The 43,200-nt window shown below is 71.8% G+C and carries 36 protein-coding genes; 16 read left to right on the plus strand and 20 right to left on the minus strand.

The window, feature by feature from the left end:
- Positions 1-2,593, plus strand: a 2,593-nt coding sequence (locus ADK55_RS29295; protein ID WP_234350302.1) for an ATP-binding protein, incomplete at its 5' end; no start/stop codon positions are given.
- A gap of 63 nt (positions 2,594-2,656) precedes the next feature.
- Here ADK55_RS29295 and ADK55_RS29300 read toward each other — a convergent pair.
- The 3 genes from ADK55_RS29300 to panB form a co-directional block, all read right to left on the minus strand.
- A complete protein-coding gene (locus ADK55_RS29300) occupies positions 2,657-3,511 on the minus strand; it encodes an ABC transporter permease (RefSeq protein ID WP_053682856.1) in 855 nt (284 codons plus the stop codon).
- The gene (locus ADK55_RS29305; protein WP_371591361.1) at positions 3,508-4,539 is read right to left on the minus strand and encodes an ATP-binding cassette domain-containing protein; all 1,032 of its coding nucleotides are present in this window, start codon (positions 4,537-4,539) and stop codon (positions 3,508-3,510) included. The genes ADK55_RS29300 and ADK55_RS29305 overlap by 4 nt, the downstream gene beginning before the upstream one ends.
- A 102-nt stretch (positions 4,540-4,641) precedes the next feature.
- A complete protein-coding gene (panB, locus tag ADK55_RS29310) occupies positions 4,642-5,523 on the minus strand; it encodes a 3-methyl-2-oxobutanoate hydroxymethyltransferase (RefSeq protein ID WP_078999540.1) in 882 nt (293 codons plus the stop codon).
- 277 nt (positions 5,524-5,800) lie between these two features.
- Here panB and ADK55_RS29315 point away from each other — a divergent pair, with 277 nt between their 5' ends.
- The 3 genes from ADK55_RS29315 to ADK55_RS29325 all read left to right on the plus strand — a co-directional run bounded on the left by ADK55_RS29315 (position 5,801) and on the right by ADK55_RS29325 (position 8,214).
- Positions 5,801-6,829 (plus strand): endonuclease/exonuclease/phosphatase family protein, encoded by a 1,029-nt coding sequence (locus tag ADK55_RS29315; protein WP_053682861.1) that lies wholly within the window; start codon positions 5,801-5,803, stop codon positions 6,827-6,829.
- Positions 6,830-7,108: 279 nt separating this feature from the next.
- On the plus strand, positions 7,109-7,558 hold the full coding sequence (locus ADK55_RS29320) for a toll/interleukin-1 receptor domain-containing protein (protein WP_053682863.1): 450 nt from the start codon (positions 7,109-7,111) through the stop codon (positions 7,556-7,558).
- Entirely contained in the window at positions 7,555-8,214 is a 660-nt protein-coding gene (locus ADK55_RS29325) for a toll/interleukin-1 receptor domain-containing protein (protein ID WP_053682865.1), read from the plus strand. Before ADK55_RS29320 ends, ADK55_RS29325 begins: the two co-directional genes overlap by 4 nt.
- Before the next feature lie 58 nt (positions 8,215-8,272).
- Here the strand turns inward: ADK55_RS29325 and ADK55_RS29330 are convergent, their stop codons facing one another.
- The 5 genes from ADK55_RS29330 to ADK55_RS38065 all read right to left on the minus strand — a co-directional run bounded on the left by ADK55_RS29330 (position 8,273) and on the right by ADK55_RS38065 (position 15,280).
- Positions 8,273-9,544: a hypothetical protein gene (locus ADK55_RS29330; protein WP_159041595.1), complete on the minus strand. Its 1,272-nt coding sequence runs from the start codon at positions 9,542-9,544 to the stop codon at positions 8,273-8,275.
- A gap of 189 nt (positions 9,545-9,733) precedes the next feature.
- Positions 9,734-11,488, minus strand: coding sequence for an NAD+ synthase (locus ADK55_RS29335; RefSeq protein ID WP_053682869.1), 1,755 nt, complete (start codon positions 11,486-11,488; stop codon positions 9,734-9,736).
- A gap of 70 nt (positions 11,489-11,558) precedes the next feature.
- Positions 11,559-12,827 carry a DUF4352 domain-containing protein gene (locus ADK55_RS38870; protein WP_053682871.1) on the minus strand — a complete coding sequence of 423 codons (1,269 nt, stop codon included), beginning with the start codon at positions 12,825-12,827 and terminating at the stop codon, positions 11,559-11,561.
- 227 nt (positions 12,828-13,054) lie between these two features.
- Positions 13,055-14,665, minus strand: coding sequence for a multicopper oxidase family protein (locus ADK55_RS29345; protein WP_053682873.1), 1,611 nt, complete (start codon positions 14,663-14,665; stop codon positions 13,055-13,057).
- Between the two features lie 96 nt (positions 14,666-14,761).
- Positions 14,762-15,280 (minus strand): hypothetical protein, encoded by a 519-nt coding sequence (locus ADK55_RS38065; RefSeq protein ID WP_159041596.1) that lies wholly within the window; start codon positions 15,278-15,280, stop codon positions 14,762-14,764.
- 107 nt (positions 15,281-15,387) lie between these two features.
- Here ADK55_RS38065 and ADK55_RS29355 point away from each other — a divergent pair, with 107 nt between their 5' ends.
- Both ADK55_RS29355 and ADK55_RS29360 read left to right on the plus strand, forming a co-directional pair.
- Entirely contained in the window at positions 15,388-16,089 is a 702-nt protein-coding gene (locus tag ADK55_RS29355; protein ID WP_053682879.1) for a DUF998 domain-containing protein, read from the plus strand.
- A 116-nt stretch (positions 16,090-16,205) separates the two neighbouring features.
- Positions 16,206-17,162: an alpha/beta fold hydrolase gene (locus ADK55_RS29360; RefSeq protein ID WP_053682918.1), complete on the plus strand. Its 957-nt coding sequence runs from the start codon at positions 16,206-16,208 to the stop codon at positions 17,160-17,162.
- A gap of 40 nt (positions 17,163-17,202) precedes the next feature.
- On the opposite strand, the gene ADK55_RS29365 is transcribed toward ADK55_RS29360, so the two are convergent.
- The 6 genes from ADK55_RS29365 to ADK55_RS29390 all read right to left on the minus strand — a co-directional run bounded on the left by ADK55_RS29365 (position 17,203) and on the right by ADK55_RS29390 (position 20,686).
- Positions 17,203-17,613 carry a VOC family protein gene (locus ADK55_RS29365; RefSeq protein ID WP_053682920.1) on the minus strand — a complete coding sequence of 137 codons (411 nt, stop codon included), beginning with the start codon at positions 17,611-17,613 and terminating at the stop codon, positions 17,203-17,205.
- Positions 17,614-17,623: 10 nt separating this feature from the next.
- Complete coding sequence (locus ADK55_RS29370; protein WP_053682881.1) at positions 17,624-18,064, minus strand: helix-turn-helix transcriptional regulator; 441 nt, start codon at positions 18,062-18,064, stop codon at positions 17,624-17,626.
- Positions 18,065-18,233: 169 nt separating this feature from the next.
- Entirely contained in the window at positions 18,234-18,653 is a 420-nt protein-coding gene (locus ADK55_RS29375; protein WP_053682883.1) for a CBS domain-containing protein, read from the minus strand.
- Between the two features lie 150 nt (positions 18,654-18,803).
- Positions 18,804-19,529 (minus strand): DUF305 domain-containing protein, encoded by a 726-nt coding sequence (locus tag ADK55_RS29380; protein WP_053682922.1) that lies wholly within the window; start codon positions 19,527-19,529, stop codon positions 18,804-18,806.
- 5 nt (positions 19,530-19,534) lie between these two features.
- Complete coding sequence (locus ADK55_RS29385) at positions 19,535-20,188, minus strand: DUF3105 domain-containing protein (RefSeq protein ID WP_053682885.1); 654 nt, start codon at positions 20,186-20,188, stop codon at positions 19,535-19,537.
- Between the two features lie 99 nt (positions 20,189-20,287).
- Entirely contained in the window at positions 20,288-20,686 is a 399-nt protein-coding gene (locus tag ADK55_RS29390; protein WP_053682887.1) for a hypothetical protein, read from the minus strand.
- 173 nt (positions 20,687-20,859) lie between these two features.
- On the opposite strand from ADK55_RS29390, the gene glnA reads away from it, so the two are divergent.
- Positions 20,860-22,221 (plus strand): type I glutamate--ammonia ligase, encoded by a 1,362-nt coding sequence (gene glnA / locus ADK55_RS29395; RefSeq protein ID WP_053682889.1) that lies wholly within the window; start codon positions 20,860-20,862, stop codon positions 22,219-22,221.
- Positions 22,222-22,600: 379 nt separating this feature from the next.
- Here glnA and ADK55_RS29400 read toward each other — a convergent pair whose 3' ends face one another.
- Positions 22,601-22,810, minus strand: a complete 210-nt coding sequence (locus ADK55_RS29400; RefSeq protein ID WP_159041597.1) for a hypothetical protein — start codon at positions 22,808-22,810, stop codon at positions 22,601-22,603.
- 523 nt (positions 22,811-23,333) lie between these two features.
- Here ADK55_RS29400 and ADK55_RS29405 point away from each other — a divergent pair.
- Complete coding sequence (locus tag ADK55_RS29405) at positions 23,334-23,918, plus strand: hypothetical protein (protein WP_053682925.1); 585 nt, start codon at positions 23,334-23,336, stop codon at positions 23,916-23,918.
- A 159-nt stretch (positions 23,919-24,077) separates the two neighbouring features.
- On the opposite strand, the gene ADK55_RS29410 is transcribed toward ADK55_RS29405, so the two are convergent.
- Entirely contained in the window at positions 24,078-26,147 is a 2,070-nt protein-coding gene (locus ADK55_RS29410; protein WP_053682893.1) for a PIG-L family deacetylase, read from the minus strand.
- Positions 26,148-26,539: 392 nt separating this feature from the next.
- On the opposite strand from ADK55_RS29410, the gene ADK55_RS29415 reads away from it, so the two are divergent.
- Complete coding sequence (locus tag ADK55_RS29415; protein WP_053682895.1) at positions 26,540-29,527, plus strand: bifunctional [glutamine synthetase] adenylyltransferase/[glutamine synthetase]-adenylyl-L-tyrosine phosphorylase; 2,988 nt, start codon at positions 26,540-26,542, stop codon at positions 29,525-29,527.
- A gap of 58 nt (positions 29,528-29,585) precedes the next feature.
- On the opposite strand, the gene ADK55_RS29420 is transcribed toward ADK55_RS29415, so the two are convergent.
- A complete protein-coding gene (locus ADK55_RS29420) occupies positions 29,586-30,209 on the minus strand; it encodes a TetR/AcrR family transcriptional regulator (RefSeq protein ID WP_053682897.1) in 624 nt (207 codons plus the stop codon).
- Positions 30,210-30,329: 120 nt separating this feature from the next.
- On the opposite strand from ADK55_RS29420, the gene ADK55_RS29425 reads away from it, so the two are divergent.
- The gene (locus ADK55_RS29425) at positions 30,330-31,880 is read left to right on the plus strand and encodes an APC family permease (RefSeq protein ID WP_053682899.1); all 1,551 of its coding nucleotides are present in this window, start codon (positions 30,330-30,332) and stop codon (positions 31,878-31,880) included.
- Entirely contained in the window at positions 31,802-33,400 is a 1,599-nt protein-coding gene (locus tag ADK55_RS29430; RefSeq protein WP_053682901.1) for an amidohydrolase, read from the plus strand. Before ADK55_RS29425 ends, ADK55_RS29430 begins: the two co-directional genes overlap by 79 nt.
- A gap of 40 nt (positions 33,401-33,440) precedes the next feature.
- Here ADK55_RS29430 and ADK55_RS29435 read toward each other — a convergent pair whose 3' ends face one another.
- The 3 genes from ADK55_RS29435 to ADK55_RS29445 all read right to left on the minus strand — a co-directional run bounded on the left by ADK55_RS29435 (position 33,441) and on the right by ADK55_RS29445 (position 37,112).
- Complete coding sequence (locus ADK55_RS29435) at positions 33,441-34,328, minus strand: phosphatase PAP2 family protein (protein WP_053682903.1); 888 nt, start codon at positions 34,326-34,328, stop codon at positions 33,441-33,443.
- A gap of 95 nt (positions 34,329-34,423) precedes the next feature.
- Positions 34,424-35,455 carry a LacI family DNA-binding transcriptional regulator gene (locus ADK55_RS29440; protein ID WP_053682904.1) on the minus strand — a complete coding sequence of 344 codons (1,032 nt, stop codon included), beginning with the start codon at positions 35,453-35,455 and terminating at the stop codon, positions 34,424-34,426.
- 25 nt (positions 35,456-35,480) lie between these two features.
- On the minus strand, positions 35,481-37,112 hold the full coding sequence (locus ADK55_RS29445) for a glycoside hydrolase family 13 protein (protein ID WP_053682906.1): 1,632 nt from the start codon (positions 37,110-37,112) through the stop codon (positions 35,481-35,483).
- A 222-nt stretch (positions 37,113-37,334) separates the two neighbouring features.
- Between ADK55_RS29445 and ADK55_RS29450 the strand changes: the two genes are divergently transcribed.
- The 5 genes from ADK55_RS29450 to ADK55_RS29470 are packed head-to-tail and all read left to right on the plus strand — an operon-like array spanning position 37,335 to position 43,178.
- A complete protein-coding gene (locus ADK55_RS29450; RefSeq protein ID WP_053682908.1) occupies positions 37,335-38,609 on the plus strand; it encodes an extracellular solute-binding protein in 1,275 nt (424 codons plus the stop codon).
- Positions 38,610-38,616: 7 nt separating this feature from the next.
- Positions 38,617-39,654 carry a carbohydrate ABC transporter permease gene (locus ADK55_RS29455; RefSeq protein WP_053682910.1) on the plus strand — a complete coding sequence of 346 codons (1,038 nt, stop codon included), beginning with the start codon at positions 38,617-38,619 and terminating at the stop codon, positions 39,652-39,654.
- Entirely contained in the window at positions 39,651-40,523 is an 873-nt protein-coding gene (locus ADK55_RS29460; RefSeq protein WP_199826658.1) for a sugar ABC transporter permease, read from the plus strand. Before ADK55_RS29455 ends, ADK55_RS29460 begins: the two co-directional genes overlap by 4 nt.
- Positions 40,524-40,572: 49 nt before the next feature.
- Complete coding sequence (locus ADK55_RS29465) at positions 40,573-42,174, plus strand: alpha-amylase family glycosyl hydrolase (protein WP_053682912.1); 1,602 nt, start codon at positions 40,573-40,575, stop codon at positions 42,172-42,174.
- Complete coding sequence (locus ADK55_RS29470) at positions 42,162-43,178, plus strand: LacI family DNA-binding transcriptional regulator (protein ID WP_234350304.1); 1,017 nt, start codon at positions 42,162-42,164, stop codon at positions 43,176-43,178. The genes ADK55_RS29465 and ADK55_RS29470 overlap by 13 nt, the downstream gene beginning before the upstream one ends.
- The last annotated feature ends 22 nt before the right edge of the window (positions 43,179-43,200 follow it).

A 43,200-nucleotide genomic window follows, 5' to 3' on the forward strand; every position in this document is an offset into this window, starting at 1 on the left:
CGCCACGCCCGCCCAAGGCCCCGCCACACCCGCCCCGCCCCCCGGCCAGGGCACCGGCCCCGGCACCGGGGGCAACCTTCGGGCCCGCCTCACCACCTTCGTCGGCCGCGAGGGCGACATCCGCGTCATCGGCGCCGACCTGGCCCGGTCCCGCCTCGTCACCCTGCTCGGGCCCGGCGGCGCCGGCAAGACCCGGCTGTCACAGGAGGCCGCCGAGGCCCACGTTGCCGCCGGCCACCCCGACGGGCGGTGGCCCGACGGGGTGTGGCTCGTCGAACTGGCCCCCGTGGACGATCCCGAGGACGTCGCCGAAGCGGTCCTGGCCGCCCTCGGGGCCCGCCAGACCAAGCTGCGCGGCGCCGCCGCCGAGGAACTGCGCGCGCTGACCGAGCGGGGCGAGGACGACCCGCTCGCCCGACTCGTCGAACACTGCGGCCGGCGCGACCTCCTGCTGCTCCTCGACAACTGCGAGCACGTCATCGACGCCGCCGCCGTCCTCGCCGAACGGCTCCTCACGCACTGCCCCGGCGTCCAGATCCTCGCCACCAGCCGGGAACCCCTCGGCGTGCCGGGCGAATCGTTGCGCCCCGTGGAACCACTGCCCGACCCCGTCGCACTGCGGCTGCTCGCCGACCGCGGCGCCGCGGCCCGCCCCGACTTCCGCGTCGAGGACGACCCGGCCGCCTCCGCCGAGATCTGCCGCCGGCTCGACGGCATGCCCCTCGCCATCGAACTGGCCGCCGCCCGGCTGCGCCTGCTCACCCCCCGCCAGATCGCCGACCGGCTCGACGACCGGTTCCGCCTCCTCACCAGCGGCTCCCGCACCGTCCTGCCCCGCCAACAGACCCTGCGGGCGGTCGTCGACTGGTCCTGGGACCTCCTCGACGCACCCGAACGGGCCGTCCTGCGCCGACTCTCCGTCTTCGCCGGCGGCTGCGACCTCGCCGCCGCCGAGGCCGTCTGCGCCGGCCCCGACGCGGACGCGGTCGTCGACGCGCTCGGCTCCCTCGTGGACAAGTCCCTCGTCGTCGCGGCCCCCGGCCCCGACGGCGACATGCGCTACCGGCTCCTGGAGACCGTCGCCGAGTACGCCGCCGAGCGCCTTGCCGAGGTCGCCGAGGACCGCGCCGACACCGAAAGACGCCACCTCACCCACTACCGCGAACTCGCCCGCACCACCGAGCCCCTGCTGCGCGGCCACGGCCAGCGCGCGGCCGCCGAGCGACTCGCCACCGAATACGAGAACCTCCGTACCGCGCTGCGCCGCGCCGTCGCCGCCAAGGACGTCGGCGAGGTGCTCTGCCTGCTGCACTCCCTCGTCTGGTACTGGCACATGCACGACCTGCGCGTCGAGTCCCGCCACTGGTCCGACGCCGCCGTCGCCCTCGGTCCGGACCCCTTCGCCCCGCCGATCGTCCCCGCCGAACCGGTGTACGAGCGGGTCGTCGACTCGCCCCCGCCCTACACCGGTGAACTGCTCACCGAGGCCTGGCGCGGCGCCCGGATGATCCACCTCACCGCCCGCGACCAGAACAGCGGCAGCTGGAACGCCCCGGACGTCCGCCTCCAGGTCGAGGGCATGATCGCGGCCTACCGGCCCGGTCTGCCCCAGACCTGCCGGTTCCCCACCGCCCTGTGGATCTACGCCGTGATGATCGCCGGCGATCCGGAACTGCTCCGGCGCATCATCGACGAGACCGTCGAGACCACCCGCGCACTCGGCTACCGCTGGGAGCTGGGCTCCGCGCTCCAACTGCGCGCCAACGTCCGGGCGAACCGAGCCGCGTCGTTCGGCGACGCCGCCCGGGACGCCGAGGAGAGCCTCGCGGTCTTCCGCGAGCTCGGCGACGACTGGGGCTGCGCCGAGGCACTGTCCGCCCGCGCCGAAGCCCTGGAGAAACGCGGCGAGTACGCGTTGGCCGCCGCCGACTTCCGGGCCGCGATCGAGCACGCCGAGCGGCTCGGCGCCCCCGCCCAGGTCACGGTCCTGCGGGTACGGATGGCCGGCACCCTCGCCGAGGAGGGCCGGCTGGAGGAGGCGGAGGAGATCCTGACCGGGCTCCTCGCCGTCATCCGGCAGTACCGCAACGAGGCCATGCCGGCCGCCCGCATGTTCCTCGCCAACCTCTACGGCCGCACCGGCCGTCTCGTCGAGGCCCGCGCCGAACTCGACTCCCTGCGCGAGGAGTTCGCCTTCGGCGCGTACGCGATCTTCGACGGCTTCCTGCTCGGGATCCTGGCCTGGCTCGACAACAAGGAGGGCAGGCACGAGGAGGCGCTGACGCTCATCCGGGAGGCCACGACGACCCTCCAGGACCCGATGGCGCTGATGGTGGCCCCGCAACAGTCGGCCGTGCACCTGCTGATCGCGGCCGTGTCCCTCCTGGGGCTCGGCGCTCCGCGTGACGCCGCCCGGCTCCTCGGTGCCTACCGGGCCCTGGTGCCGGCCGGCCACTTCCCCGTCACCACCGAACGCGAGGACGCCGCCCTCGTCGAGGAGTCGGCGAGGGCGGCGCTGGGGGACACCGGGTACGAGGCGGCGTACGCCGAAGGCGGCGGCCTCACCCTGGAGCAAGCCACCGCCCTCGTCTGAACCGTCCGCCCGCGCGAGTCCTGTCGGAGCATCGCCCCGCGCCGGCCCGGCGGACCCCGCGGGTCAGGTCTTGTTGCGGAACTTGCGGACCGCGAGCGGCATGGTGATCGCGGTGATCGCGACCGACCAGATCAAGGTCATCATCACCGAGTGGCCGACCGGGCCGCCGTTCATCAGGCCGCGCGCCGCGTCGGCCAGGTTGGACAGCGGGTTGTAGTCCGTGAAGGCCTGCAACCACCCCGGCATGGTCGCCGGGGGCGCGAAGATCGAGCTGCCGAACTGCAACGGCATCAGCACCAGCATGGCCATGCCCTGTACGGCCTGGGCGGTCTTCATGGTGAGACCCAGCAGGATGAAGATCCACATCAGCGAGGCGCCGAAGACGGCCGACAGACCGATGGCGAGGAACAGGTCCAGCACCGAGGTCTTGATCGACAGCCCCAGGATGAAGCCCATGACGAGCAGGATGGTGATGGCGACCAGCATCCGGCCGATCTCCACCACGATCTTCGCGATGAGCACCGACGAGCGGGCGATCGGCATGGACCGGAACCGGTCCATCACGCCCTTCTTGAAGTCGTCGTTGACCCCGGTGCCGACCGCCATGGCGATGTTCATGCCCATCATCGCCATCAGGCCGGGCACCAGATAGTTGACGTACTCGCCCTGATTGCCCTTGCCGGAGATCGCGCCGCCGAAGACGAACACGAACAGCAGAGTGAAGATGATCGGCATGAACAGGACGTCGAACATCGACTCGGGGTCCTGCTTGATCTGCAGCGCGTTGCGGCGCACCAGGGCGCCGATGTGCCGCAGGTTGCCCCGCAGGCCGATCCGGCCCTCGTCGGGCAGGTCGCGCGGCGCCGCGTCCGGGACGGTCGCGGTACTTTCGGGCTTGGACGTGGTGACGGTGCTCATGCCGCGACCTCCTCGGTCTGCCGGGTGGGAACGGACGCCTCGGCGGAGGGCTTCTGACCGGTGATGGACAGGAAGACCTCGTCGAGGCTGGGCAGGTGGGTGCCGAGATCGGCTATCGCGTAGCCGCGGCCGGCCAGCAGCCCGATCGCCGCGGTCAACTGCTCGTCGCTCAGGATCGGTACCAGCAGGACGCCCTCGTCCGGCACGGCCTGGGAACCGGCCACGCCGTCGAGACCGGCCTCCGCCAGCGCGCGGGCCATGCCCGGCAGATCGGAGGAGGCGACGGGACGGATCTTCAGGGTGCGGCCGCCGACCCGGGCCTTCAGCTCGTCGACCTTGCCGTTGGCGATGACCTTGCCCTTGTCGATGACCGTCAGCTCGTTCGCGAGCTGCTCGGCCTCCTCCATGTACTGGGTGGTCAGCAGCACGGTGGCGCCCTCGGCGACCATCCGCTGCACCTCGTCCCACACCTCGTTGCGGGTGCGGGGGTCCAGACCGGTGGTCGGCTCGTCCAGATACAGCACGGCCGGGCGGCCGATCATGGAGGCGGCCAGGTCGAGCCGGCGGCGCATGCCGCCGGAGTAGTTCATGACCGCCTTCTTGGCGGCCTCCGTCAGCGAGAACCGCTCCAGCAGCTCGTCGGCGCGGGACCGGGCCTCCTTGCGGGGCAGGTCCAGCAGCCGGCCGATCATGTAGAGGTTCTCCCAGCCGGACAGCTTCTCGTCGACCGAGGCGTACTGACCGGTGAGGCCGATGGTGCGGCGCAGCTGCCGGGGCTGGCGGACCACGTCGAAGCCCGCCACCGTCGCCGTCCCGGCGTCCGGGGTGATCAGGGTGGAGAGGACGCGGACCAGGGTGGTCTTTCCCGCGCCGTTGGGCCCGAGCACCCCGAGCACGGTGCCCTCACGGACATCGAGGTCCACGCCGTCGAGGGCCTTGGTCTCGCCGTAGTGCTTGACCAACCCCCGGACCTGTACGGCGTGTGAGCCGCTCGGGGAAGTCTTGTCGTTTCGCGTCATGGACCCCATGGGACCAGCCGCCACTGACAAAGCACCGACAGCCGACCGACAGCCGACCCACACGAGCCCCCGGCCCGCCGACGAGACGTCGAGGGGCCGGGGGCGGCAGGCCTAGTGGAAGGCGTGCTCGGCCTGCGGGAACGTTCCGCCGACCACGTCCTGCGCGAACGCCTTCGCCGCGTCGCCCATGGTCTGCCGCAGGTTCGCGTACTGCTTGACGAACTTCGGCATCTTCCCGCCCGTCAGGCCCATCATGTCCGTCCACACCAGCACCTGGGCGTCGCACTCCGACCCGGCGCCGATGCCGACCGTCGGGATGTGCAGCGACCGGGTGACCTCGGCGGCCAGCTCCGCCGGCACGAGCTCCAGCACCACCGCGAAGGCGCCCGCGTCCTGCGCCGCCTTCGCGTCCCGCAGCAGCCGGTGAGCGTCCTCGTCACTGCGGCCCTGCACCCGGTAGCCCATGGAGTTCACGGACTGCGGGGTCAGACCCAGGTGGGACATGACCGGGATGCCCGACTGCACGATCAGCTCGGTCTGGGCCAGCGAACGCTCGCCGCCCTCCAGCTTCACCGCGCCGACCCCGGCCTCCTTGACCAGCCGCGTCGCACTGCGCAGCGCCTGCACGGCGCCTTCCTGGTAGGAGCCGAACGGCAGGTCGCCGACGATCAGGGCGCGGCTCGTGCCACGTACGACGGCCGCCGAAAGCAGGGTCATCTCGTCCATCGTCACGGGGACGGTGGTCTCGTAGCCGAGGTGACAGTTGCCCATCGAGTCGCCGACGAGCATGACCGGAATGCCGGCCTCGTCGAACACGGACGCGGTCATCGCGTCGTAGGCGGTGAGCATCGGCCACTTCTCGCCGCGCTCCTTGGCCAGGGCCAGGTCGCGGATGGTGATGCGGCGCGTTCCCGTGCCCCCGTACAGGGTGGGGCCGGAGGTCTCGCGGGCAGGCGAAACGACATGCGTCATGGCTGCTGCTCCTTGTGTCATCTCGAGGCGCCCTCACGGCGTCCCCGGACTTACCCCCCATGGTGGCACTCGCCGGCCCCGACACGGAAGTGGCGCGATGACCGGTCCGTCACACTCATGGCCCCTCCCGGGACGCGCCACGCCCAATGTGCGCGTTTCGTGACAAGCGGAACCCCGACCGCACGGCCGTTCGTCCTCACGGTGGTACGGCCGGCAAGGACGGCACGGATCTGCTTCGAACATCGCCTAGGGTCAAGGGGCGGGGACGGAGCGCGAGCACGGCAGCGAGGGCAGTGGAATGGCACAGGCGTACATGACGGAGACGGGAAACGGCGGCTCGGAGCCCGAGCCCTCCCGATCCGGTCTCCGACGCCGACTGGCCGACCTGCGCCGAGACCGGGGAATCTGGCGCCGGGGAAAGGTCAGCGCCGGCCTCGCCGCACTGATCTCGCTCGTGATGATCTTCCACGCCGACCTGCCGAACGACGTGGGCAACCTCGGCAGCCTCACCGAGACCTTCCTGCCCTGGCTGGGCCTGGCCGTGCCGGTCCTGCTCGTCACCGCCGTGATCCGCAAGTCGGCGACCGCCCTGCTGTCGATACTGTTGACCGCCGCGGTCTGGGCGAACCTGTTCGGCGGCCTGGTCACCGACAAGTCCGGCGGCGGCGGCAACCTGATGGTCGTCACCCACAACGTGGACGCCGACAACACCGACCCGCGCGGCACCGCCGAATCCGTCGCCGGCTCCGGCGCCGACGTGCTGGCGCTGACGGAGCTCAAGGCCGGCGTCGTCCCCGTCTACGAGAAGGCCCTGGCCGGGGTGTACAAGTACCACGCCGTCGAGGGCACGGTCGGCGTGTGGAGCAAGTACCCGCTGTCCTCCAGCGCCCCCGTCGACATCAAGATGGGCTGGACCCGGGCCATGCGCACCACCGTGGACACCGCCCACGGCCAGGTCGCCGTGTTCGTCGCCCACCTCCCCTCGGTCCGGGTGAAGCTCAACGCCGGATTCACGGCCAACCAGCGCGACAACAGCGCCGACGCGCTCGGCGCCGCCCTGGCCTCCGAACCGCTGAAGAAGGTCGTCCTGCTCGGCGACCTCAACGGCACGATGAACGACCGGGCCCTGTCCGAGGTCACGTCCCAGATGCGCTCGACCCAGGGCGCGGCGGGCGACGGCTTCGGCTTCAGCTGGCCCGCCCAGTTCCCGATGGCCCGCATCGACCAGATCATGGTGCGCGGAATCGTCCCCGACGCCTCCTGGACCCTGTCGCGCACCGGCAGCGACCACCTCCCGGTCGCGGCACGGATGACCGTCAAGGACTAGGCCGCCTCTTTCGGAACCTGCCGGATCGACAGTTCCGAGACAGAGCCCGGGCCCCTCGTTGGCCTGGCATTCTCGCCATACCGCTTACAGATCGTCCCCGAAACGGCAGACTGCACAGCACGTTGACGCCTCGGGGGGTTCCCGTGAGCCATGCGCCGTCATGCCCACCGGCCATCGGTGCGCCGAGCGCGGCCTGTGTGACACGGGCGTGCGGGGCCCGGCCGATGTCGAGGCCCCGTAAGGCGTCACCGACACCTACCAGTACAGGATCGCGGCGCCATGACCTCTGCGACAGTCGACTTTTTCATCAGCTACACCGGCGTCAACGCCGATTGGGCGGCGTGGATCAACGACGCTCTCGAAGAAGCCGGATACCGAACCGTTGTCCAGTCGCTGGACTTCACCGCCGGCGGAAACTTCGTCGCCGACATGGACCTGGCCCTGCACCGTGCCGAGCGCATCGTCCTGGTCCTCACTCCCGCGTTCCTGAAGTCAGGGATGACGGCGGCCGAATGGACCGCTGTCTTCAGGAAGGACCCCGACGGGTCGCGCCGCCTGATCGTCCCGGTGATGGTGGAGCCCACCGCGGTGGAGGGACTTCTCGGCCCCCGCACGCGCATCTCGCTCGTCGGACTGGACTCGGACTCCGCCCGTCGCACGCTCCTGGACGGTTTGCGACCCGCGCGTTCCCGCCCGCGTACCCGCGCTCCGTTTCCAGGTGCTCGATGACGGTCGACTTCTTCATCTCGTACGCCGACGACGATCTCACCTGGGCCGAATGGATCGGCTGGCAACTGGAGAACGACGGGTACACCGTCAGCCTGGGGGCCTGGGACCACGAGACCCCCGGGGGCAACAGCGTGCTGTCACGCAGCCGGGACCTGGAGGTGGCGGAACGGCTGATCGCCGTGGTCTCGCCTTCCTACCGCCTCTCGCCGCAGAGCGGCGCGGAGTGGTCGTCGTTCGTGCGTGACGATCCGGCCGGTGAAGGTCTCACCGTCGTTCCGGTGGAGGTCGAGCCCGTCCCACGCAGCGCGTTGCTGGGCAATCTCACCCCCGTGGTCCTGCACGGCCTGTCGGAGGGGCAGGCCGCGACGGCACTCCGGGAGGCCGTCACCCGGACGCGTTTGAAGCCCTCCCGGGAACCGGGGTTCCCGGGGCGCGGAGCACCGCGGTTCCCACGGCGCGCCAACCCCACCGGTGTGCGCGCCGACACGAAGTTCCTGCTGGTCCTGCTGATGTTCGACGGCGCCTTCTTCCTGTACGGCGCCACGAGTTACAGCGGTGACGGGGGAAGCGCCGACCTGAAACGGGCGCTCTTCGCCATCCTGGCGCTCGTCTTCACCGTCGGCACCGTCAAACGATGGTTCAAGCGCCGCTTCTGACTCCCGCGCGCCCCGCCACGGCGGGTCCCGGACGAACCGGGAGCCCGCTGCCCGCTCCCTACTCGGTGGAGGGCAGGACACGAATCAGCGCGCCGTCCTTCGAGTAGTAGGAGTACTCGCCGAGCGGAACGCCGCAGTCGCTCCGCTCATCGGTGTAGGAGATCTGCTTGCCGGTGCGCGGGTCGATGACCACCAACTGACCGTTCGCCACGACGGCGACGCCCGCTGCGTTCGCCGCGCACACGTCGATGCCGGGGAGGTTCCACAGCTTCTTCCCGTCGGCCATCGAGACGCCGAGGTCCTTCTGGACCTCGGGAGCGACTTCCTGCTTGACGGCCGCCAGGTCGGGGATCACCACGACACCGGCCTTCTCGACGAGCGTGACCTTGCGACTGGCCGGCCCGGTGTACGAAGTCCCCGTGATCTCCCAGTTCACCTTTCCGGTGGTCAGCGACCGTGACTGCAGCGCATAGGAGATCGGGTCGCCGGAGATGCGGCGGGCAAGGAACAGAGTGGATCCGTCGGACGAGGTGGCGAAGTCACCCGGTACATCGGAGAGGGAGCCGATGATGTCGTGGTCCGGGAAGGAGAACAGTTCTCGTCCGGTCGCCGGGTCGGTGACCGGTACCGAGTCCATTCCGTTCAGACAGTTGGCGCACACCCCGTCATACACCAGGACGGTGTTTCCCACGGCGCGGGGGCGAATGCCGTATCCGAGCGCTCGCGAGGTGCCGTCGGTGAGGCTGATGACCCATTCGCCGTAGGTCAGCCACTTCTCGTTCTTGGTCGCCGTGGCCTCTTGCGCGTACTGGCAGCCGGCGAATTCGTCCGTATCGGCGACCAGCGGTTTGCGCCACCGTTCTTTGTACGTCTTGGTGTCGGTGGCGACGATCGACAGCGACCTGCTCGCCGGTTCCAGCCCGGCCGCCGGCTTGTCCGTGACCTGGGCCCAGATCAGCGAGCCCGCATCGGGCGACGAGCCGATGACATCGAGGACGCAGCCACCTGCGAACCCCGCGATGCCCGACCGTGCGACCTCTTTCCCGTTCGCCGCATGGGTGACCACGCCGGCCTTGCCGACCGACACGAAGAAATCGCGGCCCGCATACGTTTTGTCGATGTCTTCGAGCGTGGCGGATTTCGTGAAGAGCGCTTCGCCTTTCGAGCCCGGATTACCCGATTCCCCGGGGCGCGCGGACGAGCCCGGAGGTGTCGCCGAAGGGGAGGAATTCGGAGAAGGGGGATTGTTGGTCCCTTCTCCCTGAGAGCCACAAGAAATCACCAGAAAGAGTACTGCCGCAGCGGCAGGAAGAAATCTTTTGTGTGCCACTTTTTTACACTAGCAGCGCGATCCGGCGGATGGCCGGGAAGTTCCGAAACGGGCGACTCCTCGCGGGGACCTCGCTATCGGGGCCACCCCTCTCGGGCTCGGAGAGGGGTCGCTCGTCGAAAGTCCGTGTGGCCTACATCAGGCACCAGGATCTCGGGCACGGATCCCCCCGGCCGCACCTCCCGCCGGCTACGTCCGCTCGCGCCAGCCGTTCGTGATCGGCAGTCGGCGGTCCTTGCCGAAGCCCTTCGCGGAGATCTTGGTACCCGGCGGGTACTGGCGGCGCTTGTACTCCGCCGTGTCCACCATCCGCAGCGTCCTGGCGACCAGCTCGGCGTCGAAGCCCGCGGCGACGATCGAGTCCAGGCCCTGGTCGCGGTCCACGTACATCGCCAGGATCGAGTCGAGCACCGGATAGTCCGGCAGCGAGTCCGTGTCGACCTGGCCCGGGCGCAACTCGGCGCTCGGCGGCTTCACGATCGAGTTCTCCGGGATCGGCGGGGTCTCCCCCCGCTCGGCGGCGGCCCGGTTGCGGTACCGCGCGAGGCGGAAGACATCGGACTTGTAGACGTCCTTGATCGGTCCGTAGGCCCCGACCGAGTCGCCGTACAGGGTGGAGTAGCCGACGGCCAGCTCCGACTTGTTGCCCGGGGCCAGCACGATGTGGCCCTCCTGGTTGGAGAGCGCCATCAGCAGCGTGCCGCGCAGGCGAGACTGGAGGTTCTCCTCGGCCAGGCCGGTCAGTCCCAGGGACCCCATGTAGGCGTCGAACATCGGCTCGATGGAAACCGTCCGGAAGCTCAGGCCGGTCCGTTCGGCCAGGTCGGCCGCATCGCCCCTGGAGTGGTCCGAGGAGTACTTGGAGGGCATCGACACGCCGTACACGTTCTGCGCGCCGATCGCGTCGCAGGCGACGGCGGCCACGAGCGCCGAGTCGATACCGCCCGAGAGCCCGATCAGGACCGAGCGGAACCCGTTCTTCAGGACGTACGCGCGCAGTCCCACGACCAGCGCGTCGTAGACCTCCTCGTCGTCGTCGAGGCGGTCGGCGTAGCCGCCGGGCACGACCGGCTCGTACGTCTCCACCGGCTCCTCGGAGAGGATCACGCGGTCGATCCGCAGCCCGTCGTCGACGACGCCCTCGGGGGCGTCGGCGCGGGCGGCCGGCAGGTCCAGGTCGACCAGCACGCAGCCCTCCGAGAACTGCGGGGCGCGGGCGACGACCTCGCCGTCGGCATCCACGACGATGGAGTCGCCGTCGAAGACCAGCTCGTCCTGGCCGCCGATCATCGCCAGGTAGGCGAGGGTGCAGCCGGCCTCCCGGGCTCGCCTGCGGACCAGTTCGAGGCGTTGGTCGTCCTTGTCGCGCTCGTAGGGGGAGGCGTTGATCGACACCAGCAGGCCGGCCGCGGCGGAGCGGGTGGCGGGGACCCGGCCGCCGTCCTGCCAGAGGTCCTCGCAGATCGCCAGGGCCACGTCCACGCCCCGTACCCGGATCACCGGCTGGGTGTCGCCCGGCACGAAGTACCGGAACTCGTCGAACACCCCGTAGTTGGGCAGGTGGTGCTTGGCGAAGCGGAGGACGACCCGCCCCCCGTACAGCACGGCGGCGGCGTTCTCCGGGGAACCCGCGGGACGGCCGAGCCGGGGAGTGGCCTTCTCCGTGCGGTCCAGGTACCCGACGATCACCGGCAGCTCGCCGAGGCCCTCGGCGGCCAGCCGCTCGGCGAGTTCGCTCAGCGCCGTGCGGGAGGCTTCGACGAAGGAGCCGCGCAGGGCGAGGTCCTCGACGGGGTACCCGGTGAGCATCATCTCCGGGAACGCCACCAAGTGGGCCCCCTGCTCCGCGGAGTGCCGCGTCCAGTGGACGACGGAGTCGGCGTTCGCGGTGATCTCGCCGACGTGCGAGTCGATCTGATTCAGGGCCAGGCGAAGTTGAGGCACGGGCCCAGTGTAATCGTCTTTCTGACGCGATGTCCTGGAGCCCGGCCCCTTTTCCGTTCCCGGAGGCGGGTCAGCCGATCGGCCCGGCGAACTTCACGGGGTCGAGCAGCAATCCGGGGGAGATCTCCGCGCGGATGGTCTTGGCGCCCTTCGGCACCTCGTAGGCGGAGCTCCCGGTGGCGGTCGCGCCCGGCGCCACGGTCCCCGAGATCGCCTTGGGCATGTGCCCGTCGAAGACGGACTCGGCGGCGCGTCCCCGCTCGTCCGTGACGTCGGGCTGGACGTAGAGCACCGTGACGGGCTTCTTCGACGTGTTGGTGATCGTGATGTCGAACTTCACCGCGTTGCCGAGGTCCGCGAAGCGGTTCTCGGAGACGTACTCGACGGGCGCGGACAGGGACACCTTCAGGCCGTTCGCGTACGTGTGGCTCTCGCCGAAGGCCAGCGGGGTGCTGAACCCCGGGCCGGTGGTCGGCTCGTCGCCGGGCAGGTCGTACGGGGAGGAGAAGGACGGCGTGGGGTACGGCATGTCCCACGAGCGGCTCGGCCGGCTGTCCACGGCCTTGTCGACCTCGTTGGCGACCTTGACGGTGAAGTAGAAGCCGCCGGCCGAGGCGATCAGGCTGAGCACGCCGAGGATCGTGCCCCACACGGACATCGCCTTGCGCGGGGCGCCCCGGGAGGCGCTCACCAGGGCCGCGATGCCGAGGCCGAGGCCGGCCAGGCCGATGAGCGTGCCGATCCAGAAGAAGAACGGGGTGAGTGCCACGAGGACGGCGATCAGGCCGAGTACCAGCGAGGCGATGGCCAGACCGTTGGTCTTCTCCTGGGCGACCCCGGGGTATCCGGGGTAGCCCGGATACCCCGGAGGGATCCCGTATCCGGGCGGACCCGCGTATCCGCCGGACCCGGCGGGCGGCGGCCCGGCGAAGCCCTGGTCGGCGGGCGCGCTCCAGGGGTCGGCGGGGTCGGCGGGGGCCTGCGGCCCGGGCGCGGGGGCGCCGAAGGCGCCGGCCGGCGGGCCGGGAGTGAGCGGCGCGAAGCCCGACGGCGCCGGCGGGGCGGTGACCGGAGGAACGGTGACCGGAGGAACGGTCGGGGCGGGCGCCGGCGGGGCGTCGACGGGCTCAGGCGCCGGGGCATCGGCGGGCGTGGGCCCCTTCGCGAGGGACGGGCCCGGTGTGGGTGCGGGCGTGGGTTCCTTCGTGAGGGACGGGCCCGGTGTGGAGGTCGTGCTCGACGGCGGGCCCGGTGCGGGTGCCGCCTCGGGTATGGGCGTCCCCGCGGGCTCCGTCGGCGGACCGGTCGGGCTGCTGGGCGGGTTCGGGGGCGTGCTCATGCCTGGGGGCGTCCTTCGGGGCGTGGCGGCGATGACCCCCCACCCTGCCACGGGCCCCGACCCCCTCCAACCCGATTCCGTCTCCCGGCTGGCGGGCCGGGAGACGGAACGACGGTCACCCGAGGGGCTCTTGCCCGATCCCGCCTCCCGGACCCCCGCGAAGGGGCCGCCTGGGCCCTGTCGTCGAAGTCTCGCCTGGCCTACCGGCGCCACTTTGACGACAGGACCTAGCGGCGGTAGCCGAGCACCGTCATCATCCCGGCCTCCGCGTGGTACACGTTGTGGCAGTGCACCATCCACAGACCGGGGTTGTCGGCGTCGAACTCCGCCGTGAGGGTCCCGTTCGGCAGGATGACCGCGGTGTCCTTGCGGGCCCCGCCCGCCCCCGCGCCGAGGGCGAAGGTGTGCCCGTGCAGATGCAGCGGGTGCCACATCGTCGTGGAGTTGGTGAACTCCAGCCGGACCCGTTCGCCCGCCTTCACGGGATGCCGTCGGTCCGGCGCGTACGGCTTGCCGTCGAAGGCCCAGTCGTACGCCGCCATGCCGCCCGTGAGCCGGATCCTGATCGTGCGGTCCGCCGCCCGGGAGGCCGGTACGGCCGGTTCGGCGGCCCGCAGCGCGTCCGCCGTCAACGGCCGACCGGCCAGTTCCGCGGGCCGGGTCGCGGCGGTCGGCGGCGCCCCCGCGCCGGTGCGGAGCACCGCGAGCGCCGAGGCGTCGGCGCCCTTGCCCTCGGCGAGCGCGGTCAGCGGGAAGACCCCGTCACCGGCGGTGACCAGGACGTCGTACCGCTCGCCCATGCCCAACAGCAGCGAGCGGGCCTTGGCGTGCTCCACCGGGAAGCCGTCGGTGTGGGTGACCGTCAGTTCGTGCCCGCCGAGGGCGATCCGGTAGGCCGTGTCCCCGCCCGCGTTGACGATCCGCAGCCGGATCCGGTCCCCGGGCCGGGCCGTGAAGACCGACGGGTCCTGCGCCACCCGGCCGTTGACCAGGTGGTACGGGTACGCGACGTCGCCCGCGTCCTTGCCGAGGACGTCGCTGTCCCCGCCCATCAGGACCCGGGACGGGCCGGCACCGGCGTCGGGGGTCGGCATCGGGGCGGAGCCGTGTCCGGCGTGACCGCCCGCGCCGGCGCCGCCGCCCATGCCCTTGCGGAGTTCGGCGAGGACACCGTCCGGGGTCGACCCGTCCACACCGTCGAGCCAGTCGTCCAGGACGACCACCCACTCCTTGTCGTACGCGAGGGGCTCCCGGGGGTCCTCGACGATCAACGGGGCGTACAGGCCGCGGTCCTGCTGGACCCCCGAGTGCGGGTGGAACCAGTACGTCCCCGGGTGCGGGACGGCGAACTCGTACCGGAACGAGCCGCCCGGGACGATGTCCCGCTGCGTCAGCCCCGGGACCCCGTCCATGTCGTTGCGCAGGGCCAGACCGTGCCAGTGCAGGGACGTGGCCCGGGGGAGGTTGTTGGCCAGGGTCAGGGCGAGGGTGCCGCCCGCGGTGACCCGGACCTCCTGACCCGGCAGCCGGTCGCCGTACGCCCAGGAGCGCACGGTGCGCCCGCCGCCCAGATCGAGCGTGGTGGCGGTGGCGGTGACGCGGACCTCGGTGCGCGGTCCGGCCGCCGACCGGGCCGCCTCCGCGGCCCGGACCTCCGGGCCGGCCGGGTCGACGTAGCCGTCGGGGGAGCCGGCGGAGGCGCCGCCGGGGTTGGTCGCGTCGTGGTTCATGGAGCCGTGGTCCGTGGCCGGGCCGCCGGAGCAGGCGGCGAGCAGTCCCGAGCCGGCGACGGCGAGTCCGGTGCCGAGCACGGCACGGCGGGTGGGGAGAGAACGCATGGGTGTACCTCGCGGTGTGGCGATACGAGTGGATGGGCGCCGAGCGCCGCCGCCCCCACCGCCGTTCGGGCAGGCGGGGGCGCGGCTAGGCCCGCCCTATACGCGCAGTACCGCCAGCCGGAGCAGGAGTTCCCGGGGCGCCGGCGGATCCGGCCCCGCCGGGGCGCGGGCCGCCGCGCCGGGGCCGGCCTCCGGGCGCGCGGGGCGGCGCCGCGCCGAGCGGCCGAGTACGAGGAGCACCAGTCCGGCCAGGACGGCCAGGCACACGGACATCGGGTCCATGGCGGGTTCGGGCGCCGGCCCGGCCTGTGACCGCCCGGCCGCCGGAAGGTCCGAGGCGGTCGGAAGGTCCGAAGCGGTCGGGAGGTCCGAGGCCGTCGGGAGGTCCGAGGCCGTCGGGGCCCCCACCGCCGCCGCCGGGCCGGCGTGCGGCGACCCGAGGTGATGCGCCACACCCGCGTCCACCCGGGCAACGGAGTGGCCGACGGTCGCGTCTTCCCCGGTGTGGGAATCGGCCGGATGGCCCCACGTGTGCATCGTGACGATTCCCAGCAGCAGAACGGCGAGCAGCGGCAACCGGGGCCACCGGGCGGCTCGTCGGGCGCTGCGCGTCATGAGCGGAACCCTACCCGGGGTGGGTATCCGACCGTCGGACCGGCCTCGTACCGATGAGGACCTCGTACCCGATGAGGGCCCCGTACCTGCTTAGGATCAGTCGCACCATGTCCAGACAAGACTCGTCCGTGCGGAGCGCCCTGCCGGTCGCCGTCCTCATCGGACTCGGCGCCACCGCCTACACCGCGTGGGTGCTCGAAGTCGTGCTCTCGACCGGCCTCAACCCCATCGAGACGTACGTCAGCGAACTCGCCGCACAGGACCAGCCCCTCGGCGGCCTCTTCCGCGCCACCGACTTCACCGCCGGCCTGCTCGTCTTCGCCGGGGGCCTGCTCGCCCTCCTGCGCCTCGCGTGGTACGCGGACTCCCGTCGGCCCTGGGCCGTCATCGGCTGGGTCGGCGTCACCCTCTTCGGCGCGGCCACCGCCGCCGACGCATGGCTGCCGCTGAGCTGCCAACCCACCGTGGACCCCGAATGCGCCGCCCGGGAGACCGCCGGACTGGTACCGGCCACCCATCAGGCGCACGCCGTCAGCAGCAGCCTCGCCATGACGGGCGCCCTCGTCGGGATCGTGGCCCTGACCGTCGCCGCCCGCCGGTACGACCGGCTCGCGCCGCTCGCCCGGTACGGGCCCGCGCTCGTCGCACTGGAACTGCTCGCCACCGCCTGGACCCTGACCGCCATCGCCATGTTCACCGCCGGCCGCGGCACGTGGGCGCTCGGAGCCGGCCAGCGGCTCCAGGTGCTGATCGTCGCGGTCTGGCTCGCCCTGCTGGCGTACTCCGTGCACAAGGAGCGCCGTACTTGAGCCCGACCCACGAGGAGCGCCCGTACGTGAGCCCGTCCACGAGCCTGCCCACCCCGTCCACCCCGTCCGCGAGCCCGTCGACGCCGTCCACGAGCGCGCGCGTGGACCCCCGTGGTCTGTTCGTCCGCCCGGCGGGCGGTGACGGCGTCGTCCTGCACACCGTCGTCGAGGGCAGCGGGCCCGTCGTCGTCCTCAGCGCCGGACTCGCCATGGCCTGGTTCGACTGGGACCCCGTCGCGGAACTGCTCGCCGCCCAGGGCCGGACCGTCGTCACCTTCGACCGCCCCGGACACGGACTGAGCGGCCCGGCGCTCGCACCCGCGACCGCCGCCGGGGAGGCCCACCGCATCGCCGGGCTGCTGGACGCGCTGGGCCCGCACGTTCCGGGAGCCGGGGCGGGGGCCGGTGCCTCGGGCGCCGGAGTCCCGCATGCCGGGATCGGGCCGGTCACCGTCGTGGGGCACTCCATCGCCGGGTTCCACGTCGAGGCCTTCGCCCGTCTGTACCCGGAGCGGACCGCCGCCGTGGTCCTCGTCGACGCCAGCGTGGAGGAGGACCCCCGTACGGTCCTGCCCGCAGCGCTGCGCCACGGCGCCGCCCGCGTGCTCGGCCGCGCCGTGACCGCCGTCGGACTGCCGGCCGCGCTCGGCCCGGCCGCCCGCCGGAGCGTCGTGCGCGCGTCGCGGGTCGGCGGGGGCGACCCGGCCGCGCGGGACCTCGTACGCCGCTGCTACCGCACGGGCCGGGTCTGGCGCGGCGCCCTGCTGGAGAACGCCGGGTACCTCGACACGGCCGCGGAGGTCCTCGCGCTGGGGGAGACGCACCCGCTGACCGTGCCCGCCACCGTGCTCGCCGGACACGACGGCACCGACGGGCGCGGGGCCCTGCGGTGGCTCGACCGGCAGGCGGGCCTGGCCGACCGGCTCGGAGCCCGCCTCGACGTCGCGGAACCGGCCGGGCACCTGGTCATGATGGATCGCCCGCACCAGGTGGCGCGGGCGATCCTCGACGCGACGGATCCGGACCGGCGGACGGACCGCGAGGCGGGCCGGGCCCCCTCCGGCGACTCCTGACCGGCGCCGGGCGGCCGGCGGCCCCGACCCGGCGGGCGGCTTACGCCTTGGGGGCCTGCGAGATCCGCACCATGTTCCCCGACGGGTCCCGGAAGGCGCAGTCGCGCGGCCCCCAGGGCTGGTCGATGGGCTCCTGGAGCACCTCGGCGCCGGACGCCCGCAGCTTCTCGAAGGTCGCGTCGAGGTCCCCGGCACGGAAGACGGTCATCGGCAGGAGCCCCTTGGTGAGCAGCTCCTGGAGGGCGTCCCCGTCGGCCTGGGAGCGGCCCGCGTGCGGTTCCGAGAGCACGATCTCCAGGTCCGGCTGGTCATCGCTGCCGAGGGTGACCCAGCGGAACCCGCCCGAGGCGACGTCGTTGCGCGACTTCAGGCCGAGGGCGTCGCGGTAGAACGCGAGCGCCTCGTCCACGTCGTTGACGGTGATGTGGCAGTACTGGAGTGAGATGGTCATGCGATCCACGCTAGGGCGCCGGGTCGCGGACCGCTTCTCCGTTCCTGCTCGGCAGCTCCCGGGTCGGCCGCGTCGTCAGTTTCGCCACGCACGCCGGCATCGCCGCGACGGCCTCGTGCTCCCGGGCGCGGTACGCGCTCGGGGTCTCTCCCACCAGCTCGGTGAACCGCGAACTGAACGAGCCGAGCGAGGTACAGCCGACCTCCATGCACGCGTCCGTGACGCTCGATCCCGCACGCAGCAGGGCCATGGCACGCTCGATGCGGCGGGTCATCAGGTAGCTGTAGGGCGTTTCGCCGTACGCCGCGCGGAACCGGCGCGAGAAGTACGCCGGAGACATGAGCGCGTGCCGGGCCATCGTCGGCACGTCGAGAGGACGGGCGTACTCCCGGTCGATCAGATCCCGTGCCCGGCGCAGGTGCGCGAGGTTGGCGAGATCCTGGGCATCCATGGAAGCGACAGTACACCGACCCCCGGAAACCGCCTCTGACCTGCGAGGACTGACCGGCGGGGGAAGTCGGCGGGGGCAGTCGACGAAGGCGGTCGTCGGAGGACAGCCGTCGGACGACAGCGGTCGGAGGGCGGTCGTCGGAGGGGGTGCGGGCGGCGTGTCCGGACGGCTACCGGCCGGCGTAGACCCGCTCGGCCCACGTCGCGATCTGCTCGTCGGAGAGGTGCTTCGCCAGATCCGCCTCGCTGATCATGCCGACCAGCTTCTTCTCGCGGATCACGGGAAGCCGCTTGATCTGGTGGCTCTGCATCTCCTCCAGCACCTCGGAGACGTCCGCGCCCGCGTCGATCCAGCGCGGAGTGCCCTGGGCCAGGTCGCCGCACGTGATCTTCGAGGGGTCGTGGCCCTTGGCGACGCATCCCACCACGATGTCGCGGTCGGTCAGGATGCCGCAGAGCCGTTCCTCGGTGTCACTGATGGGCAGGGCGCCCACGTTGAGCCGTGCCATCAGCTGAGCGGCCCGGTCCAGGGTCTCGGTGGCGGGGATCCACTGGGCCCCGGGGTGCATGATCTCGCCGGCGGTGGTCATCGCGTCAACCTCCTGAGCGCGCCGTGACGAGGCGGGCACGGGAGCGTCCGCCCCGGCGTCCTCGTCCTCGTGCGGCTGTTCGCACCACCCGGTGCGGGCACGCCCGTACGGGTGAGAGGTCGCCTCCCCCCACCGTACGAGCGTGTCCCGTCAGCCGCGCGGCGCGGCCCCGAGCCGCTTCAGCATGTCGGCCATCAGCGTGAGCTCCGACTGCTGCGCCTCGACCATGCCCTCGGCCAGCTTGCGCTCCGCCGGGGTCTCGCACAGCGCGGCGCAGCCCCGGGCCATGGCGACCCCGCCCTTGTGGTGATCGGTCATCAGCTGGAGGTACAGCACCTCCGCGTCACGGCCCCGGAGCGCCCCGAGCCTCGTCAGCTCCTCCTTGGTGGCCATGCCGGGCATCAGCGCGCCGGGCTTGGCCGCGCCCATGTCGTGACCGCCCATGTCATGGCCCTCCATGCCGGCCGTACCGCCGTGGCCCGTACGGGCGTCGCCCGATCCCCCGGTGCCCATCCAGGACATCGGCGGCTCGTCCGCGAGCACCTTCGGCAGCCCCCACAGGTCCAACCAACCCAGCATCATCCCGCGCTGGTTGGCCTGCGTGTTGGCGATGTCGTAGGCGAGACTGCGCACCGCCTCGTCCTCGGTGCGGTCGCGGACGATGAAGGACATCTCCACCGCCTGCTGGTGGTGCACCGACATGTCCCGGGCGAAGCCCGCGTCCGGCGAGTACAGCGCCGGCGCGCGGGAGGACGTACCGCTGTCGCGGTCGCCGTCGCCGCCGCTCGCGGTGGCCACCGTGGCGCCCACCGCGAACAGCACGGCGAGGACGACGGCCGCACCGGACACCCAGTACGTCCGGTGCGCGCCGTTCACGCGGGTCACTTGTCGGCCAGTCCGTTGGTGCAGGCCGCGCCCGGTTCGGGGGTCTGAGGGCCCTGCACGTACTTGGTGAAGAACTGCGCCACCCGCGGGTCGTCCGCCTTCTCCACCGTCAGCTGCTTGCCCCACGCGCTGAGCATGATCGCGCCGGCCTGTTCCTTGACCGGGCTCATCATCGTGTACGGGGTCTTTCCGACCTTCGCGGCGAGCGTGTCCACGTCGGCCTTGGCGGCCTTCTCGTTGTACGTCACCCAGACGGCGCCGTGCTCCAGCGAGTGGACGGCGTTCACCTGCGGCAACGGGTTCGCGTAGACGTCACCGTCGCAGTTCGTCCAGCGGGGGTGGTGGTCGCCGCCGACCGGCGGGTTCATCTCGTACTTCACGACCGTCTCGACGTGGTTGCGACCCAGCTTCTTCGCGTCCCAGGTCTGCTCGCCGCTCACCGGCGCCTTGCGGGTCGCCTCGGCGTCCTTCTCCTTCTGCTTCTGATCGAGCAGCATCCACGAGCCGAAGCCCACGAGCGCCGCCACGACGGCCGTGGAGGCCGTGATCGCGATGATCTTGTTGCGCCGGTCGCGCGCCTTGTCCGCCCGACGCATCTCGGCTATGCGCGCCTGGCGGTCGTTCTGGTCCGGGGAGGTCCTGCTGGCCATGTGCCCTGGTTCCTTCTGCTGAGGGGGGTGGAGGGGGTGTCCGTCGTGCCGCGCTGCGCGGTGCGGGACAGAGTGCCGCGCTGCTCGGCGCCGGACCCGTCAGGTCCGCAGTACCTGGAGAACGTGCAGGTCGGGGGCGCGCGCCAGCGTCCCGGGCGGGCGGGCCGGCCCGGCGTACGCGAGGTCCGCGACGGCCGCGGACCCCGCCTGCGAGACGGTCACGGCGGGCGGCGGCGCGGGCAGCACCGCCGGGGTCACATGGGAGTGCGGGGCGCAGCCCGGAAGCTCGTACGGAGCCACGCAGACGGCGTGCGGCGCGCCCGGCGCGGCGTGGGCCGCGAGCCGGGCGTGTTCCGCGCCGGGCTCGGCGTGTCCCACGCCGACCCGCCCGCAGAGGAACACGGCGCCGCAGAGCACCCCGAACGCGAGCAGCAGCACGGCACGCCGAGCGGCGGGGGCGCCGTGGCCCCCGTGTTTCCCGTGCTTCCAGCCCCCCATGGGCGCAGATGGTAATGCTCATGACCGCCCTGAGGTCAGTGCGGGGGTGCCACGAGCTTTCCGGGGTGCGTAATGTGGCGGAAACCACGGGTGGTGATACTGGACCGGCCCGACTGTGCTCCCCCCTCCGGGGGAGGTGGTGCACAGGCCGTCTGAACTGCGAGGATGAAGGCATGGACAAGCAGCAGGAATTCGTCCTCCGGACGCTCGAGGAGCGCGACATCCGCTTCGTGCGCCTGTGGTTCACCGACGTACTGGGCTTCCTCAAGTCCGTCGCGGTCGCGCCGGCGGAACTGGAGCAGGCCTTCGACGAGGGCATCGGCTTCGACGGCTCCGCGATCGAGGGCTTCGCCCGGGTCTACGAGTCCGACATGATCGCCAAGCCGGACCCGAGCACGTTCCAGATACTGCCGTGGCGCGCCGAGGCACCCGGCACCGCGAGGATGTTCTGCGACATCCTCATGCCGGACGGGTCCCCGTCGTACGCCGACCCCCGCTACGTCCTCAAGCGCATCCTGAACAAGACCTCCGACCTGGGCTTCACCTTCTACACCCACCCCGAGATCGAGTTCTTCCTGCTGAAGGACAAGCCGCTGGACGGCACCCGCCCCGTCCCCGCGGACAACTCCGGCTACTTCGACCACACCCCGCAGAACGTCGGCATGGACTTCCGCCGGCAGGCCATCACCATGCTCGAATCGATGGGCATCTCCGTCGAGTTCAGCCACCACGAGGGCGCCCCCGGCCAGCAGGAGATCGACCTCCGCTACGCCGACGCGCTCTCCACGGCCGACAACATCATGACGTTCCGCCTGGTCATGAAGCAGGTCGCACTGGAGCAGGGCGTCCAGGCCACCTTCATGCCCAAGCCCTTCTCGGAGTACCCGGGCTCGGGCATGCACACCCACCTCTCCCTCTTCGAGGGCGACCGCAACGCCTTCTACGAGTCGGGCGCCGAGTACCAACTCTCCAAGGTCGGCCGCTCCTTCATCGCGGGCCTGCTGCGCCACGCGGCCGAGACCGCCGCCGTCACCAACCAGTGGGTCAACTCCTACAAGCGCATCTGGGGCGGCTCCTCCCGCACCGCCGGCTCGGGCGGCGAGGCCCCCTCGTACATCTGCTGGGGCCACAACAACCGCTCCGCCCTGATCCGCGTCCCGATGTACAAGCCGGGCAAGACGGGCTCCTCGCGCGTCGAGGTCCGTTCGATCGACTCCGGCGCCAACCCGTACCTCACGTACGCCGTACTCCTCGCGGCCGGCCTCAAGGGAATCGAGGAGGGCTACGAACTCCCGGCGGGCGCCGACGACGACGTCTGGGCCCTCTCCGACGCCGAACGCCGCGCCATGGGCATCGAGCCCCTCCCGCAGAACCTCGGCGAGGCGATCTCCCTGATGGAGCGCAGCGAACTGGTCGCGGAAACCCTGGGCGAGCACGTCTTCGACTTCTTCCTGCGCAACAAGAAGCAGGAGTGGGAGGAGTACCGCTCGGAGGTCACCGCCTTCGAACTCCGCAAGATGATGCCGGTGTTGTAGGCGCGGTTCAGAGGCGCTGTCGGAATCTTTCGACACTCCGGGCCGGTGGTCGACGACCACCGGCCCGGAGTCGTCTCGTGGGCCTCGTGCGGCCGGGAGGGAGCCCGCGGCTCGACCCGGCTCCCGGGTCAGGGGCCGCCGGGTCGGCGGACCGGGCGCTCAGAAGACGTCTTTTCCGGCCCCTCTGGTGGGCGTTGATCTTTTGATTCTCTTCGCTCTGGTTGTAGACGAGCAGGCTTCCCGCGAGTCCGCTCACGCCTTCTTCCTACCTCGGCGGACATGGCGCCGCACTCCGGATGGAGCCCGACGGGTGGCGCCGGGCCTTGCCCCCGCCGCCCCGCCTCCCCGGCAACCGCGACCGAGGATCGCGAACCACGGATCAGACGGTGCCGGCGGGCGACAGTACCGGTGACGTGGCGGCGTGGTCCGCGCATGCGGCCCACCAGCTGTCGGCCCGGGCGCCGCTGACCCGCACGCTCCACGCCGCGGGGTGGGGGCAGGGGGCCGCCCAGGTGCACTCGCCTCGGGCGGAGGCCGTGCCGACCCTGTGGTTGGCCGCCGCCCACGGGGACTTCTCTCGGAGTTCCATGACGGACATTGAAGCGGAGGCGGGTGCGAGGCCGCCGACGAACGGGCCGATCCACCCGCCCACGGTGGCCGATGGCCACCGGCTCGGAGGGCGGGTGGATCGGGCAGGGAGGGGAGGGAGGGGAAGGATGCCGGCGGCCCACGCACCTCACCCGGGTCCCCGTGTGGCCCTGTCGGACCCATGCGCGGCAGAAACGCCTTCGGGCCTGCCTTGGTGGGGACCGGCGCGACCGGCATGGGGCCTCCTCGTGACGGGGGTGGCGTCCTGCCGCCCGGGGGATGACATCGGATGTCTTCCCGAGCACCTGCCCCGCCCGTGCGTGCCAGCGGCATATTTCAGCCGGTTGCAGCACTGGCCCCTCCGAGCCGTGCGTCCGGGCTCCGTCGGTGTCGGTGTCGGTGTCGGTGTCGGTGTGGGTGTGGGTGTGGGGGAGGATGAGGGCGTGAGTGCGCACGCCGTGGTTCCGCTCGGGGTGGGGGCGGGGGCTCCCGTACGGGTCTGGTACGCGTCCTACGGCTCCAACATGCACATGGACCGGCTCGGCGCCTACCTCGCCGGGGGCCGGCCTCCCGGGGCCACGCGGACCTACCCGGGCTGTCGGGACCATCGGGCCCCGGAACGGTCCATCGCGGTGGAACTCCCCGGGTGCCTGTACTTCGCGACCGAGTCCCCGGTGTGGACGGGCGGGCGGGGCTTCCACGATCCGACGGCGCCCGGCCGGACACGGGCCCGCGCGCACCTGGTCACGGTGGGCCAACTGTCCGACATCGCGGCCCAGGAGATGTACGGGACGCCCGGAGTCGACCTGGACCTGGAGCCGGTGCTGCGTGCCGGGCGGCACGCGGTGGGGGCCGGGCGGTACGAGACGCTGATCTGTCCCGGCGCCGTCGAGGGGATCCCCGTCCTGACGTTCACCGCGCCGTGGGCCCTCGCCGACGTCGAACCCGTGCCGCCGTCGGCCGCCTACCTGCGGTACCTGGCCGGCGGGCTCCTGGAATCGGGGCCGTGGCAGGAGCGGGACATCGCCGACTACCTCGCGGCCTGTCCGGGGGCGGCCGGCCACTGGACCCCGGCACGGATCCTGGAATTGCTGACTGCCGGCCGCTGACTGCCGGCCGCGGATCCCCGGGGACCGTCGATGACCGGTGATGTTCGCGACCGGTGATGTCCGCTGATGACCGCCGACCGGTTCTCCGCCGGCCTACGGCTCGTTCCACTCGGACCCCGACCCCGACCCCGACCCCAAGCCTGCCCGCCCCCGCCCCGCTCACGGGGTCCGGGGGACCGCCGGGTGCCAGAGCGGGCGGACGATGCCGTCGGCCGGGGTGGTGGTGACGTGGAGTTCGGCGTCCAGGCCGACGACCGCCGTCGTCGCGCCGCCCGACGCGTCGACGTAGCCCGAAGGGGCGCCCGCGAAGAGCATCTTGGACTCCTTCCACGCCGGCGGCCCGCCCAGGGTGGTCGTGCTGATCGTGCCGGTGTCCGCGCGGCCCGTCAGGACCCGGCCGGCGACGCCGACCGCACCGTAACCGGCCCGGCCGCCCGCCTCGGTGATGCTGGACACCGTCGGCTTGTCGGGGCCCGCCGTGACCAGCGCGCTGCGCACCACGCCCGAGTCGGGGCGGCGGAAGTAGAGGCGTACGCCCTCGCCTTCGGGGGCCGCGGTGAGGGGGATCGTGGTCGGGGGGAGGTTCGTCGGGAAGGGTCCGCGCAGCGGCGCGCCCGGGGCGGGCTGGATCCACCCCAGGACGGTGCGCCGGGTCGAGGCGTACACGTGGCGGCGCCCTTCCGAGTCCACCGCGATGACCGGGTCGCCCTGGAGGTCCTGGCCGCCGAGTCGCTGCCAGGCGGTGAAGGTGCCGGACGGCTGTTCGGTACGGGACCGCAGGGTGTGGCGCGCGTCACGGACGTACACGGTCAGTCGGCCGTCCGCGTCGAAGCTCGCCGTGGGCGAGCTGATCGCCGAGGTGCCGGACTCGTCGTTGGTCTCGGGGGTGCCGAGCGAGCGCCAGTCCCCGAACGGGCCGCCGGGCGCGGACTGGACGGCGTACACGATCTCGCGCCGGTAGTCCGCGGGGGCGGGGCCGAGGACGGTGCGGGTGCCGAAGACGGCGACGCGGCCGTCGGGGAGTCGGGCGGTGCTCGCTCCCGGGTCGATGCCGGTGCCGGGGAGGAGCACGGGGCCGGTCCAGGCGCCGGCGGCGTCGCGGGTCCAGACGGCCATCCGGCCGTCGAGCGGGGCGAAGGCGTACACGGTGTCGGGCGTGCCCTCGACCATCCAGGAGGTGGTGTCGGCGCGGGCGTAGCGCATGGACTGGGCCCAGTTGGAGCCGTAGGGGCTGCCCGCCACCTTGCGGTCGCCGCAGCCCGAGGGGCTGCCGCAGTAGTTCTGCATGTCCTGCCAGGCGTACGTCTTCAGGTAGCCGACCTTGGTGTCGACCGTCTGGGGGTCGAGGACGTGGGGGAGGCTGCCGTTGAGGTATCCGAGGTAGCTCTGCACCGAGAAGTGCGGGCGGTCGGTCACCTGGAGGGCGTACGCGGTGGTCGCGGCCTGCGCGAACCGGGCGGCGTACATGTGGTCCTGGTGGTCGGTGTAGCGGCCGGTCCGCTCGTTGCGGCCCGGGGTCGGGTCCAGCGTGCGTATCGTCGTCGGCTTGTACCGCTCCAGCACCCCGACCATCGTCTGTATGAGCTGGCTCTTGGTGTACGTGTAGGCCTGCTTGACCGGGCTGCCCGAGGCCAGTTGGGGGCCGAGCGCGGGTATCTTCCCGTTCCACAGGCCGTGCAGGCTGAGCGGGTTCTCGTTCGACCCGTGGCGGGCCTCGCGCATCTGTATCCAGACCAGGTTGACCCGGGGCATGGCGACGAGGACGTCGAGCTCGGCGTGACCGCCGCCGGCGGTGGGGATGACCGTGCGCTTCCACGGGCTCGTGCGGTCCCCGGTGGCCATCTGCGCGTACGCGCCGCGTATGCCGTTCTGTCGGGCCTCGGAGTAGTGGTCGCGGTCGGCGGGCTGCGCGGGGTCCTTGGCGGCGCCGCCGAGCGCCTGGTTGCGTCCGTCGGCCTCGCCGGAGGTGAGGTAGACGGTGGTGAGCGGGGTACCGGCGAGCATGGACCGGCTGAGGTCCGGGTTCATGAAGAACAGGTCGTCGTCGGGGTGGGCGGCTATCTGGACGACCGAACCGGCCGTGGTGCTCGTGAGGACGAGTGGCGTCGTCGCCTGGCCGGCCTCGGCGGAGGTCTGCTGGTCGGTGGCCATGGCCAGCGCGCCCGTGGCGCCGATGGTCAGCACGGGGAGCAGCGCGGCGAGGAGCAATCGGCGACGGGTCGTCCGCATCAGTCACGCCTTGGGTTCGTTCCGGGCGGAGTGAAGTCCGCCGAGCAGTCGGGTCGATCAATGAGAGGTCAACACGGCGAACTTGGTTCACCGAAGTGACCGACGTCTCATGCTTTTCGGAAGTGACCCCGCATGATTGTGCCTTGTGCGATTTTGTGGTCGTACGTCGACCCCACCGTGTAGGGGGCACGCATGCGCGAGGCGGGCGCCCATAGATCCCCATGGATCGTCAGATAAACGGACAAATACCCCTCGTGGTGTGTGTCGCATATGTGACGCATCTGTACCGACGTGCCGCCCCCCGCGCCCCGGTGAGCCGGACGCCCGCTCCGGCTAGGCTCGCCCCAGAGCCGGCCGGGCCACCGGCAGCGACGCACGCGGGAGGCGGCGGGATGACAGTCCCGGGACGCAGGAGCAGCACCTTCATCCGGCTGCTTCGCAGCGGGTTCACCGACCCCTCGGGCGCCGCCCGACTCCTCGACGCGGACGCCCTGTCGGCCGTACGGGCCGACCCCGTGCTCCTCGACGCCCTCGGCGCCACCGCCGACCCCGACCTCGCCCTCCTCGGGCTCGTCCGGCTCGCGGAGGCGCAACGGCCCGAGGAACTCCGTGTGCTCCTCGACACGCTCGTCAGCGCCAAACCGCTGCGCGACCGACTGCTCGGCGTACTCGGGGCCTCCGAGGCCCTCGGCGACCACCTCGCCCGCCACCCCCAGGACTGGCAGGCCCTGGTCACCTACGAGGCCGCCGACCTGCACCCGGGACTCGCCGAGTTCGAGCGGGGGCTCGCCGACGCCCACGACCCCGTGCAACTGCGCGTCTCCTACCGCCGCTGCCTGCTCTCCATCGCCGCCCGCGACGTCTGCGGCACCACCGACGTCCAGCAGGTCGCCGCCGAACTCGCCGACCTCGCCACCGCCACCCTGCGCGCGGCCCTGCGCATCGCCTCCGCCGCCGCCCCCGAGGACGCGGCCCGGTGCAGACTCGCCGTCATCGCGATGGGCAAGTGCGGAGGCAACGAACTCAACTACGTGTCCGACGTGGACGTGATCTTCGTCGGGGACAGTCCCGACGGCGAGGACGAGGGCCGGGCCGTCCAGGCCGCCACCCGCCTCGCCTCCCACCTCATGCGGATCTGCTCCGAGACCACCGTCGAGGGCACCATCTGGCCCGTCGACGCGAACCTCCGCCCCGAGGGCAGAAACGGTCCGCTGGTCCGCACCCTCGCCTCCCACCTCGCCTACTACCAGCGCTGGGCCAAGACCTGGGAGTTCCAGGCCCTCCTCAAGGCCCGGGCCGTCGCCGGCGACGAAACCCTCGGCGCCGAGTACATCGACGCCATAAGCCCCCTCGTCTGGCAGGCCGCCGAACGCGAGAACTTCGTACCCGACGTCCAGAAGATGCGCCGCCGCGTCGTCGACAACATCCCCGCCGCCCAGGTCGACCGGGAACTCAAACTCGGCCCCGGCGGCCTGCGCGACGTCGAGTTCGCCGTGCAACTGCTGCAACTCGTCCACGGACGCACCGACGCCACCCTGCACTCCGGCACCACCCTCGACGCCCTGCACGCCCTCGCCGCCGGCGGCTACGTCGGCCGGGCCGACGCCGCCCAGCTCCACGACGCGTACCGCTTCCTGCGCGCCATGGAACACCGCATCCAGCTCTACCGGCTGCGCCGCACCCACCTCGTCCCCGAGGACGAGAACGACCTGCGCCGCCTCGGCCGCTCCATGGGCCTGCGCACCGAACCCGTCGCCGAACTCAACAAGGCCTGGCGCCGGCACGCCTCCGTGGTCCGCCGCCTGCACGAGAAGATCTTCTACCGGCCGCTCCTCGACGCCGTCGCCCAACTCGCACCCGGCGAGGCCCGGCTCTCCCCGCGCGCCGCCGGCCAGCGCCTCGAAGCCCTCGGCTACGCCGACCCCGCCGCCGCCCTGCGCCACCTCGAAGCCCTCGCCTCCGGAGTCAGCCGCAAGGCCGCCATCCAACGCACCCTGCTCCCCGTCATGCTCGGCTGGTTCGCCGACTCCGCCGACCCCGACGCGGGCCTGCTGAACTTCCGCAAGGTCTCCGACGCCCTCGGCAAAACCCCCTGGTACCTGCGCCTGCTCCGCGACGAGGGCGCCGCCGCCGAGAACCTCGCCCGCGTCCTGTCCGCCGGCCGGCTCGCCCCCGACCTGCTGATGCGCGCCCCCGAGGCCGTCGCCCTGCTCGGCGACCCCGAAGGCCTCCAGCCCCGTACCCACGAGGCCCTGGAACAGGAGGTACTGGCCGCCGTCAACCGCGCCGAGAACGCCGAAGCCGCCGTCGCCGCGGCGCGCGGCGTGCGCCGCCGCGAACTGTTCCGCACCACCGCCGGCGACATCATCGGCTCCTACGGCACCGAGGACAACCCGGCGGAAGAGGACCACGGGGCCCTCGTCGACCGGGTCGGCTCCGCCGTCTCCGACCTCACCGCCGCCACCATCGCCGGCGCCCTGCGCGCCGCCGTGCGCGAGCAGTGGGGCGACACCCTGCCCACCCGGTTCGCCGTGATCGGCGTCGGCCGCTTCGGCGGCCACGAACTCGCCTACGGCTCCGACGCCGACGTCCTCTTCGTCCACGAACCCCGCGAGGGCGTCGACGAACAGGACGCCGCGAAGGCCGCCCAGGCCGTCGTCTCCGAGATGCGCAGACTCCTCCAGCTGCCGTCCGCCGACCCGCCCCTGCTCATCGACGCCGACCTGCGCCCCGAAGGCCGCTCCGGTCCGCTGGTGCGCACCCTGCCCTCGTACGCCGCCTACTACCGCCGCTGGTCCCTGACCTGGGAGTCCCAGGCCCTGCTGCGGGCCGCGACGGTCGCCGGCGACCAGGAGCTCGGCTCGCGCTTCATCGACCTGATCGACCCCCTGCGCTACCCCGTGGAGGGCCTCGGCGACGACGCCGTACGGGAGATCCGCCGACTCAAGGCCCGCATGGAGTCCGAGCGGCTGCCGCGCGGCGCCGACCCCACCCTGCACACCAAACTCGGCCGGGGCGGCCTCAGCGACGTCGAGTGGACCGTCCAACTGATGCAGATGCGGCACGCCTGGGCCGAACCGGGCCTGCGCACCACCCGCACCCGCGAAGCCCTCGCCGCCTCCCACGCGGCCGGGCTGATCCCCACCGAGGAGGCGCAGATCCTCGACGAGGCATGGGTGCTCGCCACCCGGGTCCGCAACGCCGTGATGCTGGTCCGCGGCCGGGCGGGGGACACCTTCCCGTCCGAGGCGCGCGAACTGGCCGCCGTCGGCCGCTACCTCGGCTACGCCGAGGGCACCGCCGGCGACATGCTGGAGGACTACCGCCGCATCACCCGCCGCGCCCGCGCGGTGGTGGACGAACTCTTCTACGGCTCCTGACCCCGGCCCGGCTCCCGACCCCGGCCCCGACCGCGGGCACCGCCCCCACCCCCGACCGTCAGGCGGGCGGGGCCGCCAGGAGACCCCGGGCGTACGCCAGGAACGCGGCCAGGCCCAGGTCGAAGGCGGCGTCCGCCCGCCCCGGCGCCCCGGCCCCCGCCCCGTGCGCGGCCAGCGCCCCGGCCAGGAGCGGGGTCCCCGGCGTCGGCTCCCACATGGCCTCCGGGGCCGCCAGGTCCAGCGCCGAGCCCAGCACCAGGTTCTCCAGCCCCGTCAACAGCGGCATCACCCGTTCCACCGGGAAGCCCGCCGCGAGCAGCAGCGCGACGGCCCGCTCGTACTGCCCCAGCACCATCGGCGCCCGGACCGGCGTCGTCATCAGCAGCGGGATCGCCCTCGGGTACGCGGCGAAGGCGGCCCGGTAGGACCGCGCCCAGTCCTCCAGCGCCCGGTCCCACGGCCGGCCCTCCAGCGTCCCGCCGTCGATCGCGGCGCAGACCCGCTCGCGTATCAGCTCCACCACCCCGGCCCGACCGTCCACGTGGTGATACACCGACGCGGTCTGCACACCCAACGCCCGGGCGATCTGCGGAACGCTGAACTCGCCCTTCTCCGCGACCAGTTGCAGCGCGATCGTGCCGATCCGCTCCCGGTCGAGCAAGGGGGTGCGCGGCCGTGCCATCGATGTTCTCCCGCCGTCAGGTCTTCCCGTACGCCAAAACGGGAGGCTACATTGCCGCAAACCGAAAGCCTTTAGGTTTCGCTTCCCCGTCGCCCACCGTCCGCAGAAGGGTGCCTCCGCATGCCCCGAACGCCGGAACCGCCGCCCCCCGCAACCACCCCGGCCCCGCGCCGCGCCACCCTCGGCACCGCCGACATCTCCTTCTTCGTCGTGTCGGCCGCCGCCCCGCTCACCGTCATGGCCGGCGTCGCCCCCGTCGCCATCCTGCTCGGCGGCATCGGCGCCCCCGCCGGATACCTCCTCGCCGGCCTCACCCTCGCCGTCTTCGCCGTCGGCTTCACCGCCATGAGCCGCCACGTCCGCAGCGGCGGCGCGTTCTACGCCTACATCACCCGAGGCCTCGGCAAACACGTCGGCATCGGTGCCGCCCTGCTCGCCCTCGTCGGCTACAACGGCATGGAGATCGGCGTCTACGGCCTCCTCGGCACCACCACCGCCGACACCGCCCACGCCCTGTGGGGCCTGGACGTCCCCTGGCTGCCCGTCTCCCTCGTCGGCCTCGTCCTCATCTGGTACGGCGGCTTCCGCTCCATCGACTTCGGCGCGAAACTGCTCGGCGTCCTGCTCGTCGCCGAGACCGGGATACTCGTCCTGCTCGCCGCCGGAGTCCTCCTCAAGGGCGGCGCCCACGGCCTGTCCGTCGGCTCCTTCGCCCCCGGCGCGGTCCTCGTCCCCGGCACCGCCGCCGTCCTGGCCTTCGCCTTCGCCGCCTTCACCGGCTTCGAGTCCACCGTCATCTACCGCCGCGAGGCCCGCGACCCCGACCGGACCATCCCGCGCGCCACCTACATCGCCGTCGCCTTCCTCGGCCTCTTCTACGCCTTCATCGTCTGGACCGTCATCCAGGCCTTCGGCGCCGACGCCGTCGTCAAGGCCGCCGCCGACGACCCCGGCGGCCTCTTCTTCGCCGCCATCAGCACCTACGTCGGACCGTGGGCCGCCGACCTGATGCACGTCTTCATCGTCACCAGCGTCATCGCCTCCCTCCTCGCCTTCCACAACGCCATCAACCGCTACGGCCTCGCCCTCGCCGAGGAAGGCGTCCTGCCCGCCGCCCTCGGCAGGATCCACCCCCGACACGGATCCCCGTACGTCGCCGGCGTCGCCCAGACCGCCCTCGGCGCGACGATCGTCCTCGGATTCGCCCTCGCCGACGCCGACCCGTACCAACAACTGCTGCTCTGGGTGAACACCCCGGGCATGATCGGCCTCATGGCACTGATGCTGCTGGCCGCCATCGCCATACCCGTCCACTTCCACCGCGTCGCTCACGACGAGGGCCCCTGGCGCACCCTGATCGTGCCCGTCGTCGCGGCCGTCCTGCTCACCGCGGCGATCTACCTGGTCGCCTCCAAGGTGGACCTGTTCACCATGGCCTCGCCCACCGTCAACACGATCCTCGTGGCCGTCGTACCCGCCGTCTTCCTCGGCGGTCTCGGCCTCGCCCGACGCCTCAAGACGCGCCGCCCCGAGATCTACGCCCGGTTCGCCGAAGAGCCCGCCACCCGCGCACACCCCGAAGGAGAAGAGCCGTGCCCGCTGCCGACACCGTCCTCACCGGAGCCCGCGTCCGCACCCTCGACCCCGACCGCCCCGAGGCCCACGCGGTAGCCGTCCGCGACGGCGAGATCCTCGCCGTCGGCGACGAGAGCGACGTACGGGACTGGCGCGGACCGGCCACCGAGGTCATCGACCTCGGCGGCGCCACCCTCACCCCCGGCCTCACCGACGCCCACAGCCACCCCGTCTGGGGCATCGAGATGGCCACCGGCACCGACCTCTCCACCGTCCGCGACCTCGACCAACTCCGCGCCGCCCTGCGCGCCGCCGACCGCGGCCCCGGAGGCTGGATCGTCGGCCACGGCCTCGACCACAACGCCTTCGGCGGTCGGCCCGTCGACCGCTTCCTCGTCGAGGACGCCCTCGCCGGCGCCCCCGCCTTCCTGCGCCTGTACGACGGCCACTCCGCCCTCGCCTCCGAAGCGGCCCTGCGGGCCGCCGGCATCACCGGGCCCCGCACCTTCGCCCAACGCTCCGAGATCGTCTGCGACCCGCAGGGCCGACCCACCGGCCACCTCGTCGAACACGCCGCGATGGACCTCGTCGGCGCCCTCGTCCCCAAGCCCTCCTCCGCCGAACGCCGCGGGCGCCTCCTGGCCCTCCTCGCCGAGATGGCCGCCGGCGGACTCACCGGCGCCCACGTGATGGACCTCGGCGACGGGGACGTACCGGCCCTGCTCTCCACCGTCGAGTACGAGGGCGACCTGCCGCTGCGCCTGCGACTGTCCCCCTGGTGCATGCCGGGCGCCGGCCCTGACGAGCTGGAGGAACTCGTCGAACTCCAACTGCTCCGGGGCCGCCACTGGCAGGTCGGCGGGGTGAAGTTCTTCATGGACGGCACCGTCGAGGGCGGAACGGCCTGGCTGGAGCACGCCGACTGCCACGGCCAGGGCACGAACGCCTTCTGGCCCGACCTGCGCGCCTACTCCCGCGCGGTGCACACCCTCGACGCGGCCGGCATCGGCACCGCCACCCACGCCATCGGCGACGCCGCCGTCCGCCACGTCCTGGACACGGTGGCGGACCTGGGACCGGGGGCCCGTGCACGACACCGGATCGAGCACATCGAGACCGTCCCCGACGACCAGCTGAAGCGATTCGCGGAACTCGGGGTGATCGCCTCGATGCAGCCGCCGCACACCGCCTACACCCGGGCCGACCACAGCGACGAATGGTCCAAACGCCTCGGAGACGACCGGGCGGCCCGCGCCTGGCGCTGCCGAGACCTGCGCGACGCCGGGGCGGTGCTCGCCCTCGGCTCGGACTGGCCCATCGCCCACCACGACGCCCGTCAGGTCCTGGCGACCGCCCGCAGCCCCCTCGGCGCGGCCTCGACGGGAGCCGCCCTCACCGGGTTGATGGCACTGGAGGGCATGACCTCGCACGCCGCGCTCGCGGCCGGCGAGGAGAAGGTGGCGGGCCGCGTCGCGGCCGGATTCCGGGCGGACCTGACGGCCTTCGCCCTCGACCCCGTGGACGCGGCGCCGGACGAAGTGGCCGAGGCGCCGATCCGACTCACGATGTCCGGCGGCCGGATCACGCACCGCACGGACCGAGCAGAGACAGGGTGAGAAGAGGGCAGGGTGGGAAGCGACGGACCGGGAAGAACGGTCAGCGCGTGAAGCGGTTCGCCAGCGCCGCCGCCACCGGATGCCGGTCCACGGCCCGGGGGTGGCGGGGCAGCCGGTGCGGAAGCGATCCGTACCAGGCACGCGAGACCGTGTACCCGAAGGCCAGGCACAGCATGCCGCCCACGGCGTCGAGCCAGAAGTGGTTCGCGGTGGCCACGATGACGACCAGCGTCGCCGTCGGGTAGAGCAGGCCCAGGATCCGTACCCAGGGCGCGGAGGCGATGGCGAAGATCGTCAGCCCGCACCAGAGCGACCACCCTATGTGCATCGACGGCATGGCCGCGTACTGGTTCGACATGTGCTTGAGGTCGCCCGAGGCCATGGAACCCCAGGTGTGGTGGACCAGCACGGTGTCGATGAAGTCCTGCCCGTTCATCAGCCGGGGCGGCGCGAGCGGGTAGAAGAAGTAGCCGACCAGGGCGACACCGGTGGTGGCGAAGAGCACCATGCGGGTGGCCGCGTAACGCCCCGGGTGAAAGCGGTAGATCCACACCAGCACGCCGATGGTCACGACGAAGTGCAGCGTCGCGTAGTAGTAGTTCATGCCGACGATCAACCACGTCACCGAGTTGACGGCATGGTTGATCGACTGCTCCACGGCGATGCCCAGGGTGCGCTCGACGCTCCAGATCCAGTCGGCGTTCGACAGCGCGACCGCCTTCTGCTCCGGGACGGCGTTGCGGATCAGCGAGTAGGTCCAGTAGCTGATCGCGATCAGCAGGACCTCGAACCAGATCCGGGGCCGCCGGGGCGTGCGGAGCCGGGTGAGAAGAGAACGTTCGGAGGCCGGGCGGGCCTCGTTCTCGGTCACGGTGGGTGACGAGACGTCCGTCCGGGTTTCCAGTGTCTTCACGCTCGCTTCACCCATGGGGACAGAGTCTGCCAGATGCGTTCTCGCCTTCGATCATCCCGTGGGACGGTCTTCGGACCGCCCGCTCAACCCCGGGGATGACGGGATCCCCCTCAGGGCGTACGCCGCTGCCTGGGCCCGGACGCGGTCGAACCGCGGACCACCAACTCGGGGAGGAAGACGAACTCGCTGTGCGGGGCCGGCGTACCGCCGATCTCCTCCAGCAGCGTCCGGACCGCCGCCTGCCCCATGGCCTGCACCGGCTGCCTGATCGTGGTCAGCGGCGGATCCGTGAACGCTATGAGAGGGGAGTCGTCGAAACCCACCACCGACACGTCCTGCGGAACCTTCAGCCCCCGCTGCCGCGCGGCCCGGATCGCACCGAGCGCCATCATGTCGCTCGCGCACACCACCGCCGTGCAGCCCCGCGCGATCAACGCGGTCGCCGCGGCCTGCCCGCCTTCCAGCGTGTACAGGGAGTGCTGGATCAGCTCCTCGATCTCGGCCTCGCCGAGACCGAGCCGTTCCTTCATGCCGAGCCGGAAACCCTCGATCTTGCGCAACACCGGCACGAACCGCTTCGGTCCGACCGCGAGGCCGATCCGCGTGTGACCGAGCGCCGTCAGATGGGTCACCGCGAGCTGCATCGCCGCCCGGTCGTCGGGGGAGACGAAGGGAGCCTGCACCTTGTCGGAGAACCCGTTGATGAGGACGTACGGAACACCCTGGCCGCGGAGCTGGTCGTAGCGCCCCATGTCGGCCGTGGTGTCGGCGTGCAGACCGGACACGAAGATGATCCCGGAGACCCCGCGGTCCACCAGCATCTCCGTCAGCTCGTCCTCGGTGGACCCGCCGGGCGTCTGCGTGGCCAGCACCGGGGTGTACCCCTGCCGGGTCAGCGCCTGGCCGATGACCTGCGCCAGCGCCGGAAAGATGGGGTTGTCGAGTTCGGGGGTTATCAGACCGACGAGTCCGGCGCTGCGTTGGCGCAGCTTCACGGGCCGCTCGTAACCGAGCACGTCGAGGGCGGCCAGCACGGATTCGCGGGTGCCTGCGGCCACACCGGGCTTGCCGTTGAGCACGCGGCTGACTGTGGCTTCGCTGACCCCCGCCTGGGCTGCGATGTCGGCTAGCCGTGCGGTCACGGGATTGGACTGTACCGGTCACGCGTCACAATGCCCACCACGTACACGAGTCCGGGGGCAACAGGACACTGCGACCGTCCGTCTCCACGGGCGCGCTGGACAGTACGGGCCTTCCCGGCGACGGTAGTTGGAGCGCCCGCGACCGGGTGTTGACGGTGCAGGCGAAGCCGGGGCGGGTGAACAGCAGCACCCCCTCAGGAGCGGGCAGCCACGTCAGGCCGCCCGCCTCCGGCGAGCCCAGCCCGGGCAACGCGCGCCGCAGCTCCAGTGCCGCCCGGTACAGCTCCAGCGTGGAATGCGGGTCACCGGTCTGCGCGGCGACGCTCAGCCCCGCCCAGTCGGCGGGCTGCGGCAGCCAGCTCCCGCCCGGACCGAAGTCGTACGGGGGCGCCTCCCCGGACCAGGGGATCGGGATCCGGCAGCCGTCACGCAGCCCGTCCTGCCCCGAGCCGCGATGGAAGGCGGGGTCCCGGCGGACGGCGTCGGGGAGGTCGGTGACCTCGGGCAGACCGAGTTCCTCGCCCTGGTAGACGTACGCCGACCCCGGCAACGCCAGCATCAGCAGCGCGGCGGCCCGCGCCCGGGCCAGCCCCCGCGCGCCGCCCCCGTACCGGGTCACGTGCCGCACCACATCGTGATTCGACAGCACCCACGTCGTCGGCGCACCCACGGAAGCCGTCGCGGCCAGCGACTCGTCGATGACGGTGCGCATCGCGACGGCGTCCCACGGACAGTTCAGGAAGCGGAAGTTGAACGCCTGGTGCAGCTCGTCGGGCCGTACGTACAGCGCGAGCCGCTCCGAGGTCGGGGCCCAGGCCTCCGCCACCCCGATCGCGGGCCCCGGCCGCGGGCCCTCGTGCGCGTCCAGGAGCCGCCGCCAGGAACGGTGGATCGCGTGGACCCCGTCCTGGTCGAAGAAGGGGAGCGGCTCCGTACCGATCAGGGTGGCCTGGGCGGCGCGGCCGATGTCGGGCAGCCCCGGCGCCTTGACCATGCCGTGCGCCACGTCCACCCGGAACCCGTCCACACCCAGGTCCAGCCAGAACCGCAGCACGTCCGCGAACTCCGCCGCCACCTCCGGATGGTCCCAGTCGAGGTCGGGCTGCTCGGGTGCGAAGAGGTGCAGGTACCACTGCCCGTCCTCGACGCGGGTCCAGGCGGGACCCCCGAAGATCGACTCCCAGTCGTTGGGCGGCAGCTCGCCGGCCGCGCCCCGCCCCGCCCGGAAGTGGTACCGCTCCCGGGCGGCGGGGTCCCTCAGGGCCGCCCGGAACCACGGGTGCTCGTCGGAGGTGTGGTTCGGCACCACGTCCACGATGACCCGCAGCCCCTGGGCGTGCGCGGCCCGCAGCAGCTCGGCCGCGTCGGAGAGGTCGCCGAAGAGCGGATCCACGGCCCGGTAGTCGGCGACGTCGTAGCCGCCGTCCGCCTGCGGGGAGACGTAGAAAGGGGTCAGCCACACGGCGTCGACCCCCAGCCGGGCCAGGTGGGGGAGCCGCTCGCGCACCCCGTTCAGGTCGCCGACGCCGTCGCCGTCGCTGTCGGCGAAGGACCGCACGTACACCTGATAGATGACGGCATCGCGCCACCAGCCCTCGCTCGCGCCGGTGTTGCTGGAAGCGCTTGCAAGCCGGGGTGCGGTCAGCTCATGGGTCATGTCGGGGTCAACGCGGGGACACACCCCCTGGTTGCGGGCCCGTGGACTCGAAGGCGACTCGAACTAACAGCAAGCTGCGGCAACCGTACGGACACACGGATGTAACGATCACCATCGCTTGCAGAAAATTGCCGCAAGCTCTTTCGGTCGGCTTTCAGTCTTGTTACGTTCCTGGCAACTCGGGACCGCGAGGAAGCGGCCGGGATCATCGAAGGAGTTCATATGCGGCGTGGCATAGCGGCCACCGCGCTGGTCGCGGCCCTGGCGCTCGCGGCGACGGCTTGCAGCGGTGACAGCGGGAACGACAACGGCGACACCAAGGCCGGCGGTGAGCTGACCGGCACGGTGACGTGGTGGGACACCTCCAACGACGCCGAGAAGGCCAGCTTCCAGAAGATCGCCGAGGCGTTCACCGCGAAGCACCCCAAGGTCACCGTCAAGTACGTCAACGTCCCGTACGGCGACGCGCAGAACAAGGCCAAGAACGCCTTCACCAGCGGCTCCGAAGCCCCTGACGTGATCCGCGCCGACGTCGGCTGGGTCGCCGACTTCGCCTCCCTCGGCTACCTCGACGAGGTACCCGCCGAGACCGCCAAGAAGGTCGACGCGGAGTTCCTCCCGCAGGCCGCGGCCAGCGGCAAGTACGAGGGCAAGACCTACGCCGTCCCGCAGGTCATCGACACCCTCGGCCTCTTCTACAACAAGAAGATGCTCGCGGACGCCGGCGTCAAGCCCCCCACCACCCTGGAGGAGCTGAAGACGGCCTCCGCCGCCATCAAGGCGAAGACCGGCAAGGCCGGCCTGTACCTGCGCGGCGACGACTCCTACTGGTTCCTCCCGCTGATCTACGGAGAGGGCGGCGACCTCGTCGACGCGAAGACCAAGACGGTCACCGTCGACAACCCCGCGGGCGTCAAGGCCTTCAAGGCCGCCCGCGACCTGGTCACCTCCGGCGCGGCGATCACCAACGCCACCGACGGCTGGGTCAACATGCAGACCGCCTTCAAGTCGGGCGAGGTCGCCATGATGATCAACGGTCCCTGGGCCGTCGCCGACAGCTACGCCGGCGACCAGTTCAAGGACAAGGCCAACCTCGGCGTCGCCGCCGTCCCGGCCGGCTCCGCCAAGGCCGGCGCCCCCCAGGGCGGCCACGACCTCGCCGTCTACGCCGGCTCCAAGAACCGCGCCGCCGCACACGCCTTCGTGGAGTACATGACCTCCCAGGACGTCCAGGTCCAGTCCGCCAAGGACCTGAGCCTGCTCCCGACCCGCACGGCCGCCTACGAGCAGCCGGACGTCAAGGCCAGCGAGATGGTCCAGTTCTTCAAGCCGGCCGTCGACAAGGCCGTCGAGCGCGCCTGGATCCCGGAGAACGGCTCCCTCTTCGAGCCGCTGAAGGTCGAATACACCAAGGCGGTCACCGGGGCGGCAAGCCCCGAGGACGCGGCCAAGGCGGCCGGCGTCGAGTTCCGCAAGATCCTCAAGGGCTGGAAGTAACAAGACCATGGCTGCTCACACCAGCCAGTCGGTGGCGAAGGCCGCGGGCAACGATGACGGCGCCAAGAGCGACGACATCGAGGCCCGCGGCCGGAGCCGCAGGACTGACAGCGGGAATCGCGGTGGCTTCAGGCGCGCGCTGGCCACCCACTGGTACGCCTGGACGATGATCACCCCCGTGGTGCTCGTCCTCGGCGTCATCATCGGCTGGCCCCTCGTACGAGGCGTCTACCTGTCGCTGACCGACGCCAACGAGCGCAACGTCGGCCGCACGATCGGCGCCAACCACATCGAGGCCACCTACGAGTTCGTCGGCCTCGACAACTACGCGGCCGTCCTCTCCGACCCCGTGTTCCTGCAACGGCTGGTGTGGACGGTCAGCTGGACCGTCCTGTGCGTGTCGATCACCTTCGCGCTCGGACTGGCCCTGGCCACCATGCTCAACCGCGACTTCAAGGGCCGCGCCGCCTACCGGATGGCACTCATCCTGCCCTGGGCCGTCCCCGGCTTCGTGTCCGTCTTCGCCTGGCGGTTCCTCTTCAACCGCGACAACGGCATCCTCAACAAGCTGCTCGACGGCGGCGGCATCTCCGCCATCCCGTGGCTCGACGACCCGACGTGGGCCAAGGTCTCCGTCATCACCGTCAACGTCTGGCTCGGCGTCCCCTTCATGATGGTCGCCCTCCTCGGCGGCCTCCAGTCCATCCCCGGCGAGCTCTACGAAGCCGCCGAGATGGACGGCGCCACCCCCTGGCAGCGGTTCCGGCACATCACCCTGCCCGGCCTGCGGGCCGTCAGCATGACGGTGATCCTGCTCTCCACCATCTGGACCTTCAACATGTTCCCGGTGATCTTCCTGCTCACCCGGGGCGGACCGGGCGACTCCACCGAGATCCTGGTGACCCAGGCCTTCCGCCAGGCCTTCGTGGCCAGCCCCCGCGACTTCGCGGGCTCCGCCACCTGGGGCGTGCTCATCCTCGCCCTGCTCATGATCTTCGCGCTGGTCTACCGGCGCTCGCTGCGCAAGCAGGGAGAGGTGTGGTGACCGTGTCGACCGCCACCAACAAGGAACAGGCGGCCGGACCCCGCCGGGGACGCCGCTCCCCGGCCGCCTCCGTCGGCCTGCACGCCACCCTCGTCGTCGCGTCCGTCATCGCCGTCTTCCCGGTCCTGTGGGTCCTGCTGACCTCCATCAAGCCCGCGAAGCACGCCATCAGCACCGACTTCGTGAAGGAACCCACCCTCGACAACTACCGCTACCTGGTGGAGTCGACCTCCTTCTTCTCCTGGTTCGCCAACTCCGTCCTCGTCGCCGGCGTCACCACGATCCTCGGCGTGTTCATCGCGGCCACCACCGGCTACGCCGTCAGCCGGTTCAAGTTCCCCGGCATGAAACCCCTCATGTGGACCCTGCTCATCACGCAGATGTTCCCCATGGCCATCCTCATCGTCCCGCTCTACAACCTCATGGGACAGCTCGGCCTGCTCAACCAGCCCGTCGGCCTGATCATCACGTACCTCACCATCGCCGTGCCCTTCTGCGCCTGGATGATGAAGGGCTTCTTCGACACCATCCCGGTGGAGATCGACGAATCCGGCCGCGTCGACGGACTCAACCCCTTCGGCACCTTCTGGCGACTGATCCTGCCCCTGGCCAAACCCGGCCTCGCCGTGACCGGCTTCTACGCCTTCATCACCGCCTGGGGCGAAGTCGCCTACGCCTCCGCCTTCATGGTCGGCGACGAGAACCTCACCCTGGCCGGCGGACTGCAGACCTTCGTCACGCAGTACACCTCCAACTGGGGAGCGATGACCGCCGCCTCGGTCCTCATCGCCATCCCCGCCGCCGTCTTCTTCCTCTTCGCCCAGCGTCACCTCGTCGCCGGAATGACCGCAGGCGCGACCAAGGGCTGACCACCCCTGCCTGCTCCCGCATCACCGGCCCGATCTCTTCAAGGACGACATGACCCAGCACCTCGCCGACGCCCTCCCCACCACGACCGGTACCCAGCCCGGCTGGTGGAGAGAAGCGGTGATCTACCAGGTCTATCCACGCAGCTTCGCCGACTCCAACGGGGACGGCATGGGGGACCTCGAAGGCATCCGGAGCCGACTGCCCTACCTCAAGGAACTGGGCGTCGACGCCGTCTGGCTCAGCCCCTTCTACGCCTCCCCGCAGGCCGACGCCGGATACGACGTCGCCGACTACCGGGCCATCGACCCCATGTTCGGCACCCTGCACGACGCCGACGCCGTGATCCGCGAAGCCCACGCCCTGGGCCTGCGCATCATCGTGGACCTCGTCCCCAACCACTGCTCCGACCAGCACGAATGGTTCAAGCAGGCACTCCGCGAAGGCCCCGGAACCCCCCTGCGCGAACGCTTCCACTTCCGGCCCGGCCAGGGCGCCTACGGCTCCCAGCCCCCCAACGACTGGGAGTCGATCTTCGGTGGGCCCGCCTGGACCCGCGTCGAGGACGGCGAGTGGTACCTGCACCTCTTCGCGCCCGAGCAGCCCGACTTCAACTGGGAACACCCCGCCGTCCAGGACGAGTTCCGCTCCATCCTGCGGTTCTGGCTCGACCTCGGCGCCGACGGCTTCCGCATCGACGTCGCCCACGGCCTCGTCAAGGCCCCCGGCCTGCCCGACCTCGGCCGCGACGAACAACTCAAGCTCCTCGGCAACCAGGTCCTCCCCTTCTTCGACCAGGACGGCGTCCACGAGATCTACCGCTCCTGGCGCACCGTCCTCGACGAGTACGCCGGCGACCGCATCGGCGTCGCCGAAGCCTGGACCCCCAGCGCCGACCGCACCGCGCTGTACCTGCGCCCCGACGAACTCCACCAGGCCTTCAACTTCCACTACCTGAACACCGGTTGGGACGCCGACGCGCTGCGCTCCGCCATCGACGAGTCCCTCGACGCCATGCGCCCCGTGGGCGCGCCGACGACGTGGGTGCTCTCCAACCACGACGTGGTGCGGCACGTGACCCGGTACGGGGGCGGCGCGCAGGGGCTGGCCCGGGCGCGGGCCGCCGCGCTGCTGATGCTGGCGCTGCCCGGATCCGCGTACGTCTACCAGGGCGAGGAACTCGGTCTGCCCGAGGTCACCGACCTCCCCGACGCCGTCCGCCAGGACCCGTCCTTCTTCAAGGCGAACGGCCAGGACGGACTCCGCGACGGCTGCCGCGTACCGATCCCGTGGTCGGGCGAGGAAGCCCCGTACGGCTTCGGCAGCGGCGGCAGCTGGCTGCCGCAGCCCGCCGACTGGGCCGGCCTGAGCGTCGAGGCCCAGACCGGCGACCCGCACTCCACGCTGGAGCTGTACCGGGCCGCGCTGCGCATCCGCCGCGAGCGCGACGACCTGGGCGCGGGCGACTCCGTGCACTGGCTGGAGGCCCCCGAAGGCGTACTGGCCTTCCGCCGGGGCGCGTTCACCTGCACGGTCAACACCACCGGGGAGCCCGTACGCATGCCGCTGCCCGGTACGGCACTGCTGGCCAGCGCCGAGCTGACCGACGCGGACGTACTGCCGGGCGACACGGCGGTGTGGTGGCAGGGGTGACCAACCCCCTCAGGCTGACGGACATCGCCGCGCAGGCCCAGGTCAGCGAGGCGACCGTCAGCCGCGTCCTCAACGGGAAGGCGGGCGTCGCGGACGGCACCCGGCACAAGGTGCTGGCCGCGCTCGACCTGCTGGGCTACGAACGCCCGGTGCGGCTCAAACGCCGCAGCAACGGCCTCGTCGGCCTGCTCATCCCGGAACTCACCAACCCCATCTTCCCGGCGTTCGCCCAGGTCATAGAGCAGGCGCTGGCGGGGCACGGGTACACGCCGGTGCTCTGTACCCAGACGCCGGGCGGGGCCACCGAGGACGAGTTGGTCGAGCAACTGGAGGAGCGGGGGGTCACCGGCATCGTCTTCCTGTCCGGCCTGCACGCGGACTCCTCCACCGACCCCTCGCGCTACCAGCGGCTCGCCTCCCGGGGCGTGCCGTTCGTCCTGATCAACGGCTTCAACGAGCACGTCAACGCGCCCTTCATCTCCCCGGACGACCGGGCGGCCGCCGACATGGCAGTCCGGCACCTCGAAGACCTCGGGCACCGCCGCATCGGCCTGGCCATCGGGCCGACGCGCTACGTCCCGTCGGCGCGCAAGGAGGCCGGCTTCACCGCCGCCCTGCCCTCGGCCGCCGCCGAAGGGCTCATCCAACGCACCCTGTTCACCGTCGAGGGCGGCCACGCGGCGGGCGGAGCCCTGCTCGACCGCGGGTGCACCGGCATCGTGTGCGGCAGCGACCCGATGGCGCTCGGTGTCATCCGCGCGGCCCGGGAGCGGGGACTGCGCGTACCGGAGGACGTGTCGGTCGTCGGCTTCGACGACTCCCCGCTGATCGCCTTCACCGACCCCCCGCTGACCACGGTCCGCCAACCGGTCCGCGCGATGGCCACGGCCGCGGTGGGCGCCCTGCTCGAAGCGGTGTCGGGAACACCGGTCCAGCGCACGGAGTACGTCTTCCAACCGGAACTGGTGGTGAGGGGCTCGACGGGCCAGGGGCCGGGGGACTGAGGGGGCTGAGGGGGGCTTTGGT

The sequence above is a fragment of the Streptomyces sp. WM4235 genome (assembly GCF_001279725.1).
Lineage (GTDB): Bacteria > Actinomycetota > Actinomycetes > Streptomycetales > Streptomycetaceae > Streptomyces.

Bases quoted from the DNA above. Each gene is read 5' to 3' on its own strand.
- ADK55_RS29300 (WP_053682856.1), bottom strand. From the start codon at position 3,511: ATGAGCACCGTCACCACGTCCAAGCCCGAAAGTACCGCGACCGTCCCG.
- ADK55_RS29305 (WP_371591361.1), bottom strand. From the start codon at position 4,539: ATGGGGTCCATGACGCGAAACGACAAGACTTCCCCGAGCGGCTCACAC.
- panB (WP_078999540.1), bottom strand. From the start codon at position 5,523: ATGACACAAGGAGCAGCAGCCATGACGCATGTCGTTTCGCCTGCCCGC.
- ADK55_RS29315 (WP_053682861.1), top strand. From the start codon at position 5,801: ATGGCACAGGCGTACATGACGGAGACGGGAAACGGCGGCTCGGAGCCC.
- ADK55_RS29320 (WP_053682863.1), top strand. From the start codon at position 7,109: ATGACCTCTGCGACAGTCGACTTTTTCATCAGCTACACCGGCGTCAAC.
- ADK55_RS29325 (WP_053682865.1), top strand. From the start codon at position 7,555: ATGACGGTCGACTTCTTCATCTCGTACGCCGACGACGATCTCACCTGG.
- ADK55_RS38870 (WP_053682871.1), bottom strand. From the start codon at position 12,827: ATGAGCACGCCCCCGAACCCGCCCAGCAGCCCGACCGGTCCGCCGACG.
- ADK55_RS29345 (WP_053682873.1), bottom strand. From the start codon at position 14,665: ATGCGTTCTCTCCCCACCCGCCGTGCCGTGCTCGGCACCGGACTCGCC.
- ADK55_RS38065 (WP_159041596.1), bottom strand. From the start codon at position 15,280: ATGACGCGCAGCGCCCGACGAGCCGCCCGGTGGCCCCGGTTGCCGCTG.
- ADK55_RS29355 (WP_053682879.1), top strand. From the start codon at position 15,388: ATGTCCAGACAAGACTCGTCCGTGCGGAGCGCCCTGCCGGTCGCCGTC.
- ADK55_RS29365 (WP_053682920.1), bottom strand. From the start codon at position 17,613: ATGACCATCTCACTCCAGTACTGCCACATCACCGTCAACGACGTGGAC.
- ADK55_RS29370 (WP_053682881.1), bottom strand. From the start codon at position 18,064: ATGGATGCCCAGGATCTCGCCAACCTCGCGCACCTGCGCCGGGCACGG.
- ADK55_RS29375 (WP_053682883.1), bottom strand. From the start codon at position 18,653: ATGACCACCGCCGGCGAGATCATGCACCCCGGGGCCCAGTGGATCCCC.
- ADK55_RS29385 (WP_053682885.1), bottom strand. From the start codon at position 20,188: ATGGCCAGCAGGACCTCCCCGGACCAGAACGACCGCCAGGCGCGCATA.
- ADK55_RS29390 (WP_053682887.1), bottom strand. From the start codon at position 20,686: ATGGGGGGCTGGAAGCACGGGAAACACGGGGGCCACGGCGCCCCCGCC.
- glnA (WP_053682889.1), top strand. From the start codon at position 20,860: ATGGACAAGCAGCAGGAATTCGTCCTCCGGACGCTCGAGGAGCGCGAC.
- ADK55_RS29400 (WP_159041597.1), bottom strand. From the start codon at position 22,810: ATGGAACTCCGAGAGAAGTCCCCGTGGGCGGCGGCCAACCACAGGGTC.
- ADK55_RS29405 (WP_053682925.1), top strand. From the start codon at position 23,334: ATGCACATGGACCGGCTCGGCGCCTACCTCGCCGGGGGCCGGCCTCCC.
- ADK55_RS29410 (WP_053682893.1), bottom strand. From the start codon at position 26,147: ATGCGGACGACCCGTCGCCGATTGCTCCTCGCCGCGCTGCTCCCCGTG.
- ADK55_RS29415 (WP_053682895.1), top strand. From the start codon at position 26,540: ATGACAGTCCCGGGACGCAGGAGCAGCACCTTCATCCGGCTGCTTCGC.
- ADK55_RS29420 (WP_053682897.1), bottom strand. From the start codon at position 30,209: ATGGCACGGCCGCGCACCCCCTTGCTCGACCGGGAGCGGATCGGCACG.
- ADK55_RS29425 (WP_053682899.1), top strand. From the start codon at position 30,330: ATGCCCCGAACGCCGGAACCGCCGCCCCCCGCAACCACCCCGGCCCCG.
- ADK55_RS29435 (WP_053682903.1), bottom strand. From the start codon at position 34,328: ATGGGTGAAGCGAGCGTGAAGACACTGGAAACCCGGACGGACGTCTCG.
- ADK55_RS29445 (WP_053682906.1), bottom strand. From the start codon at position 37,112: ATGACCCATGAGCTGACCGCACCCCGGCTTGCAAGCGCTTCCAGCAAC.
- ADK55_RS29450 (WP_053682908.1), top strand. From the start codon at position 37,335: ATGCGGCGTGGCATAGCGGCCACCGCGCTGGTCGCGGCCCTGGCGCTC.
- ADK55_RS29455 (WP_053682910.1), top strand. From the start codon at position 38,617: ATGGCTGCTCACACCAGCCAGTCGGTGGCGAAGGCCGCGGGCAACGAT.
- ADK55_RS29465 (WP_053682912.1), top strand. From the start codon at position 40,573: ATGACCCAGCACCTCGCCGACGCCCTCCCCACCACGACCGGTACCCAG.